Annotated in this window: 49 protein-coding genes, 1 tRNA gene and 1 pseudogene (2 of these 51 cut by a window edge); 32 read left to right on the top strand and 19 right to left on the bottom strand. The window is 62.7% G+C overall.

The genetic code is table 11. The features are described from left to right. The 12 genes and pseudogenes from ACNFIC_RS09410 to ACNFIC_RS09465 form a co-directional block, all read left to right on the top strand. A protein-coding gene (locus ACNFIC_RS09410; RefSeq protein ID WP_416780868.1) for an RNase A-like domain-containing protein crosses the window boundary here: on the top strand, nt 1-5,386 show its 3' portion. Its footprint begins 2,237 nt before the window's first position; 5,386 of the gene's 7,623 nt are visible here — the last part of the coding sequence; its start codon lies beyond the left edge, outside the window; its stop codon occupies nt 5,384-5,386. 2 nt (nt 5,387-5,388) lie between these two features. Further along, a complete protein-coding gene (locus ACNFIC_RS09415) occupies nt 5,389-5,682 on the top strand; it encodes a contact-dependent growth inhibition system immunity protein (protein ID WP_138220569.1) in 294 nt (97 codons plus the stop codon). 24 nt (nt 5,683-5,706) lie between these two features. After that, nucleotides 5,707-6,065, top strand: a pseudogene (locus ACNFIC_RS09420) (EndoU domain-containing protein); the annotation flags it as partial. A 6-nt stretch (nt 6,066-6,071) separates the two neighbouring features. Further along, the gene (locus tag ACNFIC_RS09425) at nt 6,072-6,326 is read left to right on the top strand and encodes a MafI family immunity protein (protein ID WP_138220567.1); all 255 of its coding nucleotides are present in this window, start codon (nt 6,072-6,074) and stop codon (nt 6,324-6,326) included. 495 nt (nt 6,327-6,821) lie between these two features. Further along, nucleotides 6,822-7,076, top strand: a complete 255-nt coding sequence (locus tag ACNFIC_RS09430; protein WP_416780869.1) for a hypothetical protein — start codon at nt 6,822-6,824, stop codon at nt 7,074-7,076. A 98-nt stretch (nt 7,077-7,174) separates the two neighbouring features. After that, nucleotides 7,175-7,762: a cysteine peptidase family C39 domain-containing protein gene (locus tag ACNFIC_RS09435; protein ID WP_416780870.1), complete on the top strand. Its 588-nt coding sequence runs from the start codon at nt 7,175-7,177 to the stop codon at nt 7,760-7,762. Continuing rightward, on the top strand, nt 7,759-8,115 hold the full coding sequence (locus ACNFIC_RS09440) for a hypothetical protein (protein ID WP_416780871.1): 357 nt from the start codon (nt 7,759-7,761) through the stop codon (nt 8,113-8,115). Before ACNFIC_RS09435 ends, ACNFIC_RS09440 begins: the two co-directional genes overlap by 4 nt. 285 nt (nt 8,116-8,400) lie before the next feature. After that, the gene (locus ACNFIC_RS09445) at nt 8,401-8,649 is read left to right on the top strand and encodes a hypothetical protein (RefSeq protein WP_416780872.1); all 249 of its coding nucleotides are present in this window, start codon (nt 8,401-8,403) and stop codon (nt 8,647-8,649) included. 2 nt (nt 8,650-8,651) lie between these two features. Beyond that, complete coding sequence (locus tag ACNFIC_RS09450; RefSeq protein WP_416780873.1) at nt 8,652-9,032, top strand: hypothetical protein; 381 nt, start codon at nt 8,652-8,654, stop codon at nt 9,030-9,032. A 237-nt stretch (nt 9,033-9,269) separates the two neighbouring features. After that, nucleotides 9,270-9,440 carry a hypothetical protein gene (locus ACNFIC_RS09455; protein WP_416780874.1) on the top strand — a complete coding sequence of 57 codons (171 nt, stop codon included), beginning with the start codon at nt 9,270-9,272 and terminating at the stop codon, nt 9,438-9,440. Nucleotides 9,441-9,451: 11 nt separating this feature from the next. After that, nucleotides 9,452-10,177 carry a hypothetical protein gene (locus ACNFIC_RS09460; RefSeq protein ID WP_416780875.1) on the top strand — a complete coding sequence of 242 codons (726 nt, stop codon included), beginning with the start codon at nt 9,452-9,454 and terminating at the stop codon, nt 10,175-10,177. A 1-nt stretch (nt 10,178) separates the two neighbouring features. Further along, entirely contained in the window at nt 10,179-11,024 is an 846-nt protein-coding gene (locus tag ACNFIC_RS09465; RefSeq protein ID WP_416780876.1) for a hypothetical protein, read from the top strand. Nucleotides 11,025-11,293: 269 nt separating this feature from the next. On the opposite strand, the gene ACNFIC_RS09470 is transcribed toward ACNFIC_RS09465, so the two are convergent. Continuing rightward, nucleotides 11,294-11,370: transfer RNA gene (locus ACNFIC_RS09470), tRNA-Arg, on the bottom strand. A gap of 206 nt (nt 11,371-11,576) precedes the next feature. Here ACNFIC_RS09470 and ACNFIC_RS09475 point away from each other — a divergent pair. The 8 genes from ACNFIC_RS09475 (at nt 11,577) to ACNFIC_RS09510 (ending at nt 18,893) form a co-directional block, all read left to right on the top strand. Continuing rightward, complete coding sequence (locus ACNFIC_RS09475) at nt 11,577-12,326, top strand: GntR family transcriptional regulator (protein ID WP_416780877.1); 750 nt, start codon at nt 11,577-11,579, stop codon at nt 12,324-12,326. After that, entirely contained in the window at nt 12,323-14,047 is a 1,725-nt protein-coding gene (locus ACNFIC_RS09480; protein ID WP_416780878.1) for a fumarate reductase/succinate dehydrogenase flavoprotein subunit, read from the top strand. Before ACNFIC_RS09475 ends, ACNFIC_RS09480 begins: the two co-directional genes overlap by 4 nt. Before the next feature lie 183 nt (nt 14,048-14,230). Further along, nucleotides 14,231-14,476 carry a 4Fe-4S dicluster domain-containing protein gene (locus ACNFIC_RS09485; protein WP_416780879.1) on the top strand — a complete coding sequence of 82 codons (246 nt, stop codon included), beginning with the start codon at nt 14,231-14,233 and terminating at the stop codon, nt 14,474-14,476. 124 nt (nt 14,477-14,600) lie between these two features. After that, nucleotides 14,601-16,007, top strand: a complete 1,407-nt coding sequence (locus ACNFIC_RS09490) for an ABC transporter substrate-binding protein (RefSeq protein WP_416780880.1) — start codon at nt 14,601-14,603, stop codon at nt 16,005-16,007. A gap of 15 nt (nt 16,008-16,022) precedes the next feature. Further along, the gene (locus tag ACNFIC_RS09495) at nt 16,023-16,805 is read left to right on the top strand and encodes an ABC transporter permease (RefSeq protein ID WP_416780881.1); all 783 of its coding nucleotides are present in this window, start codon (nt 16,023-16,025) and stop codon (nt 16,803-16,805) included. Next, nucleotides 16,805-17,656, top strand: coding sequence for an ABC transporter ATP-binding protein (locus tag ACNFIC_RS09500; protein ID WP_416780882.1), 852 nt, complete (start codon nt 16,805-16,807; stop codon nt 17,654-17,656). The genes ACNFIC_RS09495 and ACNFIC_RS09500 overlap by 1 nt, the downstream gene beginning before the upstream one ends. After that, a complete protein-coding gene (locus ACNFIC_RS09505) occupies nt 17,653-18,618 on the top strand; it encodes a HEAT repeat domain-containing protein (protein WP_416780883.1) in 966 nt (321 codons plus the stop codon). The genes ACNFIC_RS09500 and ACNFIC_RS09505 overlap by 4 nt, the downstream gene beginning before the upstream one ends. Further along, on the top strand, nt 18,618-18,893 hold the full coding sequence (locus ACNFIC_RS09510; RefSeq protein WP_416780884.1) for a DUF971 domain-containing protein: 276 nt from the start codon (nt 18,618-18,620) through the stop codon (nt 18,891-18,893). The genes ACNFIC_RS09505 and ACNFIC_RS09510 overlap by 1 nt, the downstream gene beginning before the upstream one ends. Before the next feature lie 16 nt (nt 18,894-18,909). Here the strand turns inward: ACNFIC_RS09510 and ACNFIC_RS09515 are convergent, their stop codons facing one another. Then, entirely contained in the window at nt 18,910-19,773 is an 864-nt protein-coding gene (locus tag ACNFIC_RS09515) for an ABC transporter ATP-binding protein (RefSeq protein WP_416780885.1), read from the bottom strand. Further along, entirely contained in the window at nt 19,770-21,344 is a 1,575-nt protein-coding gene (locus tag ACNFIC_RS09520) for an ABC transporter permease (RefSeq protein WP_416780886.1), read from the bottom strand. The genes ACNFIC_RS09515 and ACNFIC_RS09520 overlap by 4 nt, the downstream gene beginning before the upstream one ends. A gap of 322 nt (nt 21,345-21,666) precedes the next feature. Between ACNFIC_RS09520 and ACNFIC_RS09525 the strand changes: the two genes are divergently transcribed. Together ACNFIC_RS09525 and ACNFIC_RS09530 are read left to right on the top strand one after the other, a co-directional pair. Next, complete coding sequence (locus ACNFIC_RS09525; RefSeq protein ID WP_416780887.1) at nt 21,667-22,710, top strand: ABC transporter substrate-binding protein; 1,044 nt, start codon at nt 21,667-21,669, stop codon at nt 22,708-22,710. 28 nt (nt 22,711-22,738) lie between these two features. Then, nucleotides 22,739-23,644: a TauD/TfdA dioxygenase family protein gene (locus tag ACNFIC_RS09530; protein WP_416780888.1), complete on the top strand. Its 906-nt coding sequence runs from the start codon at nt 22,739-22,741 to the stop codon at nt 23,642-23,644. A 51-nt stretch (nt 23,645-23,695) separates the two neighbouring features. On the opposite strand, the gene ACNFIC_RS09535 is transcribed toward ACNFIC_RS09530, so the two are convergent. Then, nucleotides 23,696-24,610 carry a LysR family transcriptional regulator gene (locus ACNFIC_RS09535; protein WP_416780889.1) on the bottom strand — a complete coding sequence of 305 codons (915 nt, stop codon included), beginning with the start codon at nt 24,608-24,610 and terminating at the stop codon, nt 23,696-23,698. Between the two features lie 191 nt (nt 24,611-24,801). On the opposite strand from ACNFIC_RS09535, the gene ACNFIC_RS09540 reads away from it, so the two are divergent. The 5 genes from ACNFIC_RS09540 to ACNFIC_RS09560 all read left to right on the top strand — a co-directional run bounded on the left by ACNFIC_RS09540 (nt 24,802) and on the right by ACNFIC_RS09560 (nt 33,562). Beyond that, nucleotides 24,802-27,135, top strand: a complete 2,334-nt coding sequence (locus tag ACNFIC_RS09540; RefSeq protein ID WP_416780890.1) for a TonB-dependent receptor — start codon at nt 24,802-24,804, stop codon at nt 27,133-27,135. A 16-nt stretch (nt 27,136-27,151) separates the two neighbouring features. Continuing rightward, nucleotides 27,152-28,825 (top strand): aryl-sulfate sulfotransferase, encoded by a 1,674-nt coding sequence (locus tag ACNFIC_RS09545; RefSeq protein ID WP_416780891.1) that lies wholly within the window; start codon nt 27,152-27,154, stop codon nt 28,823-28,825. Between the two features lie 348 nt (nt 28,826-29,173). Then, nucleotides 29,174-30,616, top strand: coding sequence for an NADP-dependent succinate-semialdehyde dehydrogenase (gene gabD / locus ACNFIC_RS09550; protein ID WP_138220561.1), 1,443 nt, complete (start codon nt 29,174-29,176; stop codon nt 30,614-30,616). Between the two features lie 184 nt (nt 30,617-30,800). Beyond that, nucleotides 30,801-32,078 carry a 4-aminobutyrate--2-oxoglutarate transaminase gene (gabT, locus tag ACNFIC_RS09555; RefSeq protein WP_138220560.1) on the top strand — a complete coding sequence of 426 codons (1,278 nt, stop codon included), beginning with the start codon at nt 30,801-30,803 and terminating at the stop codon, nt 32,076-32,078. 131 nt (nt 32,079-32,209) lie between these two features. Further along, nucleotides 32,210-33,562 (top strand): HDOD domain-containing protein, encoded by a 1,353-nt coding sequence (locus ACNFIC_RS09560; RefSeq protein ID WP_416780892.1) that lies wholly within the window; start codon nt 32,210-32,212, stop codon nt 33,560-33,562. 19 nt (nt 33,563-33,581) lie between these two features. Here the strand turns inward: ACNFIC_RS09560 and ACNFIC_RS09565 are convergent, their stop codons facing one another. Continuing rightward, nucleotides 33,582-34,565 (bottom strand): GGDEF domain-containing protein, encoded by a 984-nt coding sequence (locus ACNFIC_RS09565; RefSeq protein ID WP_138220580.1) that lies wholly within the window; start codon nt 34,563-34,565, stop codon nt 33,582-33,584. A 141-nt stretch (nt 34,566-34,706) separates the two neighbouring features. Beyond that, nucleotides 34,707-35,891, bottom strand: coding sequence for a delta-9 fatty acid desaturase DesA (gene desA / locus ACNFIC_RS09570; protein ID WP_138220558.1), 1,185 nt, complete (start codon nt 35,889-35,891; stop codon nt 34,707-34,709). A gap of 151 nt (nt 35,892-36,042) precedes the next feature. Here desA and dibA point away from each other — a divergent pair, with 151 nt between their 5' ends. Then, entirely contained in the window at nt 36,043-37,938 is a 1,896-nt protein-coding gene (gene dibA / locus ACNFIC_RS09575) for a phosphodiesterase DibA (protein WP_138220557.1), read from the top strand. A 160-nt stretch (nt 37,939-38,098) separates the two neighbouring features. Here the strand turns inward: dibA and ACNFIC_RS09580 are convergent, their stop codons facing one another. The 9 genes from ACNFIC_RS09580 to tcyJ form a co-directional block, all read right to left on the bottom strand. Continuing rightward, complete coding sequence (locus ACNFIC_RS09580; RefSeq protein WP_138220556.1) at nt 38,099-38,743, bottom strand: methionine ABC transporter permease; 645 nt, start codon at nt 38,741-38,743, stop codon at nt 38,099-38,101. Then, a complete protein-coding gene (locus ACNFIC_RS09585; protein ID WP_416780893.1) occupies nt 38,733-39,842 on the bottom strand; it encodes a methionine ABC transporter ATP-binding protein in 1,110 nt (369 codons plus the stop codon). The genes ACNFIC_RS09580 and ACNFIC_RS09585 overlap by 11 nt, the downstream gene beginning before the upstream one ends. Nucleotide 39,843: 1 nt before the next feature. Further along, the gene (locus tag ACNFIC_RS09590) at nt 39,844-40,644 is read right to left on the bottom strand and encodes a MetQ/NlpA family ABC transporter substrate-binding protein (protein WP_138220554.1); all 801 of its coding nucleotides are present in this window, start codon (nt 40,642-40,644) and stop codon (nt 39,844-39,846) included. Beyond that, the gene (locus ACNFIC_RS09595) at nt 40,637-42,025 is read right to left on the bottom strand and encodes an LLM class flavin-dependent oxidoreductase (protein WP_416780894.1); all 1,389 of its coding nucleotides are present in this window, start codon (nt 42,023-42,025) and stop codon (nt 40,637-40,639) included. The genes ACNFIC_RS09590 and ACNFIC_RS09595 overlap by 8 nt, the downstream gene beginning before the upstream one ends. Beyond that, on the bottom strand, nt 42,025-43,206 hold the full coding sequence (locus ACNFIC_RS09600) for an SfnB family sulfur acquisition oxidoreductase (protein ID WP_416780895.1): 1,182 nt from the start codon (nt 43,204-43,206) through the stop codon (nt 42,025-42,027). Before ACNFIC_RS09600 ends, ACNFIC_RS09595 begins: the two co-directional genes overlap by 1 nt. 128 nt (nt 43,207-43,334) lie before the next feature. Next, nucleotides 43,335-44,576: an SfnB family sulfur acquisition oxidoreductase gene (locus tag ACNFIC_RS09605; RefSeq protein WP_138220551.1), complete on the bottom strand. Its 1,242-nt coding sequence runs from the start codon at nt 44,574-44,576 to the stop codon at nt 43,335-43,337. 357 nt (nt 44,577-44,933) lie between these two features. Continuing rightward, the gene (gene tcyN, locus ACNFIC_RS09610; RefSeq protein ID WP_138220549.1) at nt 44,934-45,689 is read right to left on the bottom strand and encodes an L-cystine ABC transporter ATP-binding protein TcyN; all 756 of its coding nucleotides are present in this window, start codon (nt 45,687-45,689) and stop codon (nt 44,934-44,936) included. Nucleotide 45,690: 1 nt separating this feature from the next. Then, nucleotides 45,691-46,359, bottom strand: a complete 669-nt coding sequence (tcyL, locus tag ACNFIC_RS09615; RefSeq protein ID WP_138220548.1) for a cystine ABC transporter permease — start codon at nt 46,357-46,359, stop codon at nt 45,691-45,693. Next, entirely contained in the window at nt 46,356-47,150 is a 795-nt protein-coding gene (tcyJ, locus tag ACNFIC_RS09620) for a cystine ABC transporter substrate-binding protein (RefSeq protein ID WP_138220547.1), read from the bottom strand. Before tcyJ ends, tcyL begins: the two co-directional genes overlap by 4 nt. Nucleotides 47,151-47,451: 301 nt before the next feature. Between tcyJ and epsC the strand changes: the two genes are divergently transcribed. Together epsC and betT are read left to right on the top strand one after the other, a co-directional pair. Continuing rightward, complete coding sequence (gene epsC, locus ACNFIC_RS09625) at nt 47,452-48,384, top strand: serine O-acetyltransferase EpsC (protein WP_138220546.1); 933 nt, start codon at nt 47,452-47,454, stop codon at nt 48,382-48,384. Nucleotides 48,385-48,635: 251 nt separating this feature from the next. Continuing rightward, the gene (gene betT, locus ACNFIC_RS09630) at nt 48,636-50,597 is read left to right on the top strand and encodes a choline transporter BetT (protein ID WP_171030981.1); all 1,962 of its coding nucleotides are present in this window, start codon (nt 48,636-48,638) and stop codon (nt 50,595-50,597) included. Between the two features lie 57 nt (nt 50,598-50,654). Here betT and tauD read toward each other — a convergent pair whose 3' ends face one another. From tauD to tauA, 4 genes are all read right to left on the bottom strand, one after another. After that, nucleotides 50,655-51,488: a taurine dioxygenase gene (tauD, locus tag ACNFIC_RS09635; RefSeq protein WP_416780896.1), complete on the bottom strand. Its 834-nt coding sequence runs from the start codon at nt 51,486-51,488 to the stop codon at nt 50,655-50,657. A gap of 76 nt (nt 51,489-51,564) precedes the next feature. Then, on the bottom strand, nt 51,565-52,404 hold the full coding sequence (tauC, locus tag ACNFIC_RS09640) for a taurine ABC transporter permease TauC (RefSeq protein ID WP_138220543.1): 840 nt from the start codon (nt 52,402-52,404) through the stop codon (nt 51,565-51,567). Then, entirely contained in the window at nt 52,401-53,189 is a 789-nt protein-coding gene (tauB, locus tag ACNFIC_RS09645) for a taurine ABC transporter ATP-binding subunit (RefSeq protein ID WP_416780897.1), read from the bottom strand. Before tauB ends, tauC begins: the two co-directional genes overlap by 4 nt. Nucleotides 53,190-53,213: 24 nt before the next feature. Beyond that, nucleotides 53,214-54,185, bottom strand: coding sequence for a taurine ABC transporter substrate-binding protein (tauA, locus tag ACNFIC_RS09650; RefSeq protein ID WP_416780898.1), 972 nt, complete (start codon nt 54,183-54,185; stop codon nt 53,214-53,216). A 524-nt stretch (nt 54,186-54,709) separates the two neighbouring features. Here tauA and ACNFIC_RS09655 point away from each other — a divergent pair. Beyond that, nucleotides 54,710-56,053, top strand: coding sequence for an OprD family outer membrane porin (locus ACNFIC_RS09655; RefSeq protein WP_138220540.1), 1,344 nt, complete (start codon nt 54,710-54,712; stop codon nt 56,051-56,053). Nucleotides 56,054-56,218: 165 nt separating this feature from the next. After that, nucleotides 56,219-56,555, top strand: the 5' portion of a protein-coding gene (locus ACNFIC_RS09660) for a peroxiredoxin (protein WP_138220539.1). The gene runs 302 nt beyond the window's last position; only the first 337 of its 639 coding nucleotides appear in the window; its start codon is at nt 56,219-56,221; its stop codon lies off the right edge, out of view.

Raw genomic sequence — 56,555 nt, forward strand, 5'->3', positions numbered from 1 at the left:
CGCCAACCAGGACCTCAGCCTGAGCGCCGCCCGCCTGAGCAACGGTGGCGGGCAGATCACCCATGCCGGCAGTGGCCAGTTGGGCGTCTCGCTGTCCCTGCTCAACGATGCCGGTGGCGCCCTGAGCACGCGAGGCGCGCTCGACCTGCGTGGCGACAGCTGGACCAACAGCACGGCCATTCTGGCCAGTGCGCTGAACGTCGAGGTCGGCCAACTGACCCAGACTGCCAGAGGCAAGTTGCTCGGCATCAACGGCTTCACCGGCCAAGGCAGCGACTGGGTCAACGACGGCGAGATCGTCACCGACGGCAACCTGTCGCTCACCCTTGGCGGCGCCTACAGCGGCGCCGGCCAGGCCGACGCAGCCGGCACGCTGGGCTTGAGCGCCGCCAGCGTCAACCTGGGGAGCAGCGCCACGCTGCGCGCGGGAGGCGACAGTCAGCTGAACGTGACCGGTGCATTGACCAGTGCCGGGCGCGTCACCAGCAACGGTGATTTGCTGCTGCGTGCCAATGCCCTGCACAACCAGGGCACCCTGGGCAGCGCCGGTAGCCTCGAAGCCTGGGTCGACACCCTGCTCAACGACCATGGCCTGGTGTTCAGCGGCGAGCTTATGAGCCTGCACGCCCGCACCCTGACCAACCGCTACGGCGATCTCTACAGCTTCGCCGGCATGCAGGTCGATGGCGCCGATGGCAACAGCCGCGCCGAGAGCCTGGAGAACATTTCCGGCAGTCTGGAGTCAGGCAGCGGCATGTTGCTCAGGGCCGCGACGGTGACCAACCGCAAGGATGTCTTCAGCAACGTCGACCAGCTCACGGCGGGGAACATTTCCGTCACCTGCTACGACTGCAGCGGCGACCACCACAACGTCGACTACGTGGCCCGGGAGACCTTCACCAGCCAGGTCACCGAGGACTCTCCGGCGGCCACGCTGCAAAGCGGCGGCAACCTGATCGTCGACGCGGCCAGCCTGGCCAACCACTACAGCACCATCGCCTCCAACGGCGACATCAGCATCACTGCCGACAACATCGTCAACCAAGGCGCTGCAAGCACCACCACCCAGCGCACGCGCATCTGGAACACCGGCCGGGTCACCGACGGCACCGACGAGCGCTTCCGCGCCGCCTACGTGTACCCCTACAACGTCCAGGGCTTGCCCAAGGAACTGCCTCTGGGGGCGCTGAACAGCTGGTCGCAGGTCAGCGACATCACCACCATCAGCGACACCGGTATTGCCGCCGCGGCGGTGATCCAGGCTGCCGGCAGCGTGCACCTGAGTGCCACGCAGAACATCAGCAACGTGGTCGAGCACAAGGCCTCCGACGCAGGTGCCAGCCAAGTGGGCGACACTCGCGCCACCGGCGTGGCCCAGCCATTGGTGGTACAGCTCAATGCGCAACTGCCGGCCGACCTTGCCCAGCAGCAGGTCAACCCCACCACGCTGCCCGGCTTCGACCTGCCCAGCGGTGAAAACGGGCTGTTCCGCCTCAGCGACCCCGATCTTGCCGATGCCGCAGGCGCGGTCACGCTGGCCAACAACCCCAGCATCGCGCACCGCTATTTGATCGAGACCAACCCGGCGCTGACCGACATGCGCCAATTCATGAGTTCCGACTATCTGCTCGGTTTGCTCGACTACAACCCCGACAGCAGTTGGAAACGCCTGGGCGATGGTTTCTACGAGCAGCGCCTGGTGCAGCAGGCGATCACCGCTCGCACCGGCCAAGCCTTGCTCGATGGCCAGACCAGCAACGAGGCGCAGTTCAAGTACCTGATGGACAACGCCCTGGTCAGCAAGCAGGCCTTGAACCTGAGCGTGGGCGTGGCCCTGAGCGCTGAGCAAGTGGCGGCGCTGACCCACGACATCGTGTGGATGGAAGACCAGGTGGTGCGCGGTGAGCATGTGCTGGTGCCGGTACTGTACCTGGCCAACGCCAACACCCGCCTGGCGCCGAGCGGCGCGCTGGTGCAAGGCACCGACGTCAGCCTGATCAGCGGCCAGGACCTGCTCAACAGCGGCACCCTGCGCGCCACGCGCAACCTCAGCGTGCAAGCGGCCCGAGACATCACCAACACGCGCCTGATGCAGGCTGGTGAGCGCCTCGACCTTACCGCTGGCGTCGACGTCAGCAACCGCGCCGGGGGAATCCTCAGCGGGCGTGACGTGAGCGTGACCGCGATCACCGGCAACCTCATCAACGAACGCACTGTCAGCAGCACCGAGAACAGCGGCACCGGCTTCAGCCAGCGCACCAGCGTGGTCGACAGTGCGGCGCGTATCGAAGCCGCCAACGACCTGACCATCACTGCCGGCAACAGCATCGCCAACGTGGGTGGCGTCATCCAGGCCGGCGCGCAGGCCACCCTTCAGGCAGCCAACGACGTGCTGATCGCCGCCGCCGAGGAAAGCAACGCCAGCAGTCGCCAGGACAAGCGCCACAACATCAGCCGCAGCGACACCACCCAGCACGCCAGCGAAGTGAGCGCCGGCACCAACCTGAACATCCTGGCCGGCAACGACCTGACGGTGATCGCCAGCCAGCTCAAGGCGGGCAACGACATTGCTTTGCAGGCGGGCAACGACCTGTCGTTGATCTCTGCGGCCAACGACAGCAGCTTCGCCTATCGCTACAAAGGCCACGGCAAGAAGCTTGAGCAGCGCGAAGAGCACAGCCAGCAGGTGGCAAGTGTCGTTCAGGCCGGCGGCTCGCTCAACGCCATTGCCGGGAACAACCTGACCTTGTCGGCCAGCCGTATCAGCGCAGGCGGCGAGGCGTACCTGTATGCCGGCGACCAGCTCAACCTGCTGGCCGCCCAGAACACCGACTACAGCCTGTACGACAAGAGCAGCAAAGGCAGCTGGGGCAGCAAGAAGACCCGCCGCGACGAAGTCACCGACGTGACCTACGTCGGCAGCCAGATCAAGGCTGGCGGCAACCTCACCCTGGCCAGCGCTGGCGACCAGACCTACCAGGGCGCGCGCCTTGAAACCGCGCGCGACCTGAGCATCGACAGTGGCGGCGCGATCACCTTTGCCGCAGTCAAGGACCTGCACCAGGAAAGCCACGAGAAGAGCAGCAACTCGCTGGTGTGGACCAGCATGAGCGGCAAGGGGCGCACCGACGAGACCGTGCGCCAGACCGAGATGGCGGTGCAGGGCGAGCTGATGATCCAGGCCGCGCAGCGCATCACCGTCGACGTCAGGGAGGTCAACCAGCAGACCGTGCAGCAGACCATCGACGCGATGGTCGAGGTGAACCCGGACCTGGCCTGGCTGAAGGACGCCGAAGCACGTGGCGATGTGGACTGGCGTCGGGTCAAGGAGGTGCACGACTCGTACAAGTACAGCCATTCCGGGCTGGGTGGCGCGGCGCAGCTGGTGATCGCCATCATCATCGCCTACTTCACTGCCGGTGCAGCCAGCGGACTGGTAGCAGGCGCGGCGGGTACTGCGGGGGCAACCACGACTGCCGGTGCGGCCTGGGCCAGCTCAGCGACCATGGTCTCGACCACCACCGTCGGCGCGGCAACCACCACGGTCACCACCACCGTCGCTGCCGGCTGGGCTAACGCCGCCATGACCGCCGTGCTGGTGGGCATGGAAACCAACGCCGCGATTGGCCTGATCAACAACGGCGGCAACCTCGGCGCGGCGCTCAAGCAGGCTACCTCCAAGGATGCGTTGAAGGGGTATGCGATCTCCGGTGTGACGGCCGGTTTGACCACGGGCCTCTACGATCAATGGACCAGCACCGAAACCGGCCCGAGCACCACGCAAGGCGCCACGCAAACCACCGCGCAGAACAGCGGCAGCAACAGCACTGCGCTGCTCAACAGCGGCCCGGTACAGACCCTCAGCCCGCTGTCCAGTTGGTCGGGCGTCGGCCAGTTCGCAGCCAACCAGGCCTTGCAGAACAGCACCTCGGCGTTGCTCAGCAAGGCACTGGGGCAAAAGGGCAGCCTGGGCGATGCGTTGCAGCAGAGCTTGGTCAACACCTTCATGGCTGCCGGCTTCAACCTGGTCGGCGATATCGGTCATGAGTACCACCTAGACGATGGCAGCGCCGCGAAGATCGGCCTGCACGCGCTGATGGGCGGGCTGGCGGCCGAAGCCATGGGCGGCGACTTCAAGACCGGCGCGTTGGCGGCCGGGGTCAACGAGGCGATGGTCAAGTCGCTGTCCGACGCCTACAAGAACATGGACCCGGACGACAAGCAGCGCCTGCTGGTGATGAACTCGCAACTGATCGGCGTGCTGTCGGCGTCGTTGCAGGGCGGTGACGACAAGAGCGTGCAGGTGGCAGCGGCGGTCAACGCCAGTGCTACCCAGTACAACTGGTTGCTGCATGGTGAGATCGAGGAGGCTGACCGCGCGCGTGAGGCCTGCAAGGCTCAAGGCGGGGACGTAGTTGCCTGCCAGGACAACGTGACCCGGGCGATCGATGCACTGGACAAGGCACGCGATCTTGATCAAAAGAACCACGCGCGCGAGATTCAGCTTCAGGCGTTGAAAGACCGCGATTGGACGGAGCAGGAATATCGCAAGGCGGTATTCGACGACTATTTCGCCGCCCAGCAAGTCGATCAGGCCGATGTCACCTACGCCGGGTATGCGCCCGCCAGGGAGCTTGGCTTCGTCGCCTCGGAAATGGGCCTTGGTTACATGCGCGAGGCGGTTAGCTGGCCGGGCAAGGCAGTCGATACACTTTCGCAGGTCGCCCAGCATCCAATCGACACCGTGCAAGGGGTGTGGGCTGGCTTGCTGGACAGCGCGAGTGCAGGCTACGCTTGGGCCACCAGTGATATCCCAGCCCAAGGCATCGAGCGGGCCATTGACGAGGCTCAGGCCAAGGGGCCGCAGGGTACGGGCGAGTTCCTGTTTGACGCGACCACTGGCATTTTGACTGCTGAATTGGGTGGGGTGGCGGTCAAGTGGGTGTCGGGGCGCTGGGTGGCTTCGGGTGCAAAAGAAGCTGGGAAGGCAGTTAGCCCAATTGTTCCAGGTGGTGGACTTGCAGCTCATGAGGCAGCTGGTGGGCACTTGCTTGCAAAGCATGTCGGGCAATCAGAGGCACAGTTGTTAAGCCGTCTTTCGGCGGAGCCTAAAATTACTGGCTCGTCATCTTTTTATGATCGAACAGTTGCTGAAAAGGCCGTTTCACAAACCTTGGATATGAAGCGAACAGAAATTGCGAACTGGCTTTCTGGAAGCGCAAACCGCTTGAGACTTGACCATACGCTATCAAACCCTGTTGGAATATCTGTTGCTCGCGGCGCGTCCGGTGCAGTAGATGCAAATTCGGTCAGGGTAATACTTGTGCGTGATTCGAAAATTTCAACAGGATATAAAATTCTTACAGGATTCCCTACGGTGCCATGAGTATGAAAAATTACAGCGTTATCGGTCAGTTATTAGGTTGCTATTTTCATCAAGACTGGCCTGAAGAGTTCAGTAATAGCAGTGAGGTGATTCATGAAATTACTAATAGTGAATCTCGTGAGAGGTTGCTCGCGGGGGCTGGTGAGCTTGACCAATTGATTGCTCTTAATCTTCCTGAAGATGCTTGTCGCGAGATTATGATTGCTAAAGTTGGATGTTTCTTTGAGCCCGAATCCGAAGGCCTGACATACGCAAATTGGTTGTTGATGGTGCGGGCTGCTTTCTTAGAGAAATAATAAGTTGGTGCAAAAGCGACTAGAAAGGATTATGTCGATGTTCTTTCCCCTGAAGCAAAAAACATATTTTGTATGGCGATAAGCCTGAAAGTGGTGGCCATATGTGGCCAGGTCAACCAGGGAAGACAGTTTTCCCTCGGAGTTGGTCGGCAGATAAAATAGTTCACGAGGTTGGCGACATTGCGACGTCTCCTAATACCAAGTGGTACGCCCAAACAGGAACTGGCGGGATTTATACAAGCAAAGGCGATCCTGCCAAATGGGTTGCTTATGAAGTGCGTGACGGAGTTCGTATGCGTGTTGTTTACCAGCCAGCTACGGGCAAGGTGGTCACGGCCTTTCCCGACAATGCACCAATTCCAACCTATAAGCCCATAAAGTAGGTCTCTATGTACGCTGATCGTATTGTCAAATTTGGAGAGCGATTCCAGGGGCGGCTAGATTCTACGCTGCTTCAGGGAACATTAGATTATGTCGGATATAATGAAGAGAGTCTGGCTTTCGAGATTTTGTGTGACCATATTTGCGAATATGATGTATCTATAAGTGATGAGGAGTATACCGAAGCTATTCAATTGGCCTTGGGTATGGGGTTATCTTTGGAAGAAGGGCCATTCAAGCATCTGAAGGGCTTGAAGTCATAGATTTACTATTGGTGCAAAAGCAGCAGGAAATGCTACGTCTCATGCGGCTGGTGATATTCGTTTCTCACAGAACACAGTGTCGTTCAATAAGGCGGATCGAGTTAGTGGCACTCAATATACCTACGACAACCTGGTTCAAAGTATGCGAGCCAATGGTTGGAAAGGTGATCCTGTCGATGTGGTGAAAATGCCCGATGGAAAGCTGATGAGTATGGATAACACCCGTATAGCAGCAGCTAGAGAGGCCGGAATTGACGTAAAAGCAACTGTGCGAGGTTTCGACGATCCTTTAAGGATTCTCCGATCAAGTCAGCACAGGTCAGGCTGCCTGTGCTGACTTGATCGGAGTTTCCCTAGCTGCATCTGCCGCCGGCGTGCCCATCAAAATCGTTCCCGCCACCGAGGCCGAAATAGCCAAGGAAATTGGAAGGAAGATGACTACACCAAACAACGGTTCTATAATTTGTGTTCGTGGGGTTTGTAAATAGGTGACTTATGGATTTAGATAAAATGATTGAGAGTATTAAAACAAGAGAGGAGCTTGCAGACTTTATTTGTGGGCTTAAGGAAGATTTGGAATTAAATTCAGGCGAGTGGGAAAACCCTACGCTGGAAAGGTTTTTGGACGCAATGGAAGGTTGGGTTCGAGCGATGAATTTCTATGCAATGAACTCTGGAGATGAGGAAGCCCTCATCCCTAGTTGGCAGACATTTGCAAAAATATTGTTTGCATCTAAGATTTACGAATAGTATTAGCGTTTTAATGGGGTTTTTGGTACAAAGGGGGAGCAACGCTATCAAATGATGTTTTGGTCGAGGCGCGTATTGTCAATGATACGAAGGGGCAATTGACTGCTGAATTGGGTGGACTGGCGGTCAAGTGGGTGTCGGGGCGTTGGGTGGCTTCGGGTGCAAAAGCGACAGGGACGGCTGGAGAAGTTGCAGGCACGGGCGCTAGAAATCCGTTGCTTGATGATGTGATACCGAGAGGCGGTGATCGTCTGGTCGTGAATCAAGGAGTTGTGCCTACTTGCGGTCACAACTCTTGTGGGATGGTTCTGAATACGTTGGGCAAGGAACTTGATGTAGGCACTCTTATCCAAAAGCTCCCGCCCTCTGAAAAAGGAATTTTTGCTCAGGATGTTGCTAGCCTGATGAAGTCTGAAGGTATTCCTGCAAGTGCCTTTGGGAACAGAAATGTCGCTGATTTGGCTAGGTATACCTCAAATGGAACTCCGGTAGTTTTTCGAGTTGCTGACAAAGCGACAGGCTCTGTTTTTTTCAATTGTGTTGTGGTGGATGGGGTTATAACTAGAAATGGCATTTCTGTTGTAGCTATTCGTGACCCGCATGGTAAGCAGTATTTCAGTCCTGTTAGTGCCTTTGAAAGAAATTTTTCGGGTGAGGTTGTTGTTCCTCGGAGTGCTTTGAAATGAAATTAAATATTAGCTTCCCCAAAAATATGCACACTGAGCAATTGCTCAGGCAGGAGCGAATTCCTTGTTTGTGCAAAATATCTAAAGAATTTGAGATTTATTTTTCGGATGCTGTTCCGGAGGTGTTCGGAGTCGTATCTGAATGGGATCGTAATGAGTTGGAGTTAAGAGCTACTGCGGGTGGGGGAGGGCAATATACTCACTATGCGAACAGTCTGATTACCTTGAGGGAAATTGAGCCTGATGTTTATAAAGTCATTGGGCTAGAAATGTTTTATAAGAACTTCGGGTGGTGTATTGTCTTGAAGGATGGTGAGTATGCGCCGCCAGGGAATTTTTGGGACGAAGAGTGAAGGTTTTTGATGGGCTCTACTGACAGGCTGGTGTAAAAGGTGGTGCAAAAGAGGTATCCACGAAGAATCCAAATCCAACTAGCGCACTTACAGAAACTGAAGCCGGCACTACAAGGCTGCCACAAACTGGATCTTTGAAGGGCGAGCCAGAGCTGCCGCCAAAAAATGAAGTCCAGATAGGGTTCGATCAATTGAGCGTCAAAATGAGGCCGCCAAAGGTCTTGCTAGCGCTGGCTATGATGTAGAGCAACTAGCTAATACGGGTAAAAAGTTGCCAATCCAGATTTGCGGATCAATGGAGAACTGGCTGATGTTGCATCTCCGAGAACGGGCAGTGTTGGCTCTGTGTTGATGACCATTAATGACAAGGTCAAAAAACAAGCCAGCAGTGTAGTGATTAATCTGGCTGACTCTCCGCTGACTATCAATCAGGTAGGCGATGCCTTGAGTCTTAAACTCGTGGCAGATTTGAAGACGCTATATCTCATGAAAAATGGAGAGTTCAAGGTGATTGAGGTTTCGAAATGGCAATAACCATGAGCCTTGAAATCGCGACTGGCACTTCCATGCAGGAGATTGGGTCGGTTTTATCGGGGGTGGGGGCTGAGGTCTGCATCGATAATGATGATCTATCAGGGAACTTGGGTGCCTCCAACACGTATTTTGTATTTCGTAAGTGCCATGAGCTGGAGCAGGTTGTAACTGAGGGAGTAAGCGTAAGTTGGGCTGTGGGGGTCAGGGGGGCATTCCATTGTCCGGTGGACTCTCTTGCGCAAGGATCGAGCGACATTAAGCGTTTTTTGACTGATTTGTCTGAAAAAAACCAATGTTATTTTATTTTTTCCTTTCAGTACGAAAGTGTCTATGCAGTTCGCGATGAAGATGGGCTTCGGTTCTTGAACGAAATGGTGGGCTAGTGGTGCAAACTGCCCGGGTCGAGGTGCCTTTACAGGCAGTGCGTTGGCAGTCTGCGCAACCGCTAGGCCTCATCCCGTGGTTAGAAATTGAGTTGCACCTTGCTAAAACTGGGCATCCACAGCAGTGCGACTGGTATAACGTCGGTGCCGAACGAAACGGATATTTCCCGCTTGTTGATTTCCAGAAGGGTAAGACGCTGGTGAGTCGATACGACAGGCAGTACGTGGTTAGGCCGTATGCAAGATCATATTATCGATTTGGGGACAACTGGCGCAAAAGTGGACGGTATGCCAGCAAGCATGGTGCTTGATCTGCACGTTCAGCCTGGTGATTCGGCCGCTGCCAAGTCACTTATCCAATTTGGCCGTGACTATGATGTCAAAGTGGTTATTAAAGAATTTAGGTGAGATTTTAGGAATTGAAACGATTCAAGTTTGTTTTTGATATCGATTCGATCAGTGGCTTGCAGATGCTGGTTTTGGTTGAGCAGGTTTTAAGTAAACTTTTCTCTCCTGTAGAATTTTTTTTGCAGGGAACCAAGATTGATGTCAAGAAACTTGAAAAGGAAATACTGAAGAAAAAGTCATGGCCTAGTGGCTTGGTGTCAGGTGGGTATGGGCTCCGATTCGGGCTGCTGCCAGCAATGGGTTATTGCTTTTTGGTGCTGGAAGAACTAGAAGGTCATGATAATGCTGAGTTGCAAGAGGAATTAGGGCCTATTCTCGGTGTGCAAGGTTTTATTCAGGCATGGGCTTCTGATATCGACTATGATTTTTGGCAGAACGCCACAGACCCTCTAGAGTTTGAATGCGCGGGTCGCTCGCTTTTCGGTCTTCCGATGAAATCGAATGGTTTACCTCCTCCCTTGGATCAAATGGAAATTGATACGTCAGGGAATCCTGGTCGTAACGTGCTTAGGCAAGGGTATATTGAGGCGATTGGCAGCACGATGTGGCTGGGTAGTCTCTTCTGGGAGCGGGTGGGTGTAGATAAGCGCTCCTGCGTTTCATTGTTGGAAAGCCAAGGGGTTAAAGTGTATGAGGGCGTTAAATTTTTCAAGGTTGTAACATCTGACAAGATTTTTTCTGATGACTCAACCATGGAAGAACAACATGCGCTGAGGCAGATCTTGTTCGGACTGTGAGTTGAGTTATGAGGTCAGGGCAGGGCGAAGCGTAATTCTGGATAAGAGATCTGTCCCCTTTTTGCTTGTTTATGTGAATGAAAAAGGGCCTAGACGCTATGCCTGTTTTGGACATGGTCAAAAAAAGAAGCATGTGCTGGAAGTGAGCTTGCTGCTGTTGCAGGAAGACCCGGACGACGGGGTGGCGCTGGGTAATGTCGCCTGTCATCTGATGGACAGCATCTTCTCTGGTTGGCTGGTTGGCTGTTATGAGCTCGTCCAGCCTTACATGCCGGGGTTGTTGGACAGAATTGACCTGGCCATCTCCAGGCAGGACGACTTTGGCAGCGATTTCGATCTGTATATGGCTCGCCTGCACAAGTACCGCAGCCTCGGTGCCTGGGCGATGCAGGAAGCGCAACAGACGCTGCGCTTTGCTCAAGCCTGTGATGGGATGCTCAAGTCCGCCACCCTCTCCAACTGGGGCAAGGCAGGTTTGCAGACCGCGTTTCTGGACGAATACCTGGCGCTGTGCGTGCTTGCCCAACGCTATGCCGAGGGTATCTCGGCGTATGAGCAGCATCAGGGTGTTCCGACTGACAAACGCCTCACTCAATCTCCGCGACGCTTTGCCTATGAACTGTGCAAGGCCAAGGCGCAGGGAGACGTCGATACGCAACCGTTCTACGCCCTGGGCCAGAAGGTGCTCGCTGCCAATCTGGAGCGTAACTGGCTTGGTAAAGGGCAGGTGGCGGTGTCGGTGATCTGGCTCAATCTCGTGCACGGCACCCTGGGTGGCAAACAGGCGCCTCTTGAGGCGGTGCTGGCGGCGCATGCCGACATGCCAGGGGTCGAGGCGCCTTTTTAGGCAGTGCCTGGGCAGTCTGCGCAACCGCTAGGCCTCATCGGTACGCGTGACTCGCTGCTCGCAAAGGCGTTTGGAAACCGTCTGACGGCAGAAGATCAGAAATCGCGCAATAAACGTTTGCGAATTTATATTGTGCGCAAAATATAGTGGCGCGCCTATATCAGCGATGCTGAGAAAGTGGCGCTTGCGTTCCATCTGACAGGCGTAGAAAAACCTGCGGCAGACGCGCTTGATCCAGACATTTGAAGGGCGGTGATACGAGGGGGAGGTGGCGCACTCGGCGGGATTCGAACCCACGACCCCTGCCTTCGGAGGGCAGTACTCTATCCAGCTGAGCTACGAGTGCACGGGGCGCATCATACCCATCTGTTCCTGTGGCGTCCATCGCCTTGATCTGTAGCCTTTTTTCCAGCAAAAGCAGGCTGTTGCAGCCACCGTGCCCGGCGCTGGGGTCTATGGATATGCGATATCGGTATTTCCAGCCTGCGCTTCATACCCGTTATCTTCTGGTCACAACTTGTTATAACAAGTCAGCCGACAGCGAAGATGACCATGGCCGAACTGCTCCCCCTTTCTCCCGTACCGCTCTACACCCAGCTCAAGGAACTGCTGCGTGAGCGCATCCTCGACGGCAGCTACGCGCCGCACAGCCGCATGCCCTCGGAAAACGAGCTGGGCAAGGCCTTCGATGTCAGTCGCATCACCGTGCGCCAGGCGCTGGGCGACCTGCAGAAGGAGGGGCTGATCTTCAAGATTCATGGCAAGGGCACCTTCGTCGCCAAGCCCAAGGCGTTCCAGAACGTCAGCACCTTGCAGGGCCTGGCCGAGTCGATGACGCAGATGGGCTACGAAGTGCTCAACCGCCTGCGCAGCCTGCGCCATGTGCCGGCCAATCCGCTGGTGGCGGCTCGCCTTCAGGTTGCAGAGGGTAGCCTGGTTACCGAGATTCGCCGGGTGCGCTTGATCAATCGCGAGCCGGTTTCGCTGGAAATCACCTGGTTGCCCCACCACGTGGGCGAGAAGCTGGAAAAGGCCGACCTGGTCACCCGCGACATCTTCCTGTTGCTGGAGAACGACTGCGGCATCGCCCTCGGCCATGCCGACCTTGCCATCGACGCGGTGCTCGCCGACAGCGACCTGACCCAGGCCCTGGCGGTGGAGGAGGGCTCGCCGATCATGCGCATCGAACGCCTGACCCACACCGCCGACGGCACGCCGCTGGACTTCGAACACCTCTACTACCGTGGCGATGCCTTCCAGTACCGCCTGCGCATCGACCGCCAGAAGGGGAGCAAGGCATGAGCATTCACACCCAGGACTACGACATCGTGGTGATCGGCGGCGGCACCGCCGGACCCATGGCCGCAATCAAGGCCAAGGAGCAGGACAAGAACCTGCGCGTGCTGCTGCTGGACAAAGCCAACGTCAAGCGCAGCGGCGCCATCAGCATGGGCATGGATGGCCTGAACAACGCGATCATTCCCGGCCACGCCACGCCCGAGCAGTACACCAAGGAAATCACCGTGGCCAATGACGGCATCGTCAACCAGGCCGCCGTGTACGCCTACGCCAGCAAGAGCTTCGAGACCATCGAGCAGCTCGACCGCTGGGGCGTGAAGTTCGAGAAGGACGAGACCGGCGACTACGCGGTTAAGAAGGTCCACCACATGGGCGCCTACGTGCTGCCGATGCCTGAGGGCCACGACATCAAGAAGGTGCTGTACCGCCAGCTCAAGCGTGCCCGGGTCGAGATCAGCAACCGCATGGTCTGCACCCGTGTGTTGCTCGATGCCCAAGGCGCCGCGGCTGGTGTGCTCGGCTTCGATTGCCGCAGCGGCGAGTTCCGGGTGATCCGCGCCAAGGCAGTGATCCTTGCCTGCGGCGCCGCTGGCCGCTTGGGCTTGCCGTCGTCGGGCTACCTGATGGGCACCTACGAGAACCCGACCAACGCCGGCGACGGCTATGCCATGGCCTACCATGCCGGTGCGGAGCTGGCGAACCTTGAGTGCTTCCAGATCAACCCATTGATCAAGGACTACAACGGCCCGGCCTGCGCCTACGTCACCGGCCCCCTGGGCGGCTACACCGCCAACAGCAAGGGCGAGCGCTTCATCGAGTGCGACTACTGGAGCGGGCAGATGATGTGGGAGTTCCACCAGGAGCTCGAAGGCGGCAACGGCCCGGTGTTCCTCAAGCTCGACCACCTGGCCGAGGAAACCATCCAGAACATCGAAGAGATCCTGCACAGCAACGAGCGCCCCAGTCGTGGCCAGTTCCACGCTGGGCGCGGCACCGACTACCGCCAGCACATGGTCGAGATGCACATCTCCGAGATTGGCTTCTGCTCGGGGCATTCGGCCTCGGGGGTGTGGGTCAACGAAAAGGCCGAAACCAGCGTCAAGGGCCTGTATGCCGCCGGCGACATGGCTGCGGTGCCGCACAACTACATGCTCGGGGCCTTCACCTACGGCTGGTTTGCCGGGGTCAACGCCGCACGGTACGTGGCCGGGCGCGAGCATGCCGAGGTCGACGCCGGGCAGGTCGAGCGTGAGCAGGCGCGGGTGTTCGCCCCGTTGCAGCGCGAGCACGGGCTGCCGCCTGCGCAGGTCGAGTACAAGCTGCGGCGCATGGTCAACGACTACCTGCAACCGCCCAAGGTGACCAAGAAGATGGAGATCGGCCTGGCGCGCTTCGCCGAGATCGAGCGCGACCTTGCGCAGATGAAGGCCAACAACCCGCATGAGTTGATGCGTGCGATGGAGGTCGCGGTGATCCGCGATTGCGCCGAAATGGCCGCGCGGGCTTCGCTGTTTCGCGAGGAGAGCCGCTGGGGGCTGTACCACCACCGCGTCGACTTCCCCGAGCGCAACGATGACGAGTGGTTCGTGCATTGCCATCTGAAAAAGGGCGAGGGCGGTGCGATGACCAGTTTCAAGAAGTCGGTCGAGCCGTACCTGATCGCCCTGGATGCCGAAGAACAGACCGCGTATGACCGGCTGCGAGTGAAAGCCGACGCGGCATAGGCAACGCCGAATCCTGTGGGAGCTGCGGTTCGGCGCCCCGACTTGCCCGCGAAGCAGGCAACGCGGTGTATGGCACCGGCTTTGCCGGTGTTCGCGGTGGTCCGGCACTCCGGCAAGCCCGCTCCCACAGGTTATGTGAGTTCACCGAAGAACGAGGGCCAAAGGCCCCAAGGACCCCGTGAAATGGCCTACCAACCCCAGGAAATCTTCTTTCGCAGCAGCGCTCCGGTCACCATCGACGAAGACAAGTGCATCGCCGAAAAGGGCTGCACCGTCTGCGTCGAGGTCTGCCCCATGGACCTGCTGGCCATCAACCCGACCACGCAGAAGGCCTACATGGCCTTCGACGAGTGCTGGTACTGCATGCCCTGCGAAAAAGACTGCCCCACCGGCGCCGTGAAGGTCGACATCCCGTACCTGCTGCGCTGACCCCGAAACACCCGCCATCCGGCCGAACCACCGGACGCCCACCTGCAATGCCCCTCGTTTCCCACCACCCGACCGGGCGGCGGAGACGACTCAAATACCTAAAACGATTCGAGGGGATATACCCATGCGCCTTGTAGCAACCGTGGCCGGCCTTGCGCTGGCAATCACTGGCCTGAACGCCAGCGCCGAAACCATCCGCATCGCCATCGGCACCCAGGACACCACCATCAACTGCGCCACCGGCGGCCTGCTGATTCGCGAGCTGGGCCTGCTCGACAAGTACCTGCCCCACGACGGCAAGTACAAGGATGCGCAGTACCAAGTCGAGTGGAAGAACTTCACCAGCGGCGCGCCGCTGACCAACGAGATGGTCGCCGGCAAGCTCGACTTCGGCGCCATGGCCGACTTCCCAGGCTCGTTCAATGGTGTCGCCCACCTCGATGCCGGCAAGCGCAGCCTGTTCATCAGCGTACTGTCGGGCAGCGTGCACGGCAGTGGCAACGGTATCGTGGTGCCAGCGGCCTCCAGCGTGCAGTCGCTGGCCGAGCTAAAGGGCAAGACCATCTCCGTGCCGTTCGCCTCCACCGCCCACGGCATGCTGCTGCGTGCGGTCGCCGCGCAGGGCTGGGACCCGCAGAAGGATGTCAGGATCATCGCCCAGGCCCCGGAGATTGCTGGTTCCGCGCTGCGCAGCAACCGCATCGAGGCCCACGCCGACTTCGTGCCGTTCGCCGAGCTGTTCCCCAACCGTGGCTTCGCCCGCAAGATCTATGACGGCGCCCAGGCCAATGCGCCGACCTTCCATGGTGCGCTGGTGGATGCCGACTACGCCAAGAAGTACCCCGAGGTGGTCACCGCCTACCTGCGTGCGAGCCTGGAGGCCGATCGCCTGATTGCCGCCGAACCCGAAAAGTACAGCGAGCTGATCGAAAAGGTCACCGGTGTCGAAGCCGAGGTGAACTACCTGTTCCACGGCCCCCTCGGCTTGCAGACCCGCGACCTCACCTGGAAGCCCGAGTACCGCCAGGCCGTGGCGACTTCGATCGACACCCTCAAGCTGTTGAAGAAGACCGACCGTGGCCTGGATACCCAGCAGTTCATCGACGACCAGTACATCCGCGCGGCCTTCAAGCAGGCCGGTCAGGACTACGACAAGGCCCTGAAGGACTACGCGCCGCTGCCACTGAAGGCCAGCGATGCGCTGACCGGCAAGCCGATCACCGACTTCAGCCGCCTGGCGCAGATCTGGGTGCGCGGCGAGGACAAGGTGCGCCACTACGCCTCGCCTGAAGCTGCGCTCGGTGCCTTGGCCCAGCTGGAGCAGGAGGGCAAGGACATCCGTGCGATCTACGCCCAGGCTGCCGACAGCGGCATCAAGCTGTTGGCCAACCAAGCCTGGTTCGTGCGCAACGGCAAGGGTGAACTGGCCGCCTTCCTGCTCAAGGATCAGGCCGAGCAGTACGCCAAGGCCCATGGCGGCGAGGCGCTGGACTTCGTCCACGCCAACCAGAAGCTGCTCGCCCAGCGCTGACCGGAGCCCACCGCCATGACCCGCGACCTGACCCGCTGGCCGCTGCGCCTGGCTTCGCTGCTGGCTTGCCTGCTGTTCTGGCAGTTGGCCGCCCAGCACAAGCTCGACCTGCTGCTGTTCACCTTCACCTACGTGCCCACCCCCGCTGCGGTGCTCGACGCTGCCTGGCAACTACTCACTTCCAACGCGCTGCTGGCGCACCTGGGCAGCAGCCTGGCGCGGGTGTTCGCCGGCTACGGCGTGGCGGCGCTGCTGGGCGTGTCGCTGGGCCTGGCGATCGGCCGCTCGCGCTGGCTGGAAGACACCCTGCTGCCGCCGCTGGAAGTGCTGCGGCCGATCCCGGCAGTGGCGTGGATCCCCTTGGCGATCCTGATGTTCCCGTCCTCGGAGTTGTCGATGGTGTTCATCACCTTCACCGGCGCATTGTTCCCGATCCTGCTCAACACCGTGCATGGCGCCGAGGCGGTCGACCCGCGCCTGGTGGCCTCGGCACGCAGCCTGGGCGCCGGGCGCGGGGCGATCCTGCGCGAGGTGGTGTTGCCCGGCGCGTTGCCGAGCATCGTCACGGGGTTGTCGATCGGCATGGGCACCTCGTGGTTCTGCCTGGTCACCGCCGAGATGATCGCCGGGCAGTTCGGCATCGGTTACTACACCTGGGAGTCCTACACCTTGCAGAACTATCCCGACATCATTGTCGGCATGTTGCTGATCGGCCTGCTGGGCATGGGCAGCAGCGCGCTGGTCAAGCGCCTGGGCGCGCTGGCCACACCTTGGTATCGAGCGCGGAGGGGCGTGTGATGAGCATTCATCAAGCCGTCCCTGGGCGCATCGAGGCGCAGGGGCTGTCGATTCGGCTGGGCCATGCAAGCGAAGCGTTCGAAGCGGTGCAGGCGCTGGATTTTTCCATCGCCCCCGGCGAGTTCGTGTGCATCCTCGGGCCGTCCGGCTGTGGCAAGTCGACCCTGCTCGGCGCCCTGGCCGGGCATCTCACGCCTGCCAGCGGGCAGTTGCGGGTCGACGGCCAGGCGATCACCGGCCCTTCGCCGCAGCGCGGCATGGTGTTCCAGCACCACACCCTGTTGCCCTGGCGCAGTGTGCTGGACAACGTCGCCTTTGGCCTGAAGATGCAGGGGCAGGGCAAGGCCGAACGCCAGCGCAAGGCTGCCGAGATGCTGCAACTGGTAGGCCTGGGCGACTTCGCCGAGCGCTGGCCCAGCCAGCTGTCTGGCGGCATGCAGCAACGCGCCGAGATTGCCCGGGTACTGATCAATCGGCCGCGGCTGCTGCTGATGGACGAGCCCTTCGGCGCCCTGGATGCGCAGACCCGCGCACGCATGCAGGAACTGCTGCTGGATATCTGGGGCCGCATTCGTACCACCGTGGTGTTCGTCACCCACGACATCGACGAGGCGCTGTTCCTCGCTGACCGCATCCTGGTGATGAGCCCGCGCCCTGGGCGCTTCATCGAAGACCTGCGCCTGGACTTCGCCCGCCCGCGCCGCGCGAGCCTGTTGACCAGCCCCGAATTCACCCATCTCAAACGCCATTGCCTGGCGCTACTGCGCCACGAAGAAGGCCGCGAATTGCCGCGCCTGACACCGTTGGGCCTGCCCGACGTCGACCATCCTCCGCTGCGGATTGCGCTATGACCGAACGAATCACCGACAACCCCGATATCCTCGAGCTGTTGCCGCGCCTGAACGACAGCGACGCCGGTGTGCGCCGCATCGCCCTGATCGAACTGGCCGACCTGGAAGACCCGGACGGCCTGCCGTGGTTGACCGACGCGCTGCTGGTCGATGGCGCCGCCGAGGTGCGTGCCGAGGCCGCGCGCCTGCTCGAAGCCTGGGAGGAGTCCGAAGTGGTGCAAGGCCTGTGCGCCGCCTTGGCCGATCCCGCCGAGCCGGTGCGCCTGGCGGCGGCGCAGAGCTTGAGCGAGCTGAAGACGCAAGATGCCGGGCAGTTGATCCTGCCCTGGGCCACCCACAACGAGGCGTTCGTGCGCGCCAGTGCCCTGCGCGCCCTGCGCGAGCTGCGCCTGGCGGACGCTGCTGGGCCCGCGCTACGGGCGCTGGCTGACATCGATGCCGGCGTGCGCCGCGAGGCGGTGGGCATCCTGGGTTGGCTCAAGCATGAACCGGCGCTGCCCGCCCTGGCGCAGCTCGCCGCCGATGAGCCGGACACCGAGGTCCGCCGCGCCGCCATTGGTGCATTGGGCCTGGCGCGCGATGCCAGTGTGCTGCCGGCGTTGATCGGTGCGCTGGCTGACCCGGCCTGGCAGGTGCGCGAGGAAGCGGCCACCACGCTGGGCAAGGTCGGCCATGCCGAGGCCGGACCGGCGTTGGTCGCGGCCCTGGCCGACGCTTACTGGCAAGTGCGCCTGCGTGCCGCCCGCGCCCTGGGGCGCTTGCGCTTCGCTGGCGCCCTCGATGGCTTGGCCGAACTGCTCGGGCATGCCATCGCCAACCTGCGCAAGGAGGCCGCGCTGGCCTTGGGCGAACTGGGTCAGGCGCGCGCGCTGCCGGTCTTGCAGGCTGCCGAAGGCGACAGCGACCCAGAGGTGCGCAAGGCTGTGCGCATCGCCTTGGCGCAGTTGCAGGGGGTGGTCTGATGAACGCCCCCTGCGCGCTGCGCAATCGGCGCGAGGCAGGCGAGTTGCGGGTGTGCTGGGGCGAGGTCGAGCAGGTCATCAGCCATGCCCGCCTGCGCGGTGCCTGCCCGTGCTCGCAGTGCCGGGCGGGGCGTTTGAAGGGGGCGATTTCACTGGTTCGCGACGATGTGCGGGTGGAGCGGATCGAGGCCCAGGGGTATGGCGTGCAACTGGTGTTCAGCGATGGACATGAACGCGGCATCTACCCCTGGAGCTACTTGCGCGAGCTGGGCTGAAGCCCCTGACGGGGCTTCACAGTGCGATCAACTCCGGTCGCAATCCTTCCACCCGTTGCAGCGCCGGCCGCAGATACCCGCCATCCCCGGTGATCTGGTGCAGCACCTTCTCCCGCAAACCATGCAAGGCCACCCCGGTGCGCTGGCGCGGGTGCGGCAACTCGATCTCTACGACCGCCTTGATCCGCCCGGGCCGAGGCTCCAGTACCACGACTCGGTCGGCCAGGTAGGTGGCCTCTTCGGCATCATGGGTCACCAGCAGGATGGTTACCCCCGAGCGCTCGCGAATGGCCAGCAGCTCATCCTGCAACTGCTGGCGCGTGAGGGCATCCAGTGCACCGAAGGGCTCATCCAACAGCAGGATGCGCGGGCTGGCAACCAACCCGCGAGCGATCGCCACGCGCTGGGCCATACCGCCGGACAACTGGTGCGGGTAGGCCGTCTCGAACCCCACCAGCCCCACCAGTTGCACGAATTCGTGCACCCGACGGGCACGCTCGCCCTGGGTGAGTTTTTCGTTCACCAGGCCCAGGGCAATGTTCTGTTCCACTGTCAGCCACGGGAACAGCCGATGCTCCTGGAACACGATGCCACGTTCGCCGCCAATGCCGTGCACCGGTTGGCCATCGATACGGATCTGGCCGCTGTAGTCATTGTCCAGCCCCACCAGCAGGCGCAGCAGGGTGGATTTGCCACAGCCCGAGGCGCCAACGATGGCGATGAACTCACCGGGGTTGATCGACAGGTCGAAGTTGCGTATCGCCTCGAACGGCTGGCCGTCGACGCTGAAGGTCTTGCTGACCTGCTCGAAGCTCACCAGCGGTGGCGTGGCATCGGCTTGGTTGGCCGCGTGCAGGGCCGGGGTGATAAAGGCATTCATGCGGATCTCCAGCGCGTAGCGCGCGATTCGAGGCGGTGGCCGAGGTGGCCGAGCAGGGCGCCGACCAGGCCGATCAGGACCATCGCGGCCATCACCTGGTCCATGCGGAACAATTGCTGGGCGCCGATCATCAGACTGGCGATGCCGCCGTCCGACGGCATGAAGTATTCGGCGCCGATGGTGCCGAGCCAGGCGTAGATCAGCGACAAGCGCAGGCCTGCGAAAACGCCGGGCGCGGCGCCTGGCAATACCAGCAGGCGCAGGCGCTGCGGCAGGTTCAGGCGCAGTGCCCGGGCAGCTTCGCCCAGTTGCGGCGACAGGCTGGCGACGCCGCGTTGGGTCGCGATGAACAGTGGGAAGAACGCCGCCAGGGCGACGAAGACCAGCTTGGCGCCTTCTCCCAGCCCGAACCAGGCCGTGAGCAACGGCACCCAGGCGAACAGCGCCACTTGGCGCAGCGCCGACAGGCTTGGGCCGAATGCGCGTTCAGCGGTGTGCGACAGCCCCAGCAGCAAGCCGGCGGCGAAGCCTGCGCCGCCACCCAGTAGCAGGCCAGACAGCGTGCGTTGCAGGCTCAGGCGCAGGGCGTCGGGCAGCGAACCGTCCTGAACGCCGGCGATCAGGCTGCGCAGCACGTCCAGCGGCGAGCTGAGGATGTTGGCGTCGACCCAGCCAAGGCTGTTGGCTGCCTGCCACAGCACCAGCAACACCGCTGGCAGCAACAGGCTCTGCCAGCCGCGCGGCACCTCGCCGCGACGCTGCTCGCCGGTGGGCGGTTGCGGCCAGTACAGCAAGCTGCGTTCCAAGCGGCTGAAACCGCGGTCCATCAGTGCGCCGACCAGGCCGATCAGCAGGATGCACAGGAACACCAGGTCGAGCATGAACAGCTGTCGCCCCCACACCATCAGGTAGCCGATGCCTTCGCTGGAGGCCAGCAGCTCCACCGCCAGCAGTGACGTCCAGCCGGCAGCCAGGGCCAGGCGCACGCCGGCCAGGAAGGCGGGCAGGGCGGCTGGCAGCAGCAGGCGCCAGAACAGCAGGTGTGCTGGCAAGCGCAGGGTGGCGGCGGCTTCACGCAACTTGGGTTGGGCATCACGTACGCCGACCAAGGTGTGCAGCGTGACCGGCACCACGATGGCTTTGACCAGCACGACCAGCTTGAGCAGTTCGCCAATGCCGAAGAACAGCATGAACAACGGAATCCAGGCCAGGGTAGGGATCTGCGCCAGGGCCACGAAGCTGGGCAGCACCCAGGTTTGCGCGCGCCGTGAGCCGCCCAGCCAAGTGCCGAGCACGAGGCCGCTGGCAATACCCGCCAACAGCCCCCACAGCAAGCGCTGCACACTTATCCACAGGTGCCCCCAGATCTCGCCTGCGCCAAACTCCAGCGCGCTCTGCCACACCAGCGCAGGCGCCGGCAGGATCTGCTCGCTCATCCAGTGCTCGCGGCTGGCGACCACCCACAGGGCCAGTACCAACGACGGCACCAGCCAAGGGAGTGCGTGGGCGCGAGCGTACCTCGCGCTGGGGCGCCAGTGAGATTGCCGGGTGACATCCGCTGTTTCACTCATCCTGACCTCCCGGTCCTGTGCATCGCCTCGGCACTGCCACCGGTTGCATGCTTATTCGCTTATGGAATTAAAAAATCGCGATAGTGGTTATCGAGGGATAAGAGCATGGGTCTGGCGCCTGCGCAAAGCCCGTTTCATTGCGTTTTCCTCATATTTTCCATGCGCGTTATGCAAGCCGTCCGCAGGCCCGCGCGCCGCCTGATTTATGTCATTCGGTTACTGAAAAATGAGTTTTTGATCTTTGTAGGTTCTAACCCGACCTGCCTAGCTTCTGGCCAACGCGCCGGCCATCGCCGGTGGCAGCCTGCCAAGGAGCCTTGCCATGAATCCCCCGATACGCCACTTGTTCACCGCCCTCGGCCTGCTCGGCGCATTGGTGCTCAATGCCCAGGCGGCCGAGTTGGCCAAGCCCGAGCGCATCCGCATCGCCGTGCCTGACCTGAGCGCCGGCAGCAAGCACAGCGCCGCTGGTGTGGTCGACGTGCTGCGTGACCAGCAGCTGCTGGAAAAAGAGTTCGCCAAGGACGGTATCCACATCGACTGGCTGTTCTTCAAGGGCGCCGGTCCCGTGGTCAACGAGGCGCTGGCCAATGGTCAGGCCGACTTCGCCTACCTGGGCGACCTGGCGGCCATCGTCGGCAAGGCCAACGGCCTCGACACCCGCGTGCTGTCTGCCGGGGTGCGCAACGTCAAGAGCTACCTGGGCGTGGTGCCGGGCTCCGGCATCCACAGTCTGCAAGACCTCAAGGGCAAACGCGTGGCGGTATTCCGTGGCACCGCCAACCAGCTGTCGTTCGCCAGTGCGTTGGCCAGCCAAGGGCTGTCCGAGCGCGACCTGAAGGTCATCAACCTCGACTTCAACGCCTCCAACGCCGCACTGGCGGCCAAGCAGATCGACGCCGCCTGGGGCCTCTCCAACCTGCTGTCGCTGCGCGAGCGTGGGCTGGTGGAACTGCCGGTCAACTCCCGCGACCTCAAGGGCGCCGGCAGCACCCAGGCGGTGTTGCTGGGCACCGGGGCGTTCATCCGCCAGCACCCCGACCTGGTCCAGCGCCTGGTCAACGCCCAGCAGAAGGCTACCGACTGGCTGCGCGATGAACACAACCGCGAAGCCTTCGTGGAACTGGTGGCGAACAACGCCAACTGGCCGCGCAGCATCCTCAGCGACGACCTGGCCAAGGAAGACCTGGCCAACTACTTCGACCCACGCCTGGATGCCGGCTTCGTCGCCCAGTTGCAGCAAGGCGTGGACCTGGCTGCCAAGGAGCGCCTGATTCGCCGCAGCTTCCAAGTGGCCGACTGGATCGAGCCGCGTTTCCTGGATGCCGCCCTGCACCAGGAACAGGCCGTCCAGGCCGGCCGCTGACCCGACAACAACCGTGAGGAGCACGACCATGAGCAACGCTGCACTGGCCACCGCGCCGCAAACCCTGGAACTGGACATCCACCCGATTGCCGGGCGCATCGGCGCCGAGATCCGTGGGGTGAAATTGTCCGCCGACCTCGATCCAGCGACCATCGACGCCATCCAGGCCGCGCTGGTCAAGCACAAGGTGATCTTCTTCCGTGGCCAGGCCCACCTGGACGACGTCGGCCAGGAAGCCTTCGCCCAACGGCTCGGCGAGCCCATCGCCCACCCCACCGTGCCGGTGGTCGACGGCACCAGCTACCTGCTGCAACTCGATGGCGCCGAAGGCCAGCGGGCCAACTCCTGGCACACCGACGTGACGTTCGTCGACGCCTACCCCAAGGCCTCGATCCTGCGCAGCGTGGTGGCTCCGGCCTCGGGCGGCGACACGGTGTGGGCCAACACCGCCAGCGCCTACCAGGAGCTGCCCGAGGCGCTGCGCGCGTTGGCCGACCAGCTGTGGGCGGTGCACAGCAACGAGTACGACTACGCCAGCGTCAAGCCCGACGTAGACCCAGCCAAGCTTGAGCGCTATCGCAAAGTGTTCACCTCGACGGTGTACGAAACCGAGCACCCGGTGGTGCGGGTGCACCCGATCAGTGGCGAGCGGGTGTTGCAGCTGGGGCATTTCGTCAAACGCATCAAGGGTTATTCAGTGGCCGATTCGCAGCACCTGTTCAGTGTGCTGCAGGGGCATGTGACGCGCTTGGAGAACACCGTGCGCTGGCGCTGGCAGGCCGGTGACGTGGCGATCTGGGACAACCGCGCGACCCAGCATTACGCGGTGGACGACTACGGTACCCAGCCACGGGTGGTACGCCGGGTGACCCTGGCCGGCGAAGTGCCGGTGGGGGTCGATGGGCAGCTGAGCCGGACCACGCGCAAAGGCTGATGTCGATCCATGGGAGCGGGCTTGCCCGCTCCCACAGTCCAACCGCGAGTGTCAGTGTTCGGCGTCACAGGCCAGCAACTGCCGCACCAGCCCTTGCGCCAGCGGCGACAGCCCATACCCCACCCGGCTCACCACCCCGTAGCGGGTGTAGAACGCCTCTTCCTGCTCCGGCGCCAGGTCCGCAAGCTTCAGCGCCACCAGCCCCCGCTCCATCTGGTAAGGCCGCAGGTTGGCACTGCAGGCGATGCCGATGGTGTCCGAATGCAGCACTACGTTCAGCAACGCATAGCCATGCTCGCACTCCACGCTCGGCAGGAAGTCCTGACGGCCGCTCAGGTCGCTGAGAATCTTGCGGATGTTCGGCGGGCGGAAAGTCGTGGCCAGCGGATAGTCGAACAGATCCCTCGCCTGCACCTCGGCGCGCTCGGTCAGCGGATGCCCGGCGCGGCAGCAGAAGTGCCAGCGCTGGGGCGTGAGCTTGATCACCTGGTAGTCCGGGTCGGCTTCGAACTGACGGGTGTCGGCGACGAAGAACTCGATTTCCTCGGCAATCAGCTTGCGGTTCAGGGCTTGCCAGTGATCCACCTGAAAGCACGTGCGCGCTGACGGGTACTCGGCGACGAAGCGCGCCACCGCCCGTGGCACCAGGCCACCGGCCGGGGCGGGACCGGAACCGAAGCGCACCACGCCGGTGGTAGCGCCGTTGAACTGGTTGATCTCGTTGACCAGGTTATGCGCCCCATGCACCAGGCGGCGGGAGTGTTCCAGCACCAGCAAGCCCTGGCGAGTCGGCGCCAGCTCCTTGCTGGCGCGGTCTACCAGGCGGCAGCCGACGTTGTGTTCCAACGTCTGGATGCTGCGGCTGAAGGCCGATTGCGAGAGGTTCACCGCCGCCGCCGCGGCAACGAAGCTGCGGTGTTCGATGAGGGCGATGTAGTGGCGGAGCTGGCGCAGGTCGATATGCATTTTCTACATGGAAACTTTCGGTCGAATGCAATTGCCGGGAAGGGTTAGGGCTTTTATAAAGGGAGTCACTTATTCCACAAAATATGAAATACAAATATTTATATACCTTAAAAGAATAAATCCCCGCCAACCGCGATTCGGTTCCGCCAACGGAAATGCTCGCCAGGGTCAATGCCTCAAGGAGCATTTGCATGTCCGGAACATTCCGCTGGCCGACGCGTGCGTCGTTGTTTGCCCTTCAACCCTTGGCCGCTGGCGTGTTGCTGGCCGCTGCCGGCAACAGTCTTGCCGAAGAGCCTGCCGGCCCCGGCGTCGAGCAACAGGCCGCCAAGCTCGTTACGGTCACGGTCAATGCCCGGCGCCGTGAAGAGACCGCACAGAGCGTGCCTACGCCGATCAGCGTGCTCGACAGCGAAACCCTGGAAACCCAGCGGATCTACAGGGTCCAGGACCTGCAGCAGTTGGTGCCCAGCACCAACGTCGCGTATGTGCATGCGCGCCAGTCGAGCATCTCGATCCGCGGGCTGGGCAACAACCCGGCCAGCGATGGCCTCGAGGGCAGCGTTGGCATCTATCTGGACAACGTCTACCTCGGGCGTCCGGGCATGGCCGTGTTCGACCTGCTCGATGTCGAGCAGCTTGAAGTGCTGCGCGGGCCGCAGGGCACGCTGTTCGGCAAGAACACCACCGCCGGTGTGCTGAACATCACCACCCGCAAACCTACCTTCCATACCGAAGGCAGCGTGCAATCCTCGTTGGGCGAGGACGGCTACTGGCAGACCCAGGGCAGCTTCTCCGGGCCACTTACCGAGACCCTGGCCGGGCGCATCAGCGCGTACCACACCGAAGACGACGGCTATGTGAAGAACGTCTACAACGGGCATGACCTCAATGGCGGCAAGCGCCAGGGGTTCCGTACCCAGTTGCTGTTCAAGCCTGACGACAACTTCAACCTGCGCTGGATCGGTGAATACAACGAAGAGGATTCCGATAACGGCATCCTCAGCCTGTACAGCACCGGGCCGACCATCAATGGCGTGAACCGCTACGAAAGCCTGGCTGCCCAGGCCGGCGCCACGCTGGTGTCGGGCAAGGACCGCAAGGTCAACTTCGACGCTGACCAGCAGGTAACGGTGTTCCAGGGCGGCACTTCGGTCGAGGCCAACTGGACCTTGCCCAACGACTTCACGCTCACCTCGATCAGCGCCTACCGCTGGTGGGATTTCACCCCGCGCAACGACGACGGCCTGAACGTGCCGGTGTTCAGCAGCGCCGGCGTATCGGTGCGCGACAAGCAGTATTCCCAGGAAATCCGCCTGGCCTCGCCTACCGGAGGCTTCTTCGACTATGTGCTGGGTGCCTACTACTTCAAGCAGGACCTGGACAACAAATCGTTCACCTATTACGGCGCCCAGGCCGACATCTGGAACCAGACCCCAGCCGGTGCACTGGCCAACGTCACCACCATCGGTAACGGCCACATCGACACTGACAGCTACGCGCTGTTCGGCCAGGCCACCTGGCACCTCACCGAGCGCCTGGACTTCACCGCCGGGGTGCGCGGCACGTATGAAGAGAAGAACGCCTGGGTGACCCGCGATGCGCCAGTTGGCGGCGCTGCGGTGACCGGTGCGGCAGCGGCGGCGCGCCAGGGCCGGGTGGGCGCCTACGACTCGGGTGATCTGAGCCAATACAGTTTTTCGCCCTCGGGCCTGCTCAGCCTGAGCTACCGCTTCACCGACCAGTTGCTCGGCTACGCCAGCCTGACCCACGGCGAGAAGTCTGGTGGCATCAACCTCACCGTGGGCGCGGCGCCCCGGCTGGGCACCGATTCGCTGCTGGTGGGCACCGAACGGGCCAATAACGCCGAGCTCGGGATCAAGAGCACGCTGTTCGACGATCGCCTGCAACTCAACACCAACCTGTTCTGGACCGAAGTGCATGGCTACCAGGCCAACGTCTATGACCAGGTCAACCGGGTGCAGTACCTGGCCAACGCCGGCAACGTGCGCTCGCGCGGTCTGGAGTTCGAGGCCACGGCGCTGCCGGTCCGCGGCCTGACCCTGAACTTCAACGGCTCTTGGAACGACGTGCGCTACACCGAGTACGACGACGCTCCGTGCCCGCCTGAGGTGAGCCTGGCCAACGCCGCTGCCACCTGCGATCTGTCCGGCCACCAGGTGGTCGGGGCCTCCAAGTACATCGCCAACCTCAACGGCCAGTACAAGTGGCAGCTCACCGATCACATCGAGCCCTACGTCACCGCCAGCTACGCCTTCCGCTCCAGGGCGGTGGGCACCATCGACGACTCCGAGTACGGGCAGATCCCCAGCTACGCCATCGTCAACCTGTCCACCGGCGTGCGCCTTGACCAGGGTGACGGCGTGCTCGACCTGTCGCTGTGGGTGAAGAACGCCGGCGACAAGACCTACTTCACCAGCCTGTGGAACTCGGCCAACGGCGGCTATGCCGGCGTGCTGGGGACCCCGCGTACCGTGGGCGCTACCGCCCGTTACGACTTCTGAGCAAAGGAGCGATGCCATGAATGCCAAGACCCAGCCCCACGACCTGCCCGAGGGCGCCTGCGTCACTGCCCGGGTGCCCGACCACAACGAAGCCCTGCTCGGCGACGTGGTGGTCAATCCCTACCGCCTGGCGCCGCTGACCGCTGTCATCCGCGACGGTGGCCGTAACCTGAGCGCCGCCCATGTGCGGGTGCTGGGGCGCGGCGAGCGGGGTGTCGAGATTGCCTACGAGGTGTCGGACCGATCGTTGTGGACCTACGGCGGCATCCCAGTGTTCGGCTTGTATCCCGACCACGTCAACCAGGTGGAGGTGAGCTACAAGCTCGACGGCGAGCGTATCCGCGAGCGTTACGAAATCTACGCCCCGGCGGTGCGCCTGCCGGTGGTGGCGAAGCAGACGGCGGCGCTGCCGGAGGTCGAGCCGATCAAGGTCGCACCGGGCTTCGAAAAGCGCCTGTACCTGTTCAACCACCTGCTGGCCGACATTCCCGGTGGTCGCGCCTTCAAGTGGAACGGCCTGGGGGGCGCTGCCGAGTGGGATTCAGTGGGCAACAACTGGATCGCCGACAGCAATGGCGATGTGCGCTGGTATTTGGACATCGAGCAGATCCACGACTCCAACCGCCGCGACGGCCTGGGTGGCACCATGGGCTTCCACCAGACCCGCGACGGCAAGCTGATCTGGGGCCAGGGCCAGACCTACTCCAAGTTCGACCTGCTGGGCCGGCGCATCTGGCAGCGCAACCTGCCGGACAAGTTCGCCGATTTTTCCCATGAGATCCGCGAGACGGCCAACGGCACCTACCTGCTGCGGGTCGGCACCAGCGATTACCGACGGCCGGATGGCAAGCGCGTGCGCTCGATCCGAGACCACATCATCGAGCTCAACGAGGCGGGTGACGTGCTGGACTTCTGGGATCTCAACCAGATCCTCGACCCATACCGTGGCGAGTTGCTGGAAACCCTGGGCAAGGCCGCGATCCAGCTGCCAGCCGGGGTGCGCAAGCAGGACGATCGCCTGGCCAACGAGCTGGCCGAGGGCGACCTGCCGTTCGGCGATACGCCTGGCGTGGGCACCGGGCGCAACTGGGCCCATGTCAATGCCATCGACTACGACGCCGATGACGACAGCATCATCGTTTCAGCACGCCATCAAGGGGTGGTGAAAATCGGTCGCGACAAGCAGGTGAAGTGGATCCTCGCTGCGCCCCAGGGCTGGCCGGCGCGCCTGCAGGACAAGGTGCTCAAGCCGCTGGGCGATGATTTCGAGTGGTCCTGGACCCAGCACACCGCCTGGCTGACCGGACGTGGCACGCTGAGCGTGTTCGACAATGGCTGGGGGCGTGACTTCGAGCCGACCAAACTTGCCGGCAACTACAGCCGCGCGGTGGAGTACAAGGTCGACGAGGCCAAGGGCACGGTCGAACAGCTGTGGCAGTACGGCAAGGAGCGGGGCGATGAGTGGTACAGCCCGATCACCTCGGTGGTGGCCTATCGCGCCGACACCGATACCCAGTTCATCTACAGCGCGTCGGTGAACTTCCTGACCCCGCAGAAGCTGACCACCACGGTGCTCAACGAGGTGCGCCGGGGGACCCAGGAGGTGCTGGTGGAACTCAAGGTGCACAGCCGCCAGCCGGGGAGCGTGGGGTATCGCGCGTTGGTGATCGACCTGGAAAAAGCGTTCTGAGTGGTTCCTGCCGGGAGGGCCGTCGGTCCTCCCTTCATCATTGCGTGTGCATCTTCGTCTAACCTCCTCCTGCCCTTTCATCGCACAGGCTCAGTGCTCGCTGAGCCTGTGGCTCGGGCTCGCCCGCGAACGGCCGAAGCGGGGATTTCAGACGGGGTGTTCAACCATTCGTTCTTTTTTTCGAACAGCCTATTGTCCAACCCCCCAGCAGCCGCTTAGCATTCCGTTTGAGATTTCAAACGCTCGGCACCCAGGCGTCGAACACCCTGGTGCACGAATTCCTGACGGCCGCCGCCTTTTGGTGGCGCCTTTTCAACAATCAATAATTCGCAGTAAAGGGAAGCCGACATGCAGCTCAAAGACGCTCAGTTGTTCCGCCAGCAAGCCTTCATCAACGGTGAGTGGCTGGATGCGGACAACGGTCAGACCATCAAGGTGACCAACCCGGCCACCGGTGAAGTCATCGGTACGGTGCCGAAGATGGGCGCCGCCGAAACCCGCCGCGCCATCGAAGCGGCCGACAAGGCCCTGCCGGCCTGGCGTGCACTGACCGCCAAAGAGCGTGCTGGCAAGCTGCGTCGCTGGTTCGAGCTGATGATCGAGCACCAGGACGACCTGGCCCGCCTGATGACCACCGAGCAAGGCAAGCCGCTGGCCGAAGCCAAGGGCGAGATCGCCTACGCCGCTTCGTTCATCGAGTGGTTCGCCGAAGAAGCCAAGCGCGTCTATGGCGATGTCATCCCAGGCCACCAGCCGGACAAGCGCCTGATCGTCATCAAGCAGCCGATCGGCGTAACTGCCGCCATCACCCCCTGGAACTTCCCGGCCGCGATGATCACCCGTAAAGCCGGCCCGGCCCTGGCTGCCGGTTGCACCATGGTGCTCAAGCCTGCTTCGCAGACCCCATACTCGGCCCTGGCCCTGGTCGAACTGGCCACCCGCGCCGGCATCCCGGCTGGCGTGCTGAGCGTGATCACCGGCAGCGCTGGCGAAGTCGGCTCCGAACTGACCGGCAACTCCCTGGTGCGCAAGCTGTCCTTCACCGGCTCCACCGAAATCGGCCGCCAGCTGATGGAAGAATGCGCCAAGGACATCAAGAAGGTTTCCCTGGAGCTGGGCGGCAACGCGCCGTTCATCGTGTTCGACGATGCTGACCTGGACAAGGCTGTCGAAGGCGCGATCATCTCCAAGTACCGCAACAACGGCCAGACCTGCGTCTGCGCCAACCGTATCTACGTGCAGGACGGCGTCTACGACGCGTTCGCCGAGAAGCTCAAGGCTGCTGTGGCCAAGCTCAAGATCGGTAACGGCTTGGAAGAAGGCACCACCACTGGCCCACTGATCGACGGCAAGGCTGTGGCCAAGGTTCAGGAACACATCGAAGACGCCGTCTCCAAAGGCGCCAAGGTGCTGTCCGGTGGCAAGCTGATCGAAGGTAACTTCTTCGAGCCGACCATTCTGGTCGACGTGCCAAAAACCGCCGCTGTCGCCAAGGAAGAGACCTTCGGCCCACTGGCGCCGCTGTTCCGCTTCAAGGACGAGGCCGAAGTCATCGCCATGTCCAACGACACAGAGTTCGGCCTGGCCTCGTACTTCTATGCCCGTGACATGAGCCGTGTGTTCCGTGTCGCCGAAGCCCTGGAATACGGCATGGTGGGTATCAACACCGGCCTGATCTCCAACGAAGTGGCGCCGTTCGGTGGTATCAAGGCGTCGGGCCTGGGCCGCGAAGGTTCCAAGTACGGCATCGAGGACTACCTCGAAATCAAATACCTGTGCCTGAGCATCTGATCCGGCACTGAACAGGTTTTACCTCTGCCAGCGGGGCGCGAGAGCGACGCCTCGCTGGTCTTTTTGACACCGCAGTACCTGGTGGCCAGGGCGTTCACGGCAGTCGATCAACGAATACTGTTCGCGAACCTTCCAGCCACCCCCGAATAAAAGCGCCGTCAGCGTCGGCGCGAATGAGGGCATTATGAGCAAGACCAACGAATCCTTGATGCAACGTCGTGTCGCCGCCGTCCCACGTGGTGTTGGCCAAATTCACCCGATCTTCGTTGAAAGCGCGAAGAACTCGACGGTGATCGACGTTGAAGGCCGCGAACTGATCGACTTCGCTGGCGGCATCGCAGTACTGAACACCGGCCACCTGCACCCGAAAGTGGTTGCTGCTGTTCAACAACAGCTGACCAAAGTCAGCCACACCTGCTTCCAGGTACTGGCCTACGAGCCTTACGTCGAGCTGTGCGAGAAGATCAACAAGCTGGTCCCAGGCGACTTCGACAAGAAGACCCTGCTGGTGTCCACCGGCTCCGAAGCCGTTGAAAACGCCGTGAAGATTGCCCGTGCCGCCACTGGCCGTGCCGGCGTGATCGCCTTCACTGGCGGCTACCACGGCCGTACCATGATGACCCTGGGCCTGACCGGCAAGGTCGTGCCGTACTCCGCGGGCATGGGCCTGATGCCAGGCGGCATCTTCCGCGCGCTGTTCCCGAGCGAGCTGCACGGTGTCAGCGTTGACGACGCCATCGCCTCGGTCGAGCGCATCTTCAAGAATGACGCCGAGCCACGCGACATCGCCGCGATCATCCTCGAGCCGGTACAGGGCGAAGGCGGCTTCCTGCCTGCGCCGAAAGAGCTGATGAAGCGCCTGCGCGCGCTGTGCGACCAGCACGGTATCCTGCTGATCGCCGACGAAGTGCAGACCGGTGCAGGTCGTACTGGCACCTTCTTCGCCATGGAGCAGATGGGTGTCGCGCCTGACCTGACCACCTTCGCCAAGTCCATCGCTGGCGGCTTCCCGCTGGCCGGTGTGTGCGGCAAGGCCGAGTACATGGACGCCATCGCCCCGGGCGGCCTGGGCGGCACTTACGCCGGTTCCCCGATCGCTTGCGCCGCGGCCCTGGCCGTCATCGACGTATTCGAGGAAGAGAAGCTGCTGGACCGCAGCAAGGCTGTTGGTGAGCACCTGACCGCTGGCCTGCGTGAAATCCAGAAGAAGCACCCGATCATCGGCGACGTCCGTGGTCTGGGCTCGATGATCGCCGTGGAAGTCTTCGAGAAAGGCACCCACACCCCGAACGCCGCTGCCGTTGCCCAAGTCGTGGCCAAGGCACGTGACAAGGGTCTGATCCTGCTGTCGTGCGGCACCTACGGCAACGTCCTGCGTATTCTGGTTCCGCTGACCGCCGAAGACGCACTGCTGGATAAGGGCCTGGCCATTATCGAAGAGTGCTTCGCTGAACTTGCTTGATGTGATGCGCTTCTGAAAAAAACCCGCCTCGGCGGGTTTTTTTTTAACTGTTTGAGGGCAACTGGCGCTAATGTTGTACGAGGAATCTGAGGAAGCTGCGACGGATCGCGCGTCATAACTGGAGAAACGCCATGAGCGCCGCCGACCCTGTACCCCCTTGCGTGCTGATCGCCGAAGGCGATCCGTGGGTGCGTGACATGCTCAGGGAAATGCTGCTGAGCGTACGTTGCGACGCTCGGCTACGGGTCTGTGCCGATGGCTCCGAGGCCGTTAGCGCGTTGGCTACCCAGCCTGATTTGATCATCGCTGCCCGTGAACTGTCCGGCGTCGATGGCCTGGACCTGCTGCGCAAGGTGCGCACCAGCGGTGAGCACGCTGCCTTGCCGTTCATCCTGCTCAGCAACCGTACCGACAGCGCCAGCGTACGTGAGGCATTGCCGCTGCACCCCACGGCGTATCTGAGCAAGCCGTTGGATATGGACAACCTGCGCAAGCGCCTGGAGGGCTTGCTGCTGGAGGTGGGCGAGTCTGTCGCCTGCCCGGTCCCGGCGTTGGCGCCGGGCGTGAAGCTATCGGGTTTTCTTGAGCAACGCCGCGCCACCGCCGACGGCGGCCCGTTGTTCGCCGATGTGCAGGTGGCGATCAAGCGTGCGCTCAATCCCCAGGGCCTGAACCTCAAGGTGCTTGAGCAAGAGATCAGCAGCGACCCGCAGATTACCGGCGTCTTGATCGCCGCAGCCAACAGCGCCGCGCTGCACCGCGAGGCCCCTGTGCAAACCCTGTTGCAGGCGTTGAACAAGCTAGGCAGTACCCAAAGCATGAATTTGATCCTGGGGTTGACCCTCAAGCGCAGCGCGCGCCTGAGCGACCCCTTGTTGTCGCAGCATGCCGCGCATTACTGGAACCTCTCGCTGCGCACGGCCGACTACAGCCGCACCTTGGCGCGCCAGCTGGAAGTGGACGAAGGGCGCTGTTATTGCGCGGGGCTGCTGCATTGCCTGGGCGACCTGGCGGTGTTGCGCACCCTGCAGGAATGGCGGCTGGCAGGTGGCGAGCTGGACGAGGATCAGGTCCAGCTGTCGCTCAACGAGTTCGGAGCACCATTTGGCTCGGCCTTGCGTACCCGCTGGCGCTTGCCGCTGAGCCTGCGTGAGCTGATCGCAGCGGTGTACCAGTTGGGTGGCGGGGTGTATTCCCGCGAGATCCTGGCAATGAACTTGGCCGGTCAGTTGGCGCGTCTGAAACCCAGCGAAGGGTTGGAGAAGGTGGCCAGTAGCAAGACGGCGCGGCTGCTCAAGGTCGGTCTGCCGGAGCTGACACGCCTGCGCAAGGTCGACCCCCATGCGGTGGCCGAGGAAGAGGCGGCCAAGGCCAGGCTGGCCGTTGAAGAAGAGGCTGCGCGGTTGGCGCAGGCAGGAACGCCGGAGATGGCTGAGGTGCCGGTCGAGGCGGCGCCAGGGGAGGCTGAGGGCAAGCAGGTGTGAGCGTTGCAGCCCATCGCCCTCAGCCCAGGACGATCTGGTTCTTCCCCTGCCGCTTGGCTTGGTACATCGCCGCATCGGCGCGGGCGAACAAGCTGTCCAACGCCTCGTCCTGGTCATTGAGCCCGGTCAGGCCCTGGCTGACGGTTACCCCGTAGGTCTGCTGCCCGTGACTGAAACTCAGGCGCTGGATCTCGCGCTGTAGGCGTTCGGCGATCTGCTCGGCCACCTGCGCAGTGCAGCCAGGGAATACCGCAGCGAATTCCTCGCCGCCAATACGCCCGAACAGGTCGCCACGCCGCAGCACCGCCTTGCCGCTGTCGGCAATCCGCTGCAGCACTTGGTCGCCTTCCTGGTGGCCGTAGCTGTCGTTGATCTGCTTGAAGTCATCGATGTCCAGCAACAGGAAGGCCAGCGGCGTGCCGTCTTCGCGCGCATTGTCGAACGCTTGCTGGGCGCATTCGAAGAAGTGACGGCGGTTGCTGCTTTGTGTCAGTACGTCAGTGGTGGCCAAGCGTTGCAACTCGCCTTCAAGCTGCTTTTTCTCGGTGATGTCTTCAGCGATGCCGACGATGATCACCCGCGAGTCGCCTTCGCGTTGCTGGTTGATGTAGCACTTGTCGCTCAGCCAGCGCACCTCGCCGTTGGCGTTGAGAATACGGTACTCGCGGTCCTCGACCGTACCTTTGACCAGCACCTGGGCCAGGCTGCGCTCGGCGTACTCCAGATCGTCCGGGTAGATCGCGTCGCGCCACTCGTTGTAGTCGGCCAGCACCAGGCTGGCCGGGCGGCCGAAGATGCGCTCGAAGGCTGGGCTGACATACAGCACCTGGCGGGTCTCCCAGTCGAAGGCCCACAGTACGGCATTGACGCTGTCGAGCAGCGAGGAATACAGCTGTTCGCGCTCGCTCAGCCGCGCCACCTCACCTTGGGCGTGGAGCAGGGCGAGCAGGGTCTGGGCCGCTTCGGGGCGCGGACTGGCAGTGTGTGGGTGGTCTTTGGCCATGAGCACGGAGCGTTTCTCGACGAAGGGCGTGCGGCCACGGTCCGGCCCGCCACGCTAGGCGATATGCCGGATTGGAGTCGTATCTCAGGCGGGAAGTTCCGAGCGGCATGCCCCGCAGCGGAGCATGCCGATCAACGGCGGTTACACCCCCGTGGGGCGCAGCGAGTAGGTTTTGAGCTGTGCGGCGAACTCGCGCAGAGACTGGATACCGCTGGCCTCGGCCTCGTGTACCCAGTCTTTCATGGCCGCGAGCATGTCGTGGCCGTTGGCGCTGGTGCGGGCCCAGATCTGTTGCAGGGCCAGGCGTTTCTCATAGATGGTCGTGAGCGCCTGGCTGTGGGCCAGGATCGACTCGATACGCACGTGATGACGGTCCTGCAGCAGGCTGGTCTCGCGCGATAGCAGGCGCTTGGCCCGACGGAAACGGTGACGCACCGAGGCGTCTACCTTGCCCAGCTCCTGTTTCACCAGCGGGCCGATCACCAGCTTGCGGTATTGCGCCATGATCTGGAAACGGTTGTTGAGGATGGCCATGGCCGTGTCCATGTCCAGCGACGCCTTGCCCTCGACGCGGTGGGCGATGGGCGCGACCCGTTGCACCTTGGCCAGGTGCAGCAGGCTCAACAGACGGATCCACATCCAGCCCATGTCGAACTCCCAGCGGCGCACCGACAGCTTGGCCGAGTTGGGGTAGGTGTGGTGATTGTTGTGCAGCTCTTCACCACCGATGAGGATGCCCCAGGGCACCAGGTTGGTGGCGGCGTCGCGGCACTCGAAGTTGCGATAACCTACTGCGTGGCCCAGGCCGTTGACCACGCCTGCGGCCCAGAACGGGATCCAGGCCATCTGCACGGCCCAGATGGTGATGCCGATGGTGCCGAACAGCAGCAGGTCGATGACGGCCATCAGCGCGATCCCGCCGAGCTTGTAGCGCGAGTAGACATTGCGCTCGACCCAGTCGTCCGGGCAGTTCTTGCCGTAGATGCGCAGCGTCTCTGCGTTGCGGGCTTCTTCACGGTACAGCTCGGCGCCTTTGCGCAGTACGGTGCCCAGGCCCTTGTGCACAGGGCTGTGCGGGTCATCCGGGGTTTCGCACTTGGCGTGGTGCTTGCGGTGTACGGCGGTCCACTCGCGGGTGTTCTGCGCCGTGGTGAGCCACAGCCAGAACCGGAAGAAATGCTTGAGGCCCGCGTTCAGCTCCAGCGCGCGGTGTGCCGAATAGCGGTGCAGATAGATGGTCACGCTGACGATGGTCAGGTGAGTCATCAGCAAGGTGACGCCGACCAGTTGCCAGGCCGACAGATCGAGCAGACCGTAGTACCACATGCTTATGAAAACCCTCGGAAACACAGGGGAAAATCGCCGGTTATTATCCCTTGGCAGGGAAATAAAACCAGTCGCGCTTTTTGCTAAGAAGTCACAGGATGATTCAGCCTTTATAATCCCCCTTCCTTTTCCATGGGCTCATCCACCCGACATGTCTGTTTCCGTTCGCGACGCCTTGCGCATGGCTGCGCTCTACGTGGTGCTTTCGATCCTCTGGCTGGGGCTGTCGGAGCTTGTGTTGCAGAGCATGTCCGAAGATCCACTGGCGCTGACCGTAGGACGGCAGATCAATGTGGTGGTGTGGGTGCTGCTCAGTGCTGCGCTGATCTTCGTCTCGCGTGTGCGGCTGCTCACGTTCATCGGCATCGGTGCCCGCCTGCGCAGCGCGGATCGCGAGCGCCTGCGCATGGCCGCAGCGGTATTCGACAGTACCTTGGAAGGTGTCCTGGTGACCGACCGCCACGGTCTGATCGTGCACGTCAACCGGGCGTTCATGCGCATCACCGGCTACCAGCAGGACGAGGTCATCGGCCAGCGCCCGAGCAAATTCAAGTCTGGTCGTCACGGCGCGTCGTTCTATCAGCAGATCTACGCCACGCTCCACGCTACGGGCGAATGGAGCGGCGAGATCTGGAACCGCCGCAAAAGCGGCGAAATCTACCCCCAGTGGCAGACGATCCGCGCCATCCGCGACGACAATGGCGAGCTGAGCCATTACGTGGCGGTGTTCAGCGACATCAGTGCGATCAAGCACAGCGAGCAGGAACTGGCCTATCTGGCCCACCACGACCCGTTGACCGGATTGCCCAATCGCCTGCTGTTCAGCGACCGCCTGGAGCAAGCCCTGGCGACGGCTCAGGCCAACAAGCGTGGCTGCGCCTTGCTGCTGCTGGATCTCGACCATTTCCAGAGCATCAACGATGGGCTCGGCCACCCCATCGGCGATCAGTTGCTCAAACGGGTGGGCGAGCGCCTGCGCGAGGCGTTGGGTAACAGTGTGACGCTGGCGCGCCTGGGCGGCGACGAGTTCGGGGTGCTGGCCGAGAACTGCCAGCAGGTGGGCCAGGCCGGCAAGCTGGCGCAGAGCATCATCGAGCGCCTGCGCGAGCCATTCAACTGCGATGATCATCGACTGTTCATCAGTGTCAGCATCGGCATCAGCCTGTTCCCAAGCGATGCGCTCAGTGGCGAGCAACTGCTGCGCAATGCGGACTCGGCGTTGTTCAAGGCCAAGAGCAGTGGCCGCGCCTGCTATGCCTTGTACACCGAAGAGCTGACCGCGCACGCCCAGCAGCGCGTGGAAACCGCTGGCGAGTTGCGCCGGGCGCTGGAGCAGGATGAACTGCGGGTGTTCTTCCAGCCTGTGCATGACCTGTTCAATGCCCGCATGATCGGTGTCGAGGCACTGGTGCGCTGGCAGCATCCCCAGCGTGGGCTGGTGCCGCCGGGCGACTTCATTCCGGTCGCCGAGCGCACCGGGCTGATCGCCGAAATCGACGCGTGGGTGCTGCGCCAGGCGTGCCAGCAGATGGTCCAGTGGCAGGCCGAGGGCAAGCAGCTCGACTTCGTGGCGGTGAACATCTCCAGCCGCCTGTTCGGCCAGCACGAGCTGTACCGCCAGGTGGCCGACGTGTTGCACGAGACTGGCCTGGCCCCGGCGTTACTGGAAATTGAGGTGACCGAAAGCGCCGTGATGGAAGACCCGGAAGTGGCGCTGGAGCAACTTCACCGCCTGCGCGAGTTGGGCCTGAACCTGGCCATCGATGACTTCGGCACCGGCTATTCGTCGTTGCTACGCCTCAAGCGCATGCCGGTGCAGAAGCTCAAGATCGACCAGGGCTTCGTCGCCGGGCTGCCACATGACGAGGATGATGTGGCCATCGTCCGGGTGATCATCGCCCTGGCCCGCAGCATGGGCATGCAGGTACATGCCGAGGGCATCGAACAGGCCGAGCAGGCGCGTTTTCTGCTGGAGCAACAGTGCCAGCTGGGGCAGGGGTACTGGTTCGGACGGCCGGTGCCGGCGCAGGAGCTGCACTGGGGCTGAGGATCTCCCACAGAATTGCGCAAAGCCAGAATCCAGCGCTGCACCTGTAGGAGCGGCCTTGTGCCGCGAACACCGGCAAAGCCGGTGCCATCCACCGAGTCGCCTGCTTCGCGTTAGTCCGGCACTCCGGCAAGCCCGCTTCCACAAAGGCCGTGTTAAATCAGCGCTTGTTCAACCCCTTGGCCAACCGATCCCCCCCCAACTGGATCACCGCCACCAACGCCACCAGCATGACGATCACCGTCAGCATGATCTGGCTGTCGAAGCGCTGGTAGCCGTAGCGGTAGGCAATGTCCCCAAGCCCCCCGGCGCCGATCGCTCCGGCCATGGCCGAGGAGTTGATCAGGGTCACCAAGGTGATGGTGAAGCCGCCGACGATCCCCGGCAGGGCTTCGGGCAGCAGCACGTGCCAGACAATGTGCCAGCGTCGACAGCCCATGGCCTGGGCCGCTTCGATCAAACCGTGGTCGACCTCACGTAGGCTGACTTCGGCTATGCGCGCGAAGAACGGCGTGGCGGCGATGGTCAGCGGCACCACCGCCGCCCACACGCCGTAGGTGGTGCCAACCACCAGGCGTGTGAAGGGGATCAGCGCGACCATCAGGATCAGGAACGGGATCGAGCGGAACAGGTTGACGATGGCGCCCAGTACCCGGTTCAGCACCGGGGCTTCGAAGATGCCGCCCTTGCCACTGGTGACCAGCAGCACCGCCATCGGCACCCCGACCAGCAACGCGATCAGCGACGACACGCCGACCATCAGCAAGGTGTCGAGCAAGCCTTGCAGCAGTCGATCAATCCACATGGCCAAGTACCTCCACATCCGTTGCCCAGTGGCGGGCCCGTTGCAGCAGTTGATGGGTATCCAGCGGCGAGCCGCGTACCGACAGGATCAATTGCCCGAGGGCGTGGTCGCCGATGGTCTCGACGCCGCCCTGGAGCAGCCGTACTTGGCCGCCCAGCGCACTGAACAGGCTGCTCAGTTCGGGTTCGCCGAGCACGCTCAGGCGCAGCACGAGCGCCGCATCCTGGCTGATCGGACTGGCCCGCAGGCTGGCCTGCAAACTCGCCGCAAGCTTGGCCCGCAGCGGCGCCAGCAAGGTCTGGGTGACCGCGTGGCGCGGTGCACCGAACACCTGCCAGACCTCGCCTTGCTCGACCACTTCGCCACGTTCGAGTACCACCACGCGCTGGCAGATGTCGCGGATCACCGCCATTTCGTGGGTGATCAGCACCACGGTCAGGCCCAGGCGCTGGTTGATGTCGCGCAGCAACTCGAGGATCGAGGCGGTGGTCTCCGGGTCGAGCGCCGAGGTGGCTTCATCGCACAGCAGGATCTCAGGATCATGGACCAAGGCCCGGGCGATGCCGACCCGCTGCTTCTGCCCACCGGAAAGCTGCGCGGGGTAGACGTGGTGCTTTTGTGCCAGGCCCACCAGCTCCAGCAACTCGCGGACCTTGCGCTGGCGTTCGGCCTTGGGCACGCCGGCCACCTTCAGCGGCAATTCGACGTTCTGCCACACGGTCTTGGCCGACATCAGGTTGAAGTGCTGGAAGATCATGCCGATGCGTCGGCGCAGGGCCACCAGGCGGTCCTCGTCGAACGGCGCGATGTCCACCTGGTCGATCAGCACCCGGCCCTGGCTGGGTTGCTCCAGGCGGTTGATGGTGCGCAGCAGCGACGACTTGCCAGCACCGCTGCGGCCGATGATGCCGAAGATCTCGCCACGGCGGATGTTCAGGTCGATGCCGTGCAAGGCCGGTTGCGTTTGACCTGGGTAGGTCTTGCCCAGGCCGATGAAGCGCACATGGGCTTCATTGACCTCCGGGCGCAGGGCCTGCCCGGTCGCTTTTGCCGGTGCGCTGTGCGGGGAGGGCGCCCGAAGGGCGCTGGCCTGGCTCATTTCAGCCTTCCCAGCCGGCCTGGTAGAGCTTGCCGTGGGCCTTGTCCAGGGCGGCGCGCACGACGGGAGAGTGCTGGTAGATATCGACGAACTTGGCCAGGCGCGGGTCGTTCTTTTCTTGCGGACGAATGACGAACTGGATCACGTATTCCTTGTTCTCCAGGCCATCGAACAGCAGTGCCGAGGTGGCGTCGAAGGTGTTGGCCAGGCGGATGTAGGCCGGGTAGCCCTGCACCAGGTCAGCGTCATCGTAGGCACGCACCAGCTGCACGGCCTCGACCTGGAGAATCTTGATCTTCTTCGGGTTGGCGACGATGTCGTCCTCGGTGGCCTTGTAGCCGACGCCGGGTTTGAGGCTGATCAGGCCCGCCTTGGCCAGCAGTTGCAGGCCGCGACCACTGTTGATCGGGTCGTTGGCGATGGCCACGCTGGCGCCCTCGGGCAGCTCGGCGAAGCGCTTGTACTTTTTCGAGTACAGGCCGACGTTGTTGATGATGCCTGGGGCATATGGCACGAGGTCGAATCCGGCAGCGGCCTTGGCGTTTTCCAGGAACGGGATGTGCTGGAAGTAGTTCACGTCGATATCGCCGCTGTTGAGGCTGACGTTGGGCGCGATCCAGTCGCTGAATTCGATCAGCTTTACCTCCAGGCCTTGCTTGTGGGCCTCTTCCACGGCTGCTTCCAGCGGGATGGCGAAAGCGGCGGTGGTGCCGATTTTCAGCGGCTCGGCGGCCAGCGCGGCGGCGGACAGGCCGAGGCCCAGGGCGATGGCCGCGACGGGCCGAAACAATTTCTCAAGCATGGTGCAGGGCTCCAGTCGGGGCAGTGTGGTCAGTGCGATAGGCCGAGCCGGGGTGTTCGGCAGGCAGGTACGGGTGGTCACTGGCGAAGAGTTTTTCGCGCAGCGTGCCTTGGCTGTAGGCGGTTTTGTAGCGGCCACGGCGTTGCAGTTGCGGTACCACCAGGTCGATGAAGGCTTCGAAGCTTTCCGGGGTGACGGTGCGGGTCAGGTTGAAGCCGTCCAGGCCGGTGTCGTCGATCCAGCCGATCAGCTGTTCGGCGACTTGCTCTGGTGAGCCGACCAGGGTCACGTAACGACCGCCCAAGGCGTGCTGTTCGAGCAAGCGGCGGCGGGTCCAGGCGTTGTCCTGCAACTGGCGGGTGGCGGACTGGATCGCGTTGCCCTGGCTGAAGCCGATCGGCTCGTCGAGTTCGAAGGCGGCGAAATCGATGCCGGTGGAGGCGGCGAAGTGCGCCACGCCCGCTTCGGGGCTGGCGTGGCGCAGGTACTCTGCATGCAGTGCCTGGGCTTGCTGCTCGGTGGCGGCGACGATCACCGTGATGCCCATGAACACCTTGATCGCCTGCGGGTCACGGCCTGCGGCTGCGGCCGCGGCGCGCACCTTGTCGACCTGGGCGCGGGTGGCGGCCTTGTTCTGGCCGCTGATGAACACGCACTCGGCATGTGCGCCAGCGAAGCTCAGCCCGCGCGTCGAGCTGCCGGCCTGGAACAGCACCGGTGTGCGCTGGGGCGAAGGCTCGCACAGGTGGTAGCCCTCGACGGTGTAGAACGGGCCCTGGTGGGTGACCTTGCGCACTTTGTCTGGCCGGGCATACACCCGTTGGGTGCGGTCGGCGACCACGGCGTCATCGTCCCAACTGCCTTCGAGCAGCTTGTACAGCACTTGCAGGTACTCGTCGGCCTGGTCGTAGCGCCGGTCATGCTCGGGCTGTTCGCTCAGGCCCATGGCGCGGGCGGCGCTGTCGAGATAACCGGTGACGATGTTCCAGCCCACCCGGCCGTTGCTCAGGTGGTCGAGGGTCGAGAGGCGCCGGGCAAACAGGTAGGGCGCCTCGTAGGTGAGGTTGGCGGTGAGGCCGAAGCCCAGGTGTTCGGTGACGGCGGCCATGGCCGAGACCAGCAACAGTGGGTCGTTGACCGGCAGCTGGATCGACTCTTTCAGGGGCACGTCAAGCGACTGGCCATAGATGTCGTAGGTGCCGACGATGTCGGCGATGAACAAGCCGTCGAACAGCCCACGCTCCAGCAGGCGTGCCAGGTCGGTCCAGTAGGCGAGGGTCTTGTACTGGGTCGAGGTGTCGCGCGGGTGGGTCCACAGGCCGTGGTTGATGTGTCCGATGCAATTCATGTTGAAGGCATTGAGCAGGATCTGCTTGGCCATCAGATCGTCCCCCGGCGTGGCGGCTTCTCGTCGTTGAGGTAGTAGTTGCCGATGGCGTGGTACTTCCAGCGCACCGGATCGTGCAGGGTGTGTACCCGTGCATTGCGCCAGTGGCGGTCGAGGTTGTGCTCGGCCAGGGTGGCCTGGCTGCCGGCCAGTTCGAACAGCGTGGTGCCGGCGGCCAGGGAGATCTCGGTGCTGATCGCACGGGCCTCAGCCACGGCGATGGACGCGGCGGCAACGGTATCGGCATTACTGTCGCGCTGGGCGATGTCGAGGATTTCGCCAGCGCGTTCAAGCAGCGCCTCGGCGGCGTGCAGGCGGATGGCCAGGTGACCGAAGCTCTTGAGGGTCAGCGGATCGTCGCTGGCTTTATCAAGACCCGTGTCGACCCAAGGCCGGCTGCGGGTGCGCACGAAATGCAGGGCATCTTCGAAGGCCGCGCGGGCGATACCGGTGTCGATGGCGGCATGGAGGATCTGCGCCAGTGGGCCAACGGTGGTGGGACGCTCGAATGCGCTGGAGAACGGCACCACGTCCGCAGCGGCCACCGCCACGTTGTCGAACAGCACCGAGCCACTGCCAGTGGTGCGCTGGCCGAAGCCGCTCCAGTCGTCGATTACCTGCACGCCTTGGCTGTCGGCGGGTACGTAAGCCAGGTACTGGACCTCGTGCTCGCCAATCACCAGGGTGGGGATGCGCTGTGCATAGAGCGCGCCGGTGCAGTAGAACTTGCGGCCATTGATGCGAAAACCGTCGCCGTCGCGGGTCAGGAGCGTAGTGCGGTCGGCGGCGGTCTTGGTGCCGATCTCGGCCAGGGCGTTGCCGAAGCGTTTGCCTGCGAGCACCTCGGCGTACAGCCGGCGCTGCTGCTCGGCGCTGCCGTTCACTCGCAGCACTTCCAGGGCGTAGAAGTGGTTCTGCGGGATCTGCCCGATCGAGGCGTCGGCCTGGGCGATGCGGGCGACCACCTTGGCCAGAGTGGCGCTGGATACACCGGCGCCGCCGTGGGCCTTGGGCACGCTGATGCCCCATAGGCCGGTGTGCACGAAATGGTCCAGTTCGGCGTGGGGCAGGCGGCGCTCGCGGTCGCGGATGGCGCTGTCGCGGGACAGTTGTTGGGCGAGCTGATCAGCGACGTCAAGCGCTTGGTAGTCGCTGGTGATAAGGGTTGCTGTCATGGGGTTCTCCGGGGCCATGGGGCCGCGTTGCGGCCCTTTCGCGGCACTAGGCCGCTCCTACAAGGCATCGCGGTTGTAGGAGCGGTCTAGTGCCGCGAAAGGGCTGCAAAGCAGCCCCAGTGCCGAAATCAGATCCAGGAATGGCGAGCGGGCAGGGTGCCGTTGAGGTAATAGGCGCCGACCGCGTGATACTTCCAGCGCACCGGGTCGTGCAGGGTGTGCACCCGGGCATTGCGCCAGTGCCGGTCGAGATTGAACTCGGCCAGGCTGGCGCGGCTGCCGGCCAGCTCAAAGAGCTTTTCGCTCGCTTGCAGGGCGATTTCGGTGGTCAGTACCTTGGCTTCGGCCACGGCGATCGAGGCACGCGCCGCAGCGGCGGCATCGATGGGGCCGGCGTCGACCTCGTCGAGCACGCGTGCGGCCTTGCGCAGCAGCGCTTCGGCGGCGTGCAAGTCGAGCTTCAGGCGGCCGATATCGGCGATCACATAAGGGTCGTCGCTGGCGCGCTCGACATTGGCATCGATCCACGGCCTGGACTTTTCCCGCACGAAGCGGATCGTGTCGTTGATGGCCGCCTCAGCGATGCCTGCGTCGATGGCCGCTTGCACCAGTTGCGATGAGGCGCCCTGGATATTCGGCACATCGCGCTGGCGCCAGTTGTCGAGCACCAGTTCGGCGTCCACTGGCACCTGGTCCAGCAGCACCGTGCCGCTGGCGGTGGTGCGTTGGCCGAAGCCCGACCAGTCGTCGACGATGCGCAGCCCTGGGCTACCCCGACGTACGAACGCCAGGCGTTGGCGGCCGTCGTCGTCGAGGGCTTTGACGGCCACCCAATGGGCATAGAGGGCGCCGGTGGAGTAGAACTTCTCGCCGCTGATGCGGTAGCTGTCGCCCTCGCGGGTGATGCGTGCCTTGAGCGTCAGGGTGTCCTTGGTGCCGCGCTCGGGGCCGGCATTGCCGATGCGCCAGCCGTCGAGCACCGAGCCGAAGATGGCTTGCTTCTGCGCTTCGGTCGCGGTCAGGCGTACCAGTTGCAGGATGCCGAAATGGTTTTGCGGGATCTGCCCGAGCGCGGGGTCTGCGGCGCTGATCAGGCGGAACACTTCGGCGGTGGTCTCGAAGGAAACCTGTGGGCCCCCATAGGCTTTGGGAATACTGATGCTGCCCAGGCCACTGCGGGTGAACTGTTCGATCTCGGCCCACGGTAGCTTTCGTTGTTGATCGCGGCGGGCGGCCTGCTCGCGGGCCAGCTCGGCCAGCTCACGGGCGGCTTGCAGGGCCTCGGCGTCGCTGCGCAGCACCTTGGCCGGCAGCAGCAGGGGCGAGCTGTCGATATCGCTGTCGAGGGGGGTAGTTGGTTGGCTGGACATCAGTGCCGCTCCTTGGCTGCACTCAATGCCCTGGCGTTACGCACTGGGGTGATTGTGATCCTGACCATTCCTGAACCTCACAAAATAGTTGGCGTCGCTGGGGTGGTGGCGACGGACGATTGCTGGTCCGGTGGTCCGGTCTATATACCCTAATGGCTTATATAGATTTTATGAACTAACTCTTTGGAATATGGATAGAAGTCGGGTTGATCAGGTGCTGCGCTGGATTCTGGCTTTGCACGATCCTGTAGGAGCGGCCCCGACAATATGTGCCGTGGCCGAGATCCTGGGGCTGCTACGCAGCCCTTTCGCGACACAAGGCCGCTCCTACAGATACAGCGGGTTTGTGCAGGAGGGTCAAAGCGCAGCGGTGCCCAGGAACTTGCTGAGGAATTGCCGCGTGCGCTCCTGCTGCGGGTTGGCGAACAACGCCTTGGCCTCGCCCTGTTCGACGATCACGCCCTTGTCGAAGAAGATCACCCGGTTGGCGACATCGCGGGCGAAGCTCATCTCGTGGGTGACGATGAGCATGGTGCGCTTCTCCTCAGCCAGCCCGCGGATGGTCGCCAGCACCTCACCGACCAACTCCGGGTCCAGCGCTGAGGTGGGCTCGTCGAACAAGATCACCTCCGGCTCCATGGCCAGCGCCCGGGCGATGGCCACCCGTTGCTGCTGGCCACCGGACAGGCGCCGTGGGTAGGCATCGTCACGGCCTGCCAGACCGACCTTGGCCAGCAGCCGACGACCCAGCGCCACTGCTTGGTCGCGAGGGGTCTTTTTGACGATCACCGGCCCCTCGATGATGTTCTCCAGGGCCGTGCGATGGGGGAACAGGTTGAAGTTCTGGAACACGAAACCGGCCTGCTGGCGCAGGCGGCGAATCGCCCCTTGCTGATTGCCCAGTGGGCGGTTGGCATCGATGCTGATATCGCCGATCTGGATCCGCCCGGCGTCAGGGGTTTCCAGCAGGTTCAGGCAGCGCAGGAACGTGGTCTTGCCCGAGCCGCTTGGGCCGATGATGGCCACTACTTCACCGGGCTGCACGGTCAGGTCGATGCCGTTGAGCACGGTCTGGCCCTTGAACTGCTTGGTCAGGCCTTCTACTACGATCATCTCAGTGCTCCTGGTCGTGCTGGTTGACTCGCGCTTCCATGCGGTTCTGGAAGTGCGCGAGGATGCTGCAGAGGATCCAGTAGACCACCGCAACCGCCACGTACATGGTGAACACCTCGAAGGTGCGCGCCGTGATCAATTGCGCCTGACGGAACAGCTCGGGCACCTGGATGGTGGCTGCCAGGGCAGTGTCCTTGACCAGTGAGATGAAGCTGTTGCCCAGCGGCGGCAGCGCGGTACGCAGGGCCTGGGGCAAGATCGCGCGGCGCATCGCCTGGGTGCGGGTCATGCCGATGCTGGCGGCGGCTTCCCATTGGCCACGGTCGATCGAGGCGATCGCGGCGCGCAGGATTTCGCAGATGTACGCGGCCATGTTCAATGACAGGCCAATCAGCGAGGCCGGGATCGGGTCGAGTTCGACACCGATCTGCGGTAGCCCGAAATAGATCACGAACAGCTGCACCAGCAGCGGCGTGCCACGGAAGAACGACACATAGATGCGCGCCAGCCAGTTCAGCGGCAGGATCTTCGACAAACGCATCAGCGCCAGGGCGAAGCCCAGCAGCAGGCCGAAGAACATGCCGCCGACACTGAGCAGCACCGTGTAGCCCGCGCCCTTGAGCAGGAAGGGCGCGGAGTCGACAACAAGTTGCAGGGTTTCAGGAATCATTTGGTGACATCGGCACCGAAGTATTTCTCGGACAGCTTGGCCAGGCTGCCGTCAGCCTTGAGCTTGTCCAGCGCCGTGTCGATGGCCGCCAGCAGTTCAGGTTCGCCCTTGCGCAGGGCTACGCCGCTTTCCAGGCGCGAGAAGGCGTCGCCGGCCAGCTGGGTGTCCTTGGCTTTCTGGGCGTATTCCAGCGCGGCCAGGCGGTCGATCAGGATGGCGTCGATGCGGCCGTTGCGCAGGTCGGCGAATTTGCTCGGGTCGTCTTCATAGGTGCGCACCTCGGCTTGCGGGACGTCCTTCTTCACCCATTGCTCGTAGTTGGTGCCCAAGCCCACGCCGACCTTCTTGCCCGCCAGGTCCGCGGCCTTCTGGATATTCAGCTGGTCGGCCTTTTTCTTCAGGATCAGCGCCTGGATGCCGGAGATGGTATAGGGCGTGGAGAAGTCGTACTTCTTCTTGCGCTCCTCGGAGATGGTGACCTGGTTGATCACCACGTCCAGGCGCTTGGAGTCGAGTGCGGCGAGGATACCGTCCCACTTGGTCGGCTGAATCTTGGCCTTGACCCCCAGTTCCTTGGCCAGCAGTTCCGACAGCTCGACTTCGAAGCCGGCCAGCTTGCCGTTTTCGTCCTGGTAGCTGAACGGTGGGTAGGTGCCTTCGAGGCCGACGTTGATCACGCCCTTTTCCTGGATAGTCTTGAGCTGCTCGCCGGCAGACGCCTGGCTCAGCAGGCCGGCGCTCAGCAGCAGTGCGAGGCTGGCGTTGAGAAGAGGTTTGGCGAATCTGGTCATGTGTGGCCCCGCGCTTGTGGTGAAAGTGGTGGGTGGCAACTATAAGACTGAGCCGTATAGGCCTGGAAATAATAAAAAATCCGGTGGTTATTCCGTGGCTGCTCATTGCCATCCCGTGGCAGGGTTGAGGGTAGTCAGGAATCGACGACCCGTCAGCGTGGCTTATGCCTGACTTAGTGCAGGATGGAATAAAGCGTTGTTTTTTCCAAGAGGGGGATTTGGCGTATCGTGCAAGGCATGTAGCCAGTGCTGGCCCGCGAAAGGGCCGGTCCAGGCGAAAACAATAGGCCAGGAGAACACCGTGAGCGAACAACCATCAACCGGGCACTGGCAGTTGCCCAGCATCGTCAGTGGCCTGCGCAGTGCTCGCGAACAGTGGCGCACCCGTAATGGGCGCAGCACTGGCGAGCAGGGCGGGCGCGAGTTGCCCTCGCGCGAGGCGCTGCGTCAGATTCTCGAACAACTGTGCGGTGCGCTGTTCCCGATGCGCCTGGGCCCGGTGGACCTGCGCGAGGAAAGTGAGGACTTCTACGTCGGGCACACCCTCGACGCGGCGCTCACCGCGTTGCTGGGCCAGGCGCGCCTGGAGCTGCGCTACGCTGCCCGCCACGGCAAGACCGACGTCGTGGATGTCGACGCCCACGCCCTGCGCTTGATCCAGGACTTCGCCGCTGCCCTGCCGGGCCTGCGCGTGCTGCTGGACACCGACGTGCTCGCCGCCTACCACGGCGACCCCGCCGCGCGCAGCGTCGACGAAGTGTTGCTGTGCTACCCCGGTATCCTGGCGATCATCCATCACCGCCTGGCTCATCACTTGTATCGCGCCGGCTTGCCGCTGCTGGCGCGGATCAGCTCGGAGCTGGCGCACTCGGCCACCGGTATCGATATTCACCCTGGCGCGCAGATTGGTCAGAGCTTCTTCATCGACCATGGCACGGGTGTGGTCATCGGCGAGACGGCGATCATCGGCGAGCGGGTACGCATCTATCAGGCGGTGACGTTAGGCGCCAAGCGCTTCCCCAGCGACGAGTCGGGCACGCTGCACAAGGGCCTGGCGCGGCATCCGATCGTCGAGGATGACGTGGTGATCTATGCCGGCGCCACTATCCTGGGGCGGATCACCATCGGGCAGGGTTCGACCATCGGCGGTAACGTGTGGCTGACCCGCAGCGTGCCGGCCCAGAGCAACATTACCCAGGCCAATCTGCAATTGGATTGCCAGGACAAGCAGTGACCTGAATCATGGGGCGCCAGTACCGCCAAGAGGCTGGTACTGGCGGGTGCCGATCAGCGCCCCGGTTCGCATTGAAATCCATTCCATGTTTAACTTGAACGCTTGTTCAACGAAAAACGCTGGTCCATTGCCGGTGTTCAAAAGGAGGAATCGCCTTTGCTGAACCCGTTCAATCCGAACCTCACGTCCTTCGACGAGGTGCACGACCGATGAGTGCACCGACCCCTGTCCTTGCCAATGGCAAGATCCGCATGAACCCTCCGGTGTTCTACTTCGCGGCAACCTTCATCCTGCTGTTCGGCCTAGTGGTCATCGCCTTCCCGCAAGCCTCCGGCGAGTGGCTGCTGGCGGCGCAGAACTGGGCGGCCAACACGGTCGGCTGGTACTACATGCTGGCCATGACCCTGTACCTGGTGTTCGTGGTGGTCACCGCGCTGTCGGGCTACGGCAAGATCAAACTCGGCGCCGATCATGACGAACCCGAGTTCAGCTACCTGTCCTGGGCCGGCATGCTGTTCGCCGCTGGCATCAGCATCACGTTGTTCTTCTTCTGTGTTTCCGAGCCGCTCACCCATATGCTCCAGCCGCCCCAGGGCGAGGCGGGCACGGCTGAGGCCGGGCGTCAGGCGATGCAGATCCTGTTTCTGCATTGGGGCCTGCATGGCTGGGGCGTGTTCGCCTTCGTCGGCATGGCGCTGGCCTACTTCGCCTATCGCCACAACCTGCCACTGGCGCTGCGCTCGGCGCTGTATCCGCTGATCGGCAAGCGCATCAACGGGCCGATTGGCTACGCGGTGGATGGCTTCGGCATCATCGCCACGGTGTTCGGGCTGGGCGCGGACATGGGCTTTGGTGTGCTGCACCTGAACGCCGGCCTGGATTACCTTTTCGGCATTAGCCACAGCCAGTGGGTGCAGGTGATTCTGATCACCCTGATGATGGGCGCGGCGGTGGCCGTGGCAGTGGCCGGGGTCGAGAAGGGCGTGCGGGTGATGAGCGACATCAACCTGTTCCTGGCCTGCGCGTTGCTGCTGTTCGTGCTGTTCGCCGGGCCCACCCAGCACCTGTTCAACACCCTGATCCAGAACCTTGGCGACTACCTCGGCGCGCTGCCACGCAAGAGCTTCGACGTGTACGCCTATGGCGAGAACCGCGACTGGCTGGGCGGCTGGACAGTGTTCTACTGGGCTTGGTGGATTGCCTGGGCGCCGTTCGTGGGGCTATTCATCGCGCGTATCTCGCGTGGGCGCACGATCCGCGAGTTCGTCTTCGGCGTGCTGCTGATTCCGTTGGGCTTCACCCTGGCGTGGATGTCGATCTTCGGCAACAGCGCCCTGGACCAGGTGATCAACCATGGCATGGCGGCGCTGGGCCAGTCGGCTCTGGATAATCCGTCGATGAGCCTGTACCTGCTGCTGGAAACCTACCCGTGGAGCAAGACGGTGATTGCCGTGACGGTATTCATCAGCTTCGTGTTCTTCGTCACCTCCGCCGACTCCGGCACGGTGGTGCTGTCGACGCTCTCGGCCAAAGGCGGTGGGGCCGATGAAGACGGGCCGAACTGGCTGCGCATCTTCTGGGGCGCGATGACCGCGCTGATCACCAGCGGCTTGCTGTTCGCCGGCAGTATCGACTCGCTCAAGTCGGCGGTGGTGCTGACTTCGCTGCCGTTCTCGCTGATCCTGCTGTGCATGATGTGGGGGCTGCACAAGGCCTTCTACCTGGAGGGCCAGCGGCAGATTGCGCAGATGCACTCGCTGGCACCGTTCGCCCAGTCGCGCCGTGGTCGTGGCGGCTGGCGCCAGCGCCTGAGCCAGGCGGTGCACTTCCCGTCACGCGACGAGGTGTACCGTTTCATGGACGACGTGGTGCGCCCGGCGATTGCCGATGTGCGTGAGGTGTTCGAGCAGAAGGGGCTGGTGCTGGTGACCCAGGACGACCCGAGCCATGACAACGTCAGCCTCAAGGTCGGGCATGGCGAAGAGCAGCCGTTCATCTACCAGGTGCAGATGCGTGGGTACTTCACCCCGTCATTCGCCTTGGGTGGATTGGGCACCCAGGAGCTGAAGAACCGGCGCTATTACCGGGCCGAGGTGCATCTGTCTGAAGGCAGCCAGAACTACGACCTGGTGGGCTATAGCAAGGAACAGATCATTAATGACATCCTCGACCAGTACGAGCGGCACATGCAGTTCCTGCATCTGGTCAGGTAGATAGTCGTTGGATTCTTCGCGGGCTTGCCCGCGAAGAGGCCAGTGCAGGAAAGCACTTTAGAAAGGTGCATCTCCCAGAATGGTCGCCCGGTGCATCACGCGCCGGTTCGGCCGATAGTCATCCACCGCGAAATGCTGGGTCACGCGGTTGTCCCAGAACGCCACGTCGTTCTCCTGCCAACGCCAGCGGATACTGAACTCCGGCCGAGTGGCATGGGCGAACAGCAGTTTGAGCAAGGCCTCGCTCTCCAGCTCGCTCAGTTCATTGATGCGCGTGGTGAACCCTTCATTGACGAACAGCGCCTTGCGCCCGCTGACCGGATGGGTGCGCACTACCGGGTGTGACAGTGGCGGGTTGTTGCGTCGGGTGGCCTCCCAGCGTGCGAGGTCTTCGGGGGTGCTGCCAAAGCGCTCCAGCGGGAACGACTTGGTGAAGTCGTGGGTAGCGGTGAGCCCGTCGAGCAGCCCGCGCAACGGCGCCGACAACGCCTCGAACGCTGCGATGCCGCTGGCCCACAGGGTATCGCCGCCATACGCCGGCAGTTGCTTGGCGCTCAGCACCGCGCCCAGCGCCGGGGTCGGCAGGAAGGTCACATCGGTGTGCCAGACGGCGTTGTCGCGCACGTCGGTGACTGCGGTGTCGAGGATCAGCACCTGTGGCGTGTCCGGCACGTTGGGGTAGATCGGGTGGATATGCAGGTCACCGAAGCGGGCGGCGAAACGGGCCTGCTGCTCGGGGGTGATCGGCTGGTCGCGCAAGAACAGTACCTGATGCTGGAGCAACGCCTGCTCGATGGCGTCACGCTGCTCGGCGGTGATCTGGCGGCTGAGGTCCACGCCGCTGATCTGCGCGCCGAGGGCCGGGCTGAGGGGGGTGATGGTCAGGCTCATGGTCGGTCTCGTATGAAGTTGTGCAGATCCGTGTAGGAGCGGCACGAGGCCGCTCCTACATTGGTCGTGAAAAGGCTCAGTGGCTTTGCCCGTGCCAGGGCACCAGCTTGCGTTGCAGCGCGCGCAGGCCCATTTCCAGGGCAAAGGCGATCAAGGCGATGAGCAGGATCCCCAGCACCACCACGTCGGTGACCAGAAACTGCGCCGCCGACTGCACCATGAAGCCCAGGCCGCTGGTGGCGGCGATCAATTCGGCGGCCACCAGCGTCGACCAACCCACCCCCAGGCCGATGCGGATGCCCGTGAGGATGTCGGGCAGGGCGCTGGGCAGGATCACGTGGCGAATCAACTGGGCCTTGCTTGCCCCCAGCGACTGCGCCGCGCGCAGCTTGGCCGGGTCGACGGTGCGCACGCCGGTGGCGGTGGCGATGGCGACCGGGGCGAAGATCGCGAGATAAATCAGCAGTACCTTCGACAGCTCGCCGATGCCGCACCAGATCACGATCAGCGGCAGGTAGGCCAGCGGCGGGATCGGCCGGTAGAACTCGATCAGCGGGTCGAGAATGCCGCGCGCCACGCGGTTGTAGCCGATGGCGATGCCCACCGGGATGGCGCTGAGGGTCGCGGCCACCAACGCCAGGCCGATGCGGCCCAGGCTTGCGCCAAGGTGCTGCCAGAGGCTGGCGTCCATGTAGCCTTGGGTCAGCAGGGTCCAGCCCTTGCTGGCGATGTCGGCGGGCGAGGGTAGAAACAGCGGTTCGATCCAGCCGGCAGCGGTCACCAGCCACCAAGCCGACACTAGCGCGGCCAGGGTCAGTGCGCTGATCCACCGCGTAGGCAGGTGGCGGCGCACCTTCAGGGTGGGGCGGGAATGGGTATCGCGCTTGCCGGCGACCGGCAGGTCCAGGCTGCTCATGCGGGCTCCTGCTGGCTTTGCCGTTGGGAAAACACGCGGGCCAGCACGTGCTCGCGGGTTTCGATGAAACGCGGGTCGGACTTGATCGCCCGGGCGGGCTCGCCAGCGGCGTAGCGCTGGCCGAAGTCCAGTTGCAGGCGCTCGACCACGCGCCCGGGGTTAGGTGCCAGCAACACCAGTTCGCTGGCCAGGAACACCGCTTCTTCGATGTCGTGGGTGATCAGGAACACAGGCTTGGCCGTACGCTGCCAGACTTGCAGCAGCAATTGCTGCATCTGCTCGCGGGTAAAGGCGTCGAGGGCGCCGAACGGTTCGTCCATCAGCAGCACACGCGGGTCGGCGGCCAGCGCCCGGGCCAGGCCCACGCGCTGTTTCTGCCCACCCGAGAGCTGCCAGATGTGCCGCGCAGAGAAGCCTTCGAGGTCGACCAGCGCGAGCATCTCGCGGGCCTTGGCCTCACGCTGGGCGCGCGGCACGCCGGCCAGTGCCAGGCCGAAGGCGACGTTGCCCAGCACATCTTGCCAGGGCAGCAAGGCATCGTCCTGGAACACCACGCCACGCTCGGCGCCCGGCCCTTGCACTGGTACGCCGTCGAGGGTGATGCGTCCGCCGCTGGGGGCGACGAAACCGGCGATCAGGTTGAGCAACGAGGTCTTGCCGCTGCCGGAAGGCCCGAGGGCCACCAGCAGCTGGCGTGGCCCCAACGAAAGGTTGATGTCGGCCAGCACTGGGGTACTGGCGCCGGGGTACTGTGCGCTGATGCGCTCCAGTTCGAGCAAGGCCATGACGGGCTCCGGTCGCTGCGAGGCTTAGTTGGGCAGGTATTGCTTGCTGACGTAGGGCGAGTAGTCCGGCAGGACCGAATCGACCTTGCCCTGTTGCTTGAGGAAGGTGGCGGTGTCGGTCAGCGCCTGGGTGGTCGGGGCGCCGAGGGCGCTGGCCTGATCGGCGGCCAGTGGGTACACGTTGCCTTGCAGCAGTACCGGAATGTCAGCCGGCTTGGCGCCGGACAGCTTGGCCAGCTTGGCGACGTTGTCTGGGTTGGCCAGCCAGGTGTTCGGGTCCTTTCGGTAGTCGGCGTAGGCGTCCAGGGTCACCTTGGCGAAGGCCTTGACCACGTCGGGGTGCTTGGCGGCGAAGTCCTTGCGCACGATCCAGGCATCGAAGGTAGGGGCGCCTTTCTTGGCCAGCTCGCCGGAGGTGATCAGCACCTTGCCGTTTTCCTTGGCCACGCCCAGGGCGGGGTCCCAAACGTAGGTGGCGTCGATGTCGCCGCGCTTCCAGGCGGCAATGATCGCTGGTGGCGCCAGGTTGAGGATCTGCACCTTGGCGGGGTCGATGTTCCATGCCTTGAGCGCGGCCAGCAGGCTGTAGTGGCCGGTGGAAACGAAGGGCACGGCGACTTTCTTGCCGATCAGGTCCTGCGGGGTCTTGATGCTGTCACGCGCCACCAGCGCCTCGCCGGCCCCGATCTGGGTGGCAATGAGGAAGGTCTCGACGGGCAGCTTGCGGGTAGCGGCGGCGGCCAGGGGGCTGGAGCCTAGGTAGCCGATCTGTACGTCGCCGCTGGCAACGGCGGTGATCACGTCGGCGCCGTTGTCGAACTTGCGCCAGTCGATGCTGGCCTTGCTGGCTTTCTCGTAGTCACCGTCCACCTGGGCAACCTTGGCGGGGTCGACGGTGGTCTGGTAGGCGACGGTCAAATCGGCGGCCTGGGCGAACCAGCTGGTGCTGGCGAGGGTCAGGGCGGCGAACAGGCGCAGCGGAGCGTGCGGGATCATGGTGAACCTCTCGTCAGGCATTAGGGGTGTGTTGACGAGAAGGCTAAATGATCTAAGAAATCTAAAATAAATAACTTTTTTGCATTAGCTTAAAGCCAATCGCTGCGCGTGTCGGGCGCGCGGTTGCCGGTGGGATTTGTCGGTCATCCGATCTCTTGCGGTGGCATATCCCGGCGAACCTGCTAGTCTCTCGCGCCCTGTTCAAGGCCGAGCGCGGGGCGTTGACGGGAGGCAAACGTTTTTACATAACCTAAAGGTATGATTGGCCACGTCGATACAACTTTAGGCAGTAAAGGTTCCAAAGTTATTCCGTAATAGTCTTACAGATTCATAAAACGGTCATTTTGGATTTATAGGATTGTCATTATCCTGTAGCGCAGGTGGCGGCTTAGACCAAGGTCGTGATTCGACCGTCAGCGGTTGACTAACAGGTCACGCTTTGGTCCAAATCGCCAATCCGGGTGAGTGGGGCTCAGATCCTGCCGCTTGAGACGCACAAAAATTAGAACGTAGAGGAGCAAAGCATGTACAAGTCCAGCCTGGCCCTGGCCGTGGCACTGGGGGTTCTCGCCCAACAAGCAGGCGCTGCCGGTTTCATCGAGGACAGCAAGCTGTCCCTGAGCTCGCGCACCATGTATTTCGACAACAACGTCCGTGAAAGCCCGGCGACCCCGCGTCGTGACCAGCGCGAAAGCGGTCAAGGCTTCAAAGTCGACTACATCTCCGGCTTCACTCAAGGCACTGTAGGCTTTGGCGTTGACGCGCAGGCGCTGTGGGGTATTCATCTGGATGGTGGCCAGGGTTACCACAAAGGTGGTTTCTTCCCGGATGACGGCAAAGGCTCGGCCAATCAGTGGGCTCGCTTCGGTGCCAATGCCAAGGCTCGCTTCTCGAAGACCGAGGCTCACTTCGGTAGCGCACTCGCGCCGAACCTGCCAATTCTGGTTTCCAACGATGGTCGCCTGCTGCCGCAGACCTTCGAAGGCGGCACCATCAGCTCGAAAGAAATCGACAACCTGACCATCAACGCCGGTCAGCTGACCCACGCAATGGGTCGCGCTTCGAGCAACCGTACCGGCCTGTCGGTGAACGGTGCTACTGCCGAAAGTAACAAGTTCCGCTACGGCGGCCTGGACTACAAGCTCACTCCAGACCTGACCCTGCAGTACTACTACTCGAACCTGGAAGACTTCTACAAGCAGCACTTCCTGGGTGCGACCCATGTCTTCAAGATCGCTGACAACCAGTCGTTCAAGACCGACCTGCGCTACTTCGATAGCAGCAGCGATGGCAAGAATGGCAATGACGCGACCTATAACTTCAACAACAACAATGGCTACGCGAAGAACACTGGCGAGGTCGACAACAAGACCTGGTCCGCCATGTTCACCTACACCCTGGGCGGTCACTCGTTCCTGGTTGGGCGTCAGCAAGTTGGCGATGACGGCGGTTTCGTCTGGCTGAACCAAGGTAGCCTGGTCAACGGTAGCGGCACCTCCGAAGGTGCAGGTGGTGCCAGCTTCTACCTGTTCACCGACAGCATGATCAACCAGTTTGCCCGTGCTGGTGAGAACACCAACTTCGGCCAGTATGCGTATGACTTCGCGGGTCTGGGTATTCCAGGCCTGAAAGCGTCGATTTCCTACCTGCGTGGTGACGACATTCGTTATCGCTCCGGTCAAGGCACCTACAATGAATGGGAGCGCGACGCTCGTGTCGACTACACCATTCAGGAAGGTACTCTGAAGGGCTTGGGCTTCAGTCTGCGTCAAGGTGTCTATCGCGGGAGCGGTGGTTCGGGTAACGAGTTCACTCGCGACCAGGACCAAACCCGCTTCATCGTGAACTACACTTACAGCTTCCTGTAAGTCGTAGCCGCACACAAAGAGCCTCGCCTAGTGCGAGGCTTTTTTGTGTCTGCGATTTAGTATGCCTTCCAGTTATAAATAAATCGATATTTATTCTTTTTGTTCCAATGCAAAAGCAGGCACATTGAACCCACACAGGCCAGACACAGCACAGGAGCCGCTTCCATGAGCCTCAAACTCGGCGACATCGCCCCCGATTTCGAACAGGATTCCAGCGTCGGCAAGATCCGCTTCCACGAATGGCTGGGCAACAGCTGGGGCGTGCTGTTCTCTCACCCGGCCGACTTCACCCCGGTGTGCACCACCGAGCTGGGCCTGACCGCCAAGCTCAAGGACGACTTCGCCAAGCGCGGCGTGAAAGCCATCGCCCTGTCGGTGGACCCGGTGGATTCGCACCACAAGTGGATCGATGACATCAACGAGACCCAGAACACCGTGGTCAACTTCCCGATCATCGCCGACGCCGATCGCAAGGTGTCCGACCTGTACGATCTGATCCACC

It is taken from the genome of Pseudomonas sp. NY15463, from assembly GCF_048068415.1.
GTDB classification, from domain to species: Bacteria; Pseudomonadota; Gammaproteobacteria; order Pseudomonadales; family Pseudomonadaceae; genus Aquipseudomonas; species Aquipseudomonas mosselii_C.

What these genes read in the sequence shown, in the direction of transcription:
- dibA (WP_138220557.1), top strand. Translation starts at nt 36,043, where the DNA reads ATGTCTGTTTCCGTTCGCGACGCCTTGCGCATGGCTGCGCTCTACGTG.
- ACNFIC_RS09580 (WP_138220556.1), bottom strand. Translation starts at nt 38,743, where the DNA reads ATGTGGATTGATCGACTGCTGCAAGGCTTGCTCGACACCTTGCTGATG.
- ACNFIC_RS09585 (WP_416780893.1), bottom strand. Translation starts at nt 39,842, where the DNA reads ATGAGCCAGGCCAGCGCCCTTCGGGCGCCCTCCCCGCACAGCGCACCG.
- ACNFIC_RS09590 (WP_138220554.1), bottom strand. Translation starts at nt 40,644, where the DNA reads ATGCTTGAGAAATTGTTTCGGCCCGTCGCGGCCATCGCCCTGGGCCTC.
- ACNFIC_RS09505 (WP_416780883.1), top strand. Translation starts at nt 17,653, where the DNA reads ATGACCGAACGAATCACCGACAACCCCGATATCCTCGAGCTGTTGCCG.
- ACNFIC_RS09520 (WP_416780886.1), bottom strand. Translation starts at nt 21,344, where the DNA reads ATGAGTGAAACAGCGGATGTCACCCGGCAATCTCACTGGCGCCCCAGC.
- ACNFIC_RS09595 (WP_416780894.1), bottom strand. Translation starts at nt 42,025, where the DNA reads ATGGCCAAGCAGATCCTGCTCAATGCCTTCAACATGAATTGCATCGGA.
- ACNFIC_RS09655 (WP_138220540.1), top strand. Translation starts at nt 54,710, where the DNA reads ATGTACAAGTCCAGCCTGGCCCTGGCCGTGGCACTGGGGGTTCTCGCC.
- ACNFIC_RS09500 (WP_416780882.1), top strand. Translation starts at nt 16,805, where the DNA reads ATGAGCATTCATCAAGCCGTCCCTGGGCGCATCGAGGCGCAGGGGCTG.
- ACNFIC_RS09440 (WP_416780871.1), top strand. Translation starts at nt 7,759, where the DNA reads ATGAAATTAAATATTAGCTTCCCCAAAAATATGCACACTGAGCAATTG.
- tcyJ (WP_138220547.1), bottom strand. Translation starts at nt 47,150, where the DNA reads ATGACCAGATTCGCCAAACCTCTTCTCAACGCCAGCCTCGCACTGCTG.
- gabD (WP_138220561.1), top strand. Translation starts at nt 29,174, where the DNA reads ATGCAGCTCAAAGACGCTCAGTTGTTCCGCCAGCAAGCCTTCATCAAC.
- ACNFIC_RS09530 (WP_416780888.1), top strand. Translation starts at nt 22,739, where the DNA reads ATGAGCAACGCTGCACTGGCCACCGCGCCGCAAACCCTGGAACTGGAC.
- ACNFIC_RS09515 (WP_416780885.1), bottom strand. Translation starts at nt 19,773, where the DNA reads ATGAATGCCTTTATCACCCCGGCCCTGCACGCGGCCAACCAAGCCGAT.
- betT (WP_171030981.1), top strand. Translation starts at nt 48,636, where the DNA reads ATGAACCCTCCGGTGTTCTACTTCGCGGCAACCTTCATCCTGCTGTTC.
- ACNFIC_RS09485 (WP_416780879.1), top strand. Translation starts at nt 14,231, where the DNA reads ATGGCCTACCAACCCCAGGAAATCTTCTTTCGCAGCAGCGCTCCGGTC.
- ACNFIC_RS09565 (WP_138220580.1), bottom strand. Translation starts at nt 34,565, where the DNA reads ATGGCCAAAGACCACCCACACACTGCCAGTCCGCGCCCCGAAGCGGCC.
- tauC (WP_138220543.1), bottom strand. Translation starts at nt 52,404, where the DNA reads ATGAGCAGCCTGGACCTGCCGGTCGCCGGCAAGCGCGATACCCATTCC.
- ACNFIC_RS09490 (WP_416780880.1), top strand. Translation starts at nt 14,601, where the DNA reads ATGCGCCTTGTAGCAACCGTGGCCGGCCTTGCGCTGGCAATCACTGGC.
- ACNFIC_RS09600 (WP_416780895.1), bottom strand. Translation starts at nt 43,206, where the DNA reads ATGACAGCAACCCTTATCACCAGCGACTACCAAGCGCTTGACGTCGCT.
- ACNFIC_RS09525 (WP_416780887.1), top strand. Translation starts at nt 21,667, where the DNA reads ATGAATCCCCCGATACGCCACTTGTTCACCGCCCTCGGCCTGCTCGGC.
- ACNFIC_RS09540 (WP_416780890.1), top strand. Translation starts at nt 24,802, where the DNA reads ATGTCCGGAACATTCCGCTGGCCGACGCGTGCGTCGTTGTTTGCCCTT.
- ACNFIC_RS09560 (WP_416780892.1), top strand. Translation starts at nt 32,210, where the DNA reads ATGAGCGCCGCCGACCCTGTACCCCCTTGCGTGCTGATCGCCGAAGGC.
- ACNFIC_RS09425 (WP_138220567.1), top strand. Translation starts at nt 6,072, where the DNA reads ATGTACGCTGATCGTATTGTCAAATTTGGAGAGCGATTCCAGGGGCGG.
- gabT (WP_138220560.1), top strand. Translation starts at nt 30,801, where the DNA reads ATGAGCAAGACCAACGAATCCTTGATGCAACGTCGTGTCGCCGCCGTC.
- ACNFIC_RS09545 (WP_416780891.1), top strand. Translation starts at nt 27,152, where the DNA reads ATGAATGCCAAGACCCAGCCCCACGACCTGCCCGAGGGCGCCTGCGTC.
- tauB (WP_416780897.1), bottom strand. Translation starts at nt 53,189, where the DNA reads ATGGCCTTGCTCGAACTGGAGCGCATCAGCGCACAGTACCCCGGCGCC.
- tauD (WP_416780896.1), bottom strand. Translation starts at nt 51,488, where the DNA reads ATGAGCCTGACCATCACCCCCCTCAGCCCGGCCCTCGGCGCGCAGATC.
- ACNFIC_RS09495 (WP_416780881.1), top strand. Translation starts at nt 16,023, where the DNA reads ATGACCCGCGACCTGACCCGCTGGCCGCTGCGCCTGGCTTCGCTGCTG.
- ACNFIC_RS09455 (WP_416780874.1), top strand. Translation starts at nt 9,270, where the DNA reads ATGCAAGATCATATTATCGATTTGGGGACAACTGGCGCAAAAGTGGAC.
- ACNFIC_RS09475 (WP_416780877.1), top strand. Translation starts at nt 11,577, where the DNA reads ATGGCCGAACTGCTCCCCCTTTCTCCCGTACCGCTCTACACCCAGCTC.
- tcyN (WP_138220549.1), bottom strand. Translation starts at nt 45,689, where the DNA reads ATGATCGTAGTAGAAGGCCTGACCAAGCAGTTCAAGGGCCAGACCGTG.
- ACNFIC_RS09535 (WP_416780889.1), bottom strand. Translation starts at nt 24,610, where the DNA reads ATGCATATCGACCTGCGCCAGCTCCGCCACTACATCGCCCTCATCGAA.
- ACNFIC_RS09480 (WP_416780878.1), top strand. Translation starts at nt 12,323, where the DNA reads ATGAGCATTCACACCCAGGACTACGACATCGTGGTGATCGGCGGCGGC.
- ACNFIC_RS09510 (WP_416780884.1), top strand. Translation starts at nt 18,618, where the DNA reads ATGAACGCCCCCTGCGCGCTGCGCAATCGGCGCGAGGCAGGCGAGTTG.
- ACNFIC_RS09415 (WP_138220569.1), top strand. Translation starts at nt 5,389, where the DNA reads ATGAAAAATTACAGCGTTATCGGTCAGTTATTAGGTTGCTATTTTCAT.
- desA (WP_138220558.1), bottom strand. Translation starts at nt 35,891, where the DNA reads ATGTGGTACTACGGTCTGCTCGATCTGTCGGCCTGGCAACTGGTCGGC.
- ACNFIC_RS09450 (WP_416780873.1), top strand. Translation starts at nt 8,652, where the DNA reads ATGAGCCTTGAAATCGCGACTGGCACTTCCATGCAGGAGATTGGGTCG.
- tcyL (WP_138220548.1), bottom strand. Translation starts at nt 46,359, where the DNA reads ATGATTCCTGAAACCCTGCAACTTGTTGTCGACTCCGCGCCCTTCCTG.
- tauA (WP_416780898.1), bottom strand. Translation starts at nt 54,185, where the DNA reads ATGATCCCGCACGCTCCGCTGCGCCTGTTCGCCGCCCTGACCCTCGCC.
- ACNFIC_RS09430 (WP_416780869.1), top strand. Translation starts at nt 6,822, where the DNA reads ATGGATTTAGATAAAATGATTGAGAGTATTAAAACAAGAGAGGAGCTT.
- ACNFIC_RS09605 (WP_138220551.1), bottom strand. Translation starts at nt 44,576, where the DNA reads ATGTCCAGCCAACCAACTACCCCCCTCGACAGCGATATCGACAGCTCG.